The sequence below is a fragment of the Nostoc sp. NMS9 genome (assembly GCF_017114995.1).
GTDB lineage: Bacteria > Cyanobacteriota > Cyanobacteriia > Cyanobacteriales > Nostocaceae > Nostoc.
Genome location: NZ_JABXKL010000020.1, coordinates 1 through 57,671, shown reverse-complemented (window position 1 = coordinate 57,671; position 57,671 = coordinate 1). Strand labels below are relative to the sequence as shown.

Below are 57,671 nucleotides of genomic sequence, written 5' to 3'. Positions count from 1 at the left end.
GCGATCGCAGTTATCCGTGCCCCTAAAATCGAATTGGGGCAGCAAATGGCAATGGCTGTAGCATCTGGGGGAATGCAGCTAATTGAGATTACCTGGAATAGCGATCGGGCTGGGGAATTAATCAGTCAACTACGGTCGGAATTACCAGCCTGTATCGTTGGCACTGGTACGCTATTTAATGTGCAGCAGTTACAAGATGCGATCGCCTCTGGGGCGCAATTCCTCTTCACACCCCACGTTGATTCGGCAATGATTAAAGCAGCACAAGAAAACAATGTGCCTATCATACCAGGAGCGCTGACTCCTACAGAAATTGTTACCGCCTGGAGTCAAGGTGCTAGTTGTGTAAAAGTGTTTCCCGTGCAAGCAGTGGGAGGGACTAACTATATCAAAAGTTTGCAAGGACCGCTGGGTGAGATTCCCTTAATTCCTACTGGCGGCGTGACTCTAAAAAATGCCAAAGAATTTTTGCAAGCTGGAGCGATCGCTGTCGGTTTGAGCGGAGAATTATTTCCCCAAAAGCTTGTCACAGAGGGAAATTGGTCAGCGATCGCAACTCAGGCAAAAAACCTAATGCAACAGTTAGGTTAACTTAGAATCAAATCATCAAACATTCACGTCTATTAAAGTAATAGATAGGGAAATAAAGGTGAAACCTGATAAGTTTCTCAAGACCCGATGATTTGAGTGTGAGTGTATCTAAAATGAAAAGACAAAATTCTCCTGACTGGGTGCGTCGCTTACAAATACTCCTTACTGGTACAGCACTGTCCTTAAGTGTTTTTACTAATACTGGAACCAGTGAAGTTTGGGCGAATTCCAAAAATCAAGTAATTGCACAAAAAATCCAGACATTACAACAATCAAATCAGCGCTGGATTCAAATTGATCTTTCAAAGCAAAGATTAATAGCTTGGCAAGGTGACAAAGTGGTTTATGGAAGTGCTATTTCCTCTGGGAAAAAAGCCACTCCTACTCTTGTTGGTACTTTTAAGGTTCAATCCAAGTTCAAAACTACGCGGATGCAGGGAGAAAACTACAATGTTCCCAACGTTCCTTATGCGATGTTTTACCAAGGTAATTACGCTATTCACGGAGCTTATTGGCATAAGAGATTTGGTACTCCAGTGAGCCACGGCTGTGTGAATATCGCACCTAAACATGCAAAATGGCTATTCGAGTGGGCATCAGTAGGGACACCAATAGTCATTCATAAATAGTAGGTGAAGCAGCCAAAAAGCAATTTAGGTAAAATTATAAATAACAACAAATCAAGACAATTAAGTGATTCCCAGCAATATTTTATGCTGGGAATCTTCGGAGTCGGAATTACTGAACTTGGAATAAAATCTAGAAAAGGGCATTTAACGATTTGCCCAAAAAATAAGCGGAAATCCTGACAATTCCTGTATGAAATTACAAATGCAAATATAAATTTGGGGAAAGTTTGTATTTAAGCATTTAAATGACAGATTTTTGTAAAAATTGTCCTTTGTAATTAGTCATTGGTCATTAGTCACTAGTTAAGACTCATCATTTAATTATGGACAAATGACAAATGTGCAAATTGGATGCAGATTAACTTAGGACTTGTCTTGAGAAGCATTAACGGATGAATTGCGTAAATCCTCCATAGAAAGCAAGTAGTCGATCTGGAAATTTGTAATTTTCTGGAAAATTACTTCACTTGATGATTTTTGCGTAGTTTAGAAGATGAGGCATAATGCAAACTTGGATTCGCCGTGGTGGGATTCGTTCTTCAGGAACTTTTTGTACAGGTGTGGCGCTGATGGTGGTGACTTTATTCTCTTGGTCATCACCGCTAACAGGTATACCCAACTCGACTACAGCAACAGCCACGTCAGTCGATCAAAACAGCACTAATAATATTAGCCAACCTCGCTGGATTGAAATTGATTTGTCAGAGCAACGTTTACGTGCATGGGAAGGTCATAAACTTGTTCATTCATACCGCATTTCTGGAGGTAAGCGATCGACTCCTACACCTATAGGTAGATTTCGGATTAATTCTAAGTATCGCACTCACCGGATGCGAGGCAGAGGCTACAACATTCCTGATGTTCCTTACACAATGTATTTCTATAGAGGGTATGCCATTCACGGCGCTTATTGGCATAACCGTTTTGGGACTCCAGTCAGTCACGGTTGCGTAAATTTACCTGTTAAACAAGCTCGTAATCTTTACAACTGGGCTTCAACAGGAACTTTAGTAGTAGTGAGGAAATAATCGGTAATTCGTAATCAATATCTGCAATTTTTCCTTTGATGTATAGACGGGTGTGTTCACAAAGTTAAGCACCTGTCTATACATCTTGCTAGACTAAAAACAATCTTCAAGGGATTCAGGAGCTATGAGCGTCATAATTACTCAACCTCTCACATTGGAAGAGTTTCTGAAGCTCCCAGAAACAAAGCCTGCCAGTGAATATATTAACGGAGAGATTATTCAAAAGCCAATGCCAAAAGGGAGACACAGCCGCTTACAAGTTAAACTCTGTGCTGTTATCAATGAAGTCACAGAGAATCAGAAGATTGCCTATGGGTTTCCCGAATTACGGTGTAGCTTTGGGGAACGCTCAATTGTACCTGATGTAGCTGTATTTCTGTGGGAACGCATACCGTTCACAGTTGACGATGAAGTACCTGATAATTTTGAACTTTCACCAGACTGGACGATTGAGATTCTCTCGCCAGAACAAAAACCTAACAAAGTAATTGGGAACATTCTTCACTGTCTGAAGTATGGCAGTCGTCTAGGATGGTTTCTTGACCCTGATGACCTCAGTATTTTGGTATTTCTACCGGAGCAGCAGCCAGTGCTACTCCAGAGAGAAGATTTTTTGCCTGTATTACCAGAAATTGAACTTGCATTAACTGTCAATCAAGTTTTTGGATGGTTAAAAATGGTTCGTAAGGTGTAACGGTAACATCAATTGACCTTAGTAAGGCGCAACATCCGCAATTTCGACGATTGCGTTATCCCACTTTTGAATCCTTTTAGTTGACTAACTCAACTGTGCCACAAGTTGATTCTCCAAAAGTGTGTCATTTGTTAATAAGTCTTCAACGGTGATTCGTAAAAAGCGTTGTTCATCAACTTGAAAGAGAATTTTGATCCGATCGCTTCCAGGATATCCGGTTGGTGTCAGTTGGGCAATTGTCCTCGCGCCTTCTTGATCGTTGAGAGGTTTGACGCTGGTTTCACTATTGTCTAGACGGCGAGTAATTAAACGATCGCCATCAAAATAAACTTCAGTACTAGCTGTATCTGCTCCCAATTCTCCCATAATTAATTCAATGCTGGGCTGATTTTCTACAGAAGCGCCTAAGACTAATTCCACTGGCTGACTCATCGGATATGCTTGTCCAGCTTTAATTAAAGAATGCCATTTGTGACGCTGATTGCGGCGATCCCAGTAGCGGATACCATAACTATGGTAGAGAAAGTCTTTGATTTGTATCCCTTGTGCTAACTGTAATGCACCTTGAGCGATCGCTTCAAAGGGACGTTCGCAACGGATTTTTTCTGGCTCAAAATACTGTTTGATCCATGTCTGCACTGCTGGCAATTGCACTGTGCCACCAACTAACAAAACTGCATTAATATCTGGAAGTTCTATCCCTTGCCGTTTTGCTTGTTGCAACAATGTCGTCATCGACTCATCCAATAATTCAAAAAATGCGTGTTCTTTAAGGATATTATCAAAAGTGTCGCGGTTTAGTTCCAGTTCATAGCTTTCAAATGTCTCATCATCAAAATAAACTTCACTAGCTTGGTTTTGGGTCGATAGCTGAATTTTTACCCGTTCTGCCAATCTTGTTGTCAAAGGACTTACCGCCAATTCTTGAGTTTTGGCAAAGTAATCTACTAACCAGTTATCAATATCAGTACCGCCCAGATTTTGCCCAGCTTTCGCCAGTACACGGGCAGTTTTGACTTTTTGTTTTGAATCTTCAGCCAAGGACTTATTACCCCACTTGAGGATAAATCCGAGTGGTTTGGTGGTTGCTTGGACACCTCGATCCAACCGGACAAGGGACAAATCCAAAGTACCGCCACCAAAGTCAATCACCAAAAGAATTTCTTGATCTGCCAAGCCATAACCCAGGGCGGCGGCTGTGGGTTCATCTAGCATTCGCACTTGTTCGACGGGAAGGGCTTGACAAACTTTTCCCAACCAGTGACGATAGGCTTCAAAACTGTCTACAGGTACGGTTAACACAAGAGAATCTAACCCACCTTCCAAAGGTGCTAGTTCTTCAATTACTTGAGTAAGGAACCATTGCCCTACTTGTTCAAAGGTGACAATTTGCCCATCTAATTCGGGTAAGAAACCTTGAATATCTGCACCAATACCGCGTTTGAAGCTGCGGAAAAATCGCATTTCGCCTTTGAGATCAAAACCGCGATCGCGTACTTGTTGTCCTACTAAGACTTTATTTTGGGTTGCGTCTTCGACATAAACCAAGCTAGGAATAAGTGGCGGATTGAGACTTTGTTTAATTGATAAACCTGGTAGAGTCAGGGTTTCTGGCTGCTGGGTTACAGGGTTCCAACGAGCAATAACTGTGTTGCTAGTACCAAAATCGATTGCGATCGCCATATTTTATATTTATTCTCTCGCACGAAGATGCCAAAGCTGCTTTATCTGTATTCTCTCGCACGAAGATGCCAAAGCTGCTTTATCTGTATTCTCTCGCACAGAAGATGCCAAAGCTGCTTTATCTGTGATTATTCAGGGTAACTGAAATTTTATCAAGTTTGAAAACCCCTCATTTTCTTGCTCTCATTAAAGAAAGTGTTGGCTGTAGCAATTTCTACCAAAGCTTGATACATGATCCGAAAAAGTTGATTTTCCATTGTGGGAAGTGGGACGGTAAGATCACGCTACCCCTGATAAATGTGATAAATGCTGCATGTTTACCTTCCGCCTCTGGAGCGGGCACAAAATGAGTAGCAAAATTGCTGCTTGCGATGCCTGCGGCAGGCTACGCCTACGCTAAAAATCAGGGTAAAAATGGCTGAGTTGAGTAGCAAATGAATAGCAGGTATTCAAGAAATCCTTGAAAGTATTGATATAGCGTGTGTAACTCAGACTTCTAGCAATCAACGGATTCGGGTGTTAAACCCGGCTTTCCAAGACCAGATTACTTGGGCTAGCGACCAGATAGAAATCCACATCCTCAAGGATGGTGGACGTATTGTGATTGGCTATCAAGGTGGACTAGAACTAATGTAGGGGCACGGGCACAGGGCAAGAGGAGGGAGTTAAAACTTAAAAATTGAGCTTCTGAGTGTCAACGTCCACCTTCTGAAGGTCAACATTGAGCTTCTGAGGGTCAACTTTCACCTTCTGAGGGTCAACATTGAGCTTCTGAGTGTCAACTTTCACCTTCTGAGGGTCAACATTGAGCTTCTGAGGGTCAACTTTCACCTTCTGAAGGTCAACATTGAGCTTCTGAGGGTCAACGTCCACCTTCTGAGGATCAAATTTTTAGATTCCTCCTCTCTCATCGAGAAGCTATCTTTAAATGCAGCTTTGTTTGGTACGGATTATATTTAAAAAAAATACATATCTAAATTTGATTAGACCATTTCAGACATTTCAGAAAATTTTTACTGAACACCGCGTATTTTGGGCTGTTTTACTCTTTGGTACAGCACTGGTGGTAACACTAGCACTGTCCCTTTCTCAAGGAGCAGTACCTTTAAATATGTCGGAATTTTGGCAAGCCATTCTCCACAAAGGCGATCCGGTTAAACAGACAATTCTCTGGGATTTACGTCTCCCACGCATTACTGCTGCAATCATTGTCGGCGCAGCTTTGGGAATGTCAGGAGCGTTGCTGCAAGGAATGTTACGTAATAGTCTTGCCGATCCATTTATTTTGGGCATTTCAGCGGGTGCGGGACTACTTGTAATTCTGATGATTGTGTGCCAAATATTCCCGATCGCAATTCCTTTAGCAGCATGGATGGGAGCAATTTTAACTGCCGGGATCGTTATTTTACTGGGTCGTTCGGGGTCGGGAATTTCTGTTGAGCGGTTGATTTTAGGCGGAGTGGCGGTGAGTTCTTTATTTGGTGCTGTACAAAGTACATTGCTGCTTTTAGCTGAAGATGGGCAAATTCAAATTGCGCTCAGTTTCCTAGTTGGTAGTCTTAATGGACGGGGTTGGCAAGAAATTGCTACGACTGGCCCTTATATCATCGTTGCATTGATCGGGGGATGCTTGCTGGGGCGATCGCTAAACATACTGGCTTTGGGAGATGATATAGCTGTGAGTTTAGGGCTTTCGTTGACGCGATCGCGCCTGTTAATTGGTGGTGTCGCCACTCTATTAGCCGCAGGTGCAGTCAGCATCAGTGGCTTGGTTGGATTTGTTGGTCTTGTTGTTCCTCATGGTGTCCGCCTCATTGTTGGTACAGATCATCGCTTTGTTTTACCACTTTCCGCCCTTGCAGGTGCATGGTTACTCACTTTTGCAGATTTACTCTCTAGACTAGGAGCAGTAGAACTACCAGTAGGTTCCGTCACTGCCTTGCTGGGTTCACCCCTGTTTATCTGGTTACTTTATCGTCGTTCTGCTGGGTTTAATAAATTTTGAGCTATCAGACCGCTATTTATCCCCACCGTATAGACGAATCGGGTTTTCCGCAAATTCTGATAAACTGAGACTAAAGTCTTCTTCAACTATATTAAGCCAAAATTCTCCATAGGAAAACACACCTGTATAACCCTACTTTCTTATACCAATTTGAAAAAAAAATGCGACAGATACATACTCCCAAACCTTTGTTCTGTCAGGCTTTCTTAATTTTGAATTTTGAATTTTGAATTTTGAATTGGTATTATCCCCCCTGCCCCCTCAAGGAGGTTAATTGATGTTATGTGTTGAGGAATTAATCAACTTAGACCCATTTCAACAACTTCCCAAAGAGCGATTGCAGTGGGTTTGCGATCGCACTCAAACAGTTGAACTTTCTGCCGGAGAAGTGTTGTCTCATGAGGGAGACCCTGTATGTCGCTTATTTATCTTAGTCAAAGGTAAAATCAACATCACCCGCCGCAGTGAAGGAGTGGAAATTCCCATCGGGCAACACGAAGCCCCATCCTTTTTTGGTGAAATTCCAGTACTCACAGATGAACCTGCACCTGTGACAATGCGGGCATTCACAAATTGCCACCTTTATGAAATGAAGGGAGAAGACTTCCGTAAACTGCTGCATGAATGTCGTGATTTTGAGCGGATGGTCTTCCGAATTATGCAAGGTCGTGTCCGAGGGCTAGAGTCTTTCATTCGTGGGCGAGAAAAGATGGCAGCTTTAGGGACACTTGCCGCCGGTCTAGCTCATGAACTCAACAACCCAGCCGCAGCCCTGGTTCGGACTTTAAGAGAAATGCCAGCCGCCATCCTAGAGTTACAACGAATGAACTTAGTTTATGGGCAACGCAATGTTGACGAAGCCCATACTCAACACTGGTTGAGAGTACGCGATCTAGGCTATGATGCGATTTTGAATAATCGCCTAGATCCGGTGACACTAAGCGATCGCGAAGACATATTGCTGGAATGGTTAGAAAACTATGGTGTAAACCAAGCATGGAAATTAGCAGAACCTTTAGCGGAAGGTAGTGTTGAGGTTGAAACCCTAGAGCAACTCATGGAACGTTGGCGCAACGACGACACGGAATTGCGAGAAATGGGATTGCACTGGCTAGCGCTTTCCTTTGAAGTCATGTCGATGATTAAACATGGTTTGCGAGGATCTGAGAGGATTTCCGAACTTGTGCAAGCGATGAAGTCTTATTCTTACCTCGATCAAGGCACTCAGCAAGAAGTAAATATACATCAAGGCTTGGAAGATACCTTGCGATTGTTTGCTCATAAACTCAAGTGCGGTGTCCAAGTGCAACGCAATTACGATCGAAGTCTTCCAAAAATCCTTGCCTATGGCAGTGAACTCAATCAGGTGTGGACGAACTTAATTGACAACGCCATTGATGCAATGGATGGAAAAGGACTGCTGGAAATTACAACACATCATTGCGATCGCTTTGCCCATATTGACATCATCGATTCTGGTAATGGAATTCCACCTGAAATTAAAACCCGCATTTTTGAACCTTTTTTCACCACCAAATCAGTGGGGCATGGTTCAGGACTCGGTTTAGAAACAGTTCGCCGGATTGTAGAAAATCGCCATCACGGTACGCTTTCATTTGAATCGCAGTCAGGCAGAACTTGTTTCACTATTTGCCTACCCTTATCAAATGAATGAATCAATAAGCGATGGGATTAAAGATGAAAAAAAATGGGAACCAATGGTTCCCAAAATCTAGCAGCAAGTGAATATTTCCGTCAGATTTCTAGTTTCTTATTGGTTTCTACACTAGAATTCGTTTTTTAGTTATAAATCAATACAAGATAATTCCAAAATCCTCATGTAGAGACGCGATAAATCGCGTCTTAAAATACCAATTATCTACCAAGCGTATTGAGTTATAAATAAAATGTTGGGGTAAAAGGAATTATTTCTCTGATAATTCTGATTTTGTAGGTTGTTGTTCGGAGTTAATAAATTCAGTCTTAGGTGGTTTTCCTATTGTATTAGGAGGTTGTTTTTTTGTTTTGGGTTGTGGGTTATTATTCTCGCTCATCTTAATTTATCTCCTTAATAGCTTTAATTATTTGGCTGTTTTAAGATTTCTTGCTTGGAGTTGGTCAAGCAAAAAGTTCAGTGAACGCAGTCAGTTTGTGTCCTGATGATTATGACTTCAAGCGATGTCATCTCAATTCCGTAATTCTATTGAAAATTTTGCTCCATTCTACGTTGAATACTATTGTCAAAGAGGTAGATAGTGGAAAAAACTCCTTACTATCTACCTCTTTAACCTTAGTTTTCTATTCAAACTATTTTTGCAGCCAGACCGATATTGAACCACCAGGACATGGAAAATTTCCCCATCCGTCGTTATTGGTGTGAATGATATTGTTTATATGTCCCGTAGCATCGTAAAATTCCTGATTGGGTCGGAACACATTCATCCACTTGTTCCCTGGTGCGCTATTGGTCAGCACCACAGCCATTGCACCCGGATGTTCCCTAGTACCCAAGCGCGTCCAACCGATAGTATTGGGATGGTCAAAGTAATCATGCTGGTCGCCAAAACCGTATTCCCTACGCGCCTTCAAGAACTTGTCAATCAAAAAACGGTGAGAGTAAAGGGTATTATCACGTCCTTTATCTTGATATTGTGCCCCATAATAATCTGCATAGAAAACGCAAGGATAGCCTTCGTGACGCAGTAAGATTAGTGCATAGGCTAAGGGCTTAAACCAAGGTTCAACAGGCGACTCTAGGGATTGACAAGGTTGGGTATCATGGTTTTCAACAAAGGTAACAGCTAGGGCAGGTTGTTCTTTAACTAGGGTTCTATCAAAAATCGATCGCAAATCGAAACTACTGCCCTGGCGACTAGCTTGGTGAAATTTGAAATGTAGAGGCACATCAAATAACGACAAGCGCCCATCACTAGAGGCAATATAACCGTGTAAAGCATCGATATCTTGAGACCAGTACTCACCAACGCTAAACAGTTCCCGCCCACCAAAATGAACTCGCAGGTGATTTAACCAATCACGGAAAAAAGTGGAGCGAATATGTTTAACAGCGTCAATGCGAAAGCCATCTACACCTGTGGTGTCAACAAACCAACGCCCCCAGTACATCAACTCACCGCGCACGAGGTCATTACCTGTATCCAGGTCGTTCGCCATTAAATAATCGTAATTGCCGTGTTCGTGGCTAACTTCCGTCTCAAAATGTTTATCTTTAAGGCGGTAGAGCTTCTCTGCATTTTTGGTATCTACGTTGTATGATAATGAATCAAAGCACCACCAATACCATTTCATACTAGAGTACTTATCTCCACGACCAGCAAAATTGAACTTTGTATAAGCTCCAATTTCGTACCAATCGCTGACTGGACGGTTGCGGTCATTCCAATCCATTTCTTGGGCCGAGATGCGTTCTATTTCATCCCCACCATCTTTGTGGTTGAAAACCACATCGGCATATATTTGTATACCTGCACGCTGTGCCGTTTTAATCGCCCTTAAGTATTGCTCACGTGTTCCATATTTTGTCCGAACAGTATTTTTTTGATCGAACTCACCCAGATCAAACAAATCGTAGACTGCGTATCCAACATCCCATGTTCCACCACTACCCTTATAAGCTGGCGGCAGCCATAAGGCAGTGAAGCCTGTATCAGCTAGCTCATTGGCTGTTTTATCCAGCTTGTCCCATAATGTACCATCATTGGAGATGTACCAATGGTAATACTGCATTATTACGCCGTTGGTCATGCGATCGCCTTTGTAGAATCTTTGATTTTACAGATTTCTGTCAGAAATCTCTGATGCTAGGATATGTTACTTTTGTCACACCTCCTAACTTCATCCGAATTTATTTAGGTTTCAATGACGACTTCACAAAGAGCAATTACGAATTACTGGGACGGGATAATTGCTGATTTGCCTTGACAAGGTTAGTGAACTCCTGCAAAGTTTGACGATACTTTTCTTCAGCTATCGAGAATAAATCGTTATGATTTGCCTCTTCAACCCACAAATAAAGTTTTGGGGATGTTGCAGCATTAAACAACTTTTCTCCATGAGTAAAGGGAATTATGTTATCTGCTTTTCCATGAATTACCAATATCGGACATTTGACTTTTTTTATATTATCCAGATTGGGAAACTTATCAAAAGGTAAAATCCGAAAAGGTACTATTACTTGAAAAGCGGAAATAAACGAGCTTTCAATAATTAAACCAGCTACTGGTTTCTGCGTTGCTAAATTTACCGCAGAACCACCGCCAACCGAACGCCCCAAAACTATAATTCTTTCAGGTGGAATTTTTAAATTTTGGGTCAAATAATTGTAAGCGCTATTAATATCTTCGTATGCATGACTTTCTGTCGATTTTCCTTGACTCGTACCATAACCGCGATAATCAAAAGCAAAGACACTAAAACCCCATGCGTGTAATTTTTCTAGGATCTGTTTGATATCTCCTAAATCTTCAGAATTACCATGAGAATAAAGAATAGTATATTTAGCTTGATTGTTCAATAAGTATGTAGCTGAGATATTCGTATTTTCCCCACTCCTTAACTTCAGAATTGTTGGATCATCCTGATAGCTAGAAGGTTGAGACAGAAAAATCATGCTATCTGCCCGAAAATATACAAATACAGCAAAAAATAGATAGATAAAGATTAAAGATTTAACCAGCCGTTGCCAAGTCAAATCACCAATTAGCAGTTTTATAACTTGCTGTTTATCCATTAGTTTTTATTTATCGGGTAAAACTTTATTTCCAGGTTGCCCGATTTCTGATGTTTCCTAACTCTAATACAACTTCATCAAACTTCACGCCAACTTTGTCACAAATGAGTATCTGGAGTTAAGCGACTGAGTAATTTACTTAACCCAGATTTTTGAGCCGATACCAACAAACACTGTGATATTCCCTAATGCTAGATGGCAATGGTTAGTGTTGTATAAATTACAGTTACCAAAACTGAAACGGTTATCAAATCCCAAGCTGCTCAGGACTATTCTAGGTAAATAGTCAAATGTGACAGAAAAAATTTAGTGTGAGGATTTAGCCATGTCTTACCCGATTCCGTCCAAAATGTGGCAGCGAGTCAGTATTGTAATATTGTTTTTATTGATACCGTCAGTAGGAATTGCGATTTTACGCCAGTCTGCTACGGTTGCGGTTCCAGCCAATCAGACTCCTGCCAGTTCTACCCCAAAAACTTCTATTCTACCCAATCACCCTGACTACCAAGCACTCCAGGCATTGGTACAACAGTATAGTTGTGTCGTTCCCGTCCAAAATTTTGGCACTCTTCCTGTAACCCGGACTGAGTTTGCCACAGTCTTGAATGCCTGTGTGAATCGCAGCAATGAGCTAATAGCGACTGATCCCAAGATAGTTACCCCAGCAGATATGAAAATTCTGCAACGCTTGCAGTCAGAATTTGCACCGGAGTTAGCAACCTTAAAAAGTCCGATAGATGAATTGGAAGCTCGTAGTCCCATCACTCCGACTACCAGAGAACGGACTCAAACTGAGTCTACCCAAAAGACTCAACCTTTACCCACAGCCCTACCCCTTAATATTCCGTCTGGCTCATCTGTGCAGGATCAAGTTGTTAACCGCGCGAATATGCCTAAACTCCAAACTCGTGGCAGTATTGGAAGGGTTGCCCCGGAACCACAAACAGATAACAGATTCAATACAGAAAACTATAACCGGATTGAAGATAATCCCTTTCATCGTGTTAGTAATGATCCTCTTTCCACCTTTTCCATTGATGTAGATACAGCATCTTACAGCAACGTGCGACGGTTTATTACTCAAGGGGAATTACCACCCAAGGATGCAGTGCGAATTGAGGAATTGATCAATTATTTTACTTACAATTATCCCCAACCAAAAAGCGAACGCCCTTTTTCCGTCACCACTGAAGTTGCTGCTGCTCCCTGGAATCCTCAACACAAGCTGGTACAGGTGGGTTTGCAAGGTAAACGCCTAGAGAGCGAAACCTTACCACCCAGCAACCTAGTATTTCTGATTGATGTCTCCGGTTCTATGGATGACCCGAACAAATTACCCTTAGTGCAACAGTCACTCAAATTGCTGGTGAATAAACTGCGTCCTGAAGACCGGGTAAGTTTGGTAGTCTATGCTGGGAATGCTGGATTGGTTTTACCTGCTACTCCTGGTAGTCAAAAATCAACAATTCTGGCGGCGATTGACCGCTTAGAGGCTGGAGGCTCGACTGCTGGCGGCCAGGGTATTGAATTAGCTTACAAAATAGCCAAACAAAGCTTCCTCAAGTCTGGTAATAACAGAGTAATTTTAGCTACTGATGGAGATTTTAACGTCGGGGTTTCTAGTGATGGCGACCTGACGCGATTAATTGAACAAAAGCGAGATCAGGGAATTTTCCTGACGGTGTTGGGATTTGGCACCGGCAATTATAAGGACGGGAAAATGGAGCAACTAGCTGATAAGGGTAACGGCAACTACGCTTACATCGATACCCTATTGGAAGCCAAAAAGGTTTTAGTTAACGATCTCAGGGGAACTCTGTTTACTATTGCCAAGGATGTGAAAATTCAGGTGGAGTTTAATCCGGCGAAAGTTCAGGCATATCGCTTGATTGGTTACGAAAACCGCCTGCTGCAAAACCAGGATTTCAATGACGACAAGAAAGATGCAGGGGATATTGGGGCTGGTCATTCTGTGACAGCGCTTTATGAAATAATTCCTACTGGCACGAAAAGCGATGTGAAACTCCCAGAGATAGATCCTTTGCGGTATCAGCGTTCTGGTGAAACTGTCTCGGATGCTGCTGGTAATGAGTTGATGCAGGTGAAACTGCGCTATAAGTTGCCCCAGGACAGCACCAGTCAACTAATTACTCAAACCATCCAAGATAATGATTTGAGAACCGACCAGATACCCTCCACAAACCTGAGATTTGCTGCTGCGGTAGCTACCTTTGGGATGGTGCTGCGTGACTCTGAGTATAAGGGGGATGCTAGTTATGATTTGGTGATGAAATTGGCAACTCAAGGGAAGGGGGAAGACCAGGAGGGCTATCGGGGTGAGTTTATTCGCCTAGTGGAGCAATCTAGAGGGTTGATTACAAGAAAATGATTTTAGACTACAACTGAGATGGGGACTAGGGAGTAGTGTAGTTCAATTACTTAAAAACCGCTGTAATATCTTGGAGATATTCACAATCCACATCAAAGGCGATCGCTCTCCACTGTATTAAATATCTGCAATCAATATAGCAATTTAATTTCAGAAGAGAGCATTACATATTTGCGAGATGTTTTTTGCTCGCTGCTAGTAAGAAAACTTATTCCCTACTCTGCAAGACGAGAAGGAAGAAATGCTTAACTGAACTGTATTGTGCCATGTAAGGTTTTTATTTATTTCTATTTTCTCCCCTTTCTTCCCACTGGTATACACATCGGTGTACCGGAAACCGGGTCTGGGATAACCCGACATTCCAATCCAAACACCTCCCTTACCATCTTCTCAGTGATCGCCAAATTAGGTTCGCCAACAGCAAAAATTTGACCTTCTTTCACCGCTACCAAATAATCAGCATAACGACAGGCATGATTCAAATCATGTAACACCATGACAATCGTTCTTCCCTGGTTTTGGTTCAAATCATACAATAAATCTAAAACTTCTATTTGGTGCGCCAAATCTAAAAAAGTAGTTGGTTCATCTAACAATAAAATATCCGTATCTTGAGCTAATGCCATTGCAATCCAAGCACGTTGTCGCTGTCCACCAGAAAGAGTATCTAACTCGCGTTCTGCTAAGTATTTAATCCCAGTAGTTTCTAATGCTAGTTCTATTAATCTTTCATCTTCTTTTGTCCACTGCTGCAACCAGTTTTGATAAGGAAATCTTCCACAAGCTACCAAATCTCGAACTGTTAATCCTTCTGGTGCAACGGGGCCTTGGGTAAGAATTCCTAATTTTTTAGCAACCTCTTTTGTTGATAGCTTAAATATATCTGTTGTATCTAAATAAATTGTGCCAACACGAGGTTTTAATAATCTTGCTAAACCCCGTAATAAATCCAATTGTTGCCGCAGTTGCTACTGCTGCACCAGAAAATGCTGCACTAATTAAGCACACGTTTGGCAGAAATTATGAAAAATTTGTCTCATGATAGCGTCTGCTCTGATGCAGAGGAATATCTGCTGCGCCAAATGAGACGCTGAAAATTAGACAAATCAAAAGAATTAGCAATCCCACAATTAAACCCGCAACGGGAAATATTAGGAATGACAACAATCCTCTGGCTGGTGAGGGAACCGATCTACTCATTGTTCAAATTACTGGCTTCAAGCAGTCTAATTGTTGCTTGTGAAGATAAGCCAACACAAGCTGCTAGTTCTTCTAATGCCAAGCGATCGCGTGCGTTTGTATTCAGCATCTCCGTTGCAGCTGCAACATAGTCAGGATTCACCAGGTGACTTAAACCTTGAGAATTCACGGTAGCAATCCGCTCAGTTTTTGCTCCCAAAAGGGCAAGCTGTTGCATTCGATAAGTGGCTATTTTCGCAGCTTGACGGGCTTGGAAGTAAGCAAGGTAGTATTGGACATCGCTACTACAGCAAAAACAATGGCGACTAGAGCCAATTTCCAAAAAATTGTGGTTTAAAGAATAAAGTGGCCGCTTTTAAAGAATAAAATGTCCGCCAAAGGATTGCTGGAATGCTTATTATTCTATTGTGCAGGAGCTAGAGCGATCGCCGAGCAGTAGCAAAGCCAATCGTATTCAAATCTCTCAAACTCCCTTAAGTGTTAAGTTTTGCTCTGCAGCCACTTAAGGGTTAAAAAACGACTATATTGTCCTTTAATTTCCTTAGATAGTTGATTTTATAACGCCGACTTACTTAAACCAAGCGATAAATCTAGTTTTTCTGTTAATACATTAATTGAAGTTTTTGTCAAGGATAATTTAGATGCGATTTCCGTAAATCTAGTCTCATTATCGGGAAAAGCCTGAGCACACGGAGGAAGAGGATCGTCTTTTATAACAGGTACATTCATTAGACAGTAAAGGTCATTGGGATCGCATACTGTTCCTTCTATAAATGACGATCCTCCTACAATTTTTTCAGCCTCCACATCTGTAATGTCCTGCTCAACAATTGATTCAACATGGTCTAAATCCAGGATTTTTATTTTCAAGGAATGATGCATAGTAATTACCCAATTGATTGTTTTTCCTTAGAGGTAATAATCACCTCTGTTTAATAACCCAAGTTGCAGCATAAATTTTTCTGCCAATTGTGCTATTTCTTCACAAAACTTTATAATTTATGCTGTCCAAACAGCACAAAAATCCCTGATTATTTCTGTTGTTAAGGGAAATTCATCAAATGACTGAAAACTTACGCGGTTCGTGCTGGCTTTTAAGGCTAATGATTTCTTTAGCTATTAGTGGCGCATACGTCAATGCTTGGGATTGCGCCTTTGCTCAAATTACGCCTGATAGGACTTTACCCAATAATTCCACATTCAAGGAGAATACCGGAATTATTGAAGGAGGAACTCGAGCTGGAAGTAATCTATTCCACAGTTTTGAGCAGTTTTCTGTACCCGTTGGCAGTCAGGCTTACTTCAACAACGCTTTAGATGTTCAAAATATCATCAGCCGCGTCACAGGTAGTTCTGCTTCTCTTATTAACGGTTTGATTAAAGCCAATGGTTCTGCTAACTTATTTTTTCTCAATCCCAATGGAATTATTTTTGGGCCTAATGCCCAATTGGACATTAAGGGTTCTTTCATCGCAACTACAGCAAACCGCCTCAAATTTGCAGATGGCGCTCTTTTTAGCGCGTTTCCTCCCCAAAACACACCTCTGCTAACAGTAAATGTTCCCATTGGCTTGCAATTTGAGGGAACAGCAGGAGAGATTCGTGTAGAAGGATCTGACCTAAATGTGCAACCTGGTAAAACTTTAGCACTCGTGGGTGGTGATGTAACGTTGCAGGGAGGTGAACGAGCAGCTTTAAATCAAGCGAATTTGGCAGCTCCAGGAGGACGGATTGAGCTAGGTAGTGTGGCTGGTGTTGAAGAAGTGAGCTTGAACCAGAAAGATAACGATTGGGTACTGGGGTACGCCTCTGTCAATTATTTTGGCGATATTGGATTGAAAGACAAAGCGTATGTCGCTGTTACTGGTGCTAGCGGTGGTGATGTTCAGATTCAGAGCAATAATTTGGCTCTAACTCAAGGCTCACGGATTTTTGCCGATACAACAGGTACAGAGCCAGGCGGAGAGGTGCTTGTCCACACAACAAAGGCGGTGACTCTCACTGAGGGTTCGCGGATTAAAGCCGATATTTTATCAACAGCAACTGTAACCGGAGGAGATGTGACGATTGAAACTAGACAGTTGAATATCCAAGGGGATGACTCATTTATCAGAGTTAATAGCTTAGGTAAGACGGGACAGGGGGGAAAGCTTACCGTTCGCGCCTCGGAGTCTGTGGAACTAGCAGGAACAACAAGCGGCTTGTTCACTCAAACTCTAGGTGCTGGAAATGCTGGAAACTTGAGAATTACCACTCGAAGGTTAAGTTCTCAGAATGGAGCGCAAGTATCAACTTCTACTTCAGGCGAGGGACAGGGGGGAAATTTGACTGTAACCGCCACCGATTCTGTGGAACTAATTGGTGCTGATAGCGGCTTGTTCTCTCAAACTTACGGTGCAGGAGATGCTGGAGACTTGACAATTAATACCAGACGCTTGAGTGTCCAGAATGGGGCGCAAGTATTAACTGCTAGTCGTGGTCAAGGAAAGGGAGGAAATTTATTTGTGGCTGCTAGTGATTTGGTGGAATTACAAGGAACAGGAATATCATCCAAAAGGCAGCAAATCCCTAGTTTTTTATCTACTCAAACAGAAAAGTTTGGCAATGCCGGAGACTTAAAAATTATTACTAGGCAGTTAATTGTAGGAAATGGCGCACAAATATCTAGTGCTTCTTTTGGTCAAGGAAAAGGTGGAGAGATAGAAGTTAATGCTTCTGATGCTGTTAACATTTTTGGAGTTGACATTAATTATAGAACGGCAAGTGGATTATTTTCACGTACCACTCAAGGGGGTCAGGGAGGAAACATCATTATTAAGACCAATGCTTTCCGGGTAGCAGACAATGGGGTTGTAGATGCCCGCACTCTAGGTAAGGGAAATGCTGGCAATATCACGGTGAACGCGAATACTTTGGAAGCAGTTAATGGTGGACAAATCCTTGCCAATGCTTTTACAGGCAGCAGTGGTTTTGCAGGTGATATCACAGTTAATGCTACTGATAGGGTGACTATATCTGGCAGTGCTCCTTTCAAACGGCTTGTCCGAAGTGTTGGGGGTCTCGTTGAGGATGAGTCTCTTAACAGTGGCTTGTTTGTTCGCTCTCAAGGGTCAGGGAGTGCAGGCAAGCTTCAGGTACGATCTCCTTTCATTCGCTTAGACAATCGAGGGGAAATCACTGCTGAAACCGCATCTGGTAATGGCGGTGATATTACACTCTACGACCTAGATTTACTGTTACTAAGCGGCAACAGCCAGATATCTGCTACCGCAGGCACTAATCAACAGGGTGGAAATGGTGGTAATATCACTATTAATGCCCCTGACGGCTTTATCGCCGCTAAACCAAATGAAAACAGCGACATCACTGCCAATGCCTACAATGGTAATGGGGGAATAGTCAAAATCAACGCTACTAAGATTTTTGGAATTGCCTCACTAACTAGCGAAGACCTTAAAAGGTTGCGCCCTAATGATCCAGACCCAGACCCGCGTAAACTTCAGACAAATGATATTACAGCAATTTCCCAAACAAGACCTGATTTAAGCGGCATTGTAGAAATTAACACACTCAATGTTGACCCTTATCGAGGATTAATTAACTTACCAGCCGTACCAGTCAATACTCAAGTGTCGCAAGTCTGTCAGGTGCGTACAGCACAAAATCAAAGTAGTTTTACGATCGCCGGACGCGGTGGCTTACCACCGAATCCCAGAACCGAACCCCTCACTCCTGATGCAGTTCAACTAGATTGGGTAACTCTCAACCCAAAAGGCGAAAACCACTCTAGTACAAATGTTTCAAATCAGGCAAATAGTTCCAGTCCAGCGCCAATTGTGGAAGCGCAAGGGTGGGTGAGAAATACTAAAGGTGAAGTTGTACTCACGGCTGATGCGCCGACAGCTTTGCCTCATAGTTCCTGGCTTACTCCTGCTTCTTGTTTCTAAGAAACCAGGTTATACCGTTTCCAACTAAAAAATGAATATATCCTTGCAGAACGGGATATCTTAGACTTCCAACACCTTCGAGCATATCCAATGCATTTAGGCAAACAACTAAGTCTGATGAACTGAAGATTGAGCCGAAATGCATAAAAAGTGCAACATAGTCCGAAAGTACTTTAGAGATGCAAATAATCCAGCTATCTGCCCTTAATAGAGGTTTTGCAACACAACCCAAAAACCACCCAATTTTCACTAGAGTATACGTACTATTATTCTTATCTAGTCTACTTTGTAGTCTCTTTATCATTCCTTAAGATCGGCTTGTTATCGCTAAAAGTTAAGGAGTGTAAATTTTCGTATAGTTATATTTATTCAATTTTTTACATACTTTTCCCGTAATTGTTCTATTACGTTTTGTTGTAGTAATTGTTGCGTTATTTCCCGTATCTAAAAATATGCTGCAATTACTTAGCAATTTTATTAATTCTCTCAGTCAGCGATCTGGAAGCAGTGCTTCTAAAGAAAATAAACAGATTAATTGGTTTGATACGCCGAAAATTGGTTTTCATGAAGGTAATGTCTCCAGAGAAAATATCTTTGCAGATAATTTCTACAAACCGACAATAGAAACCTTGCAAGACCAAAATCCCATGCTATTAATGCAATGGGGTGCAAGTGTAGTACCAGCATCTGAAAATGCTAAGAAACTATCTGATAAAATTGAATCTCTGGAACAAGAAATCACACTTTTAGGAAAAGAGAAATATGCAGCAGAAAGTGCTATACAACCTTTGCGAAGAGAGGAATATGAACGCCTCTCTAAGCTTGTACCCTACAAAAGACCTTGGTGGCATTGGCTGTTAGTATTTGGGCTTTCTTACTCACTTTTTTTGGGGCTAAACAAGCATTCTGATGTAGAGCTAAAACGTTTAAAAGCTTTTCAATATCCAATTGCAGCATTGAATCTATCTGCTGCTGTGGGTATTACATTATCCATTAAAGCAACAATGTCATCTTTAGGAAAACGCAGTAAACAATTTACTGTTCAACCTATTTCTGAGGATGCAACCAGCTTTGAAACAGTTGCTTGGTGGCTACGATTTATAGAAGGTGATAGAACATTATGGATTGGACTAGGCTTCATTATCTTGGAAACTTGCTTTGCCTTTCCAGGATTAATAAGTATTCTTCAAACAAGTTTAGCCAAGCAAACTATCTATCAAATAGCAACATTTGGGGCATCTGCTCTTTCTGCAACAGCAAATATTGCTCTGGCATGGACTACAGGATTAGAAGAGGCTTCGCATTTACATGAACAAGAATTAAAGGTGCAAGAACTGAATGACCATCTAAAAGATATCCTTAACCCTCAAGAAGATTTTAAGATAGCTGTGAACAACGAACTGCATAAGAGAAAAATTGAAGCTACTGATAAGAGAGTGGAGGAACTTCAAGAGGAACTGATAAAACAGCAAGAGTTACTTTCCGAGGCAAAAGAAAATGCTCGGTTGGAGTATGAACGCTGGGCATATTTAATGAAAACATCCTTTAAATCTCTAGAATCTAGCTCTTCTCAGCAAATTCAAAATTATCCCTTATCCAGCAATGGACATAAAAAACCGCAAGAGCAGATAAATTAGCTGCGCTTTGAGCATTAGACTTGTCGCTTAATAACATTTTATTAACTTTAAAGATTCATAAGTTAAGGGTTTTAGAATGCATCTTATTAGGTGACAACTCTATTACAGAAGGTATCTTGAAGATACTTTTTATTCTAACAATAATTTCGGAAAATTTACCAAAAACTTTCAGTAATCGGTACATGACTAGAACTATTAAGAGGTTAAATATGAACAGAAAATCACGGAATAGAGAAAGCAACTTTAATAATTTTATTACTAAAAATGTGATGATTAAAGTAGGTATTTTCAGTAGTGTAATTTCTTTGTTTGGACTTACTAAATTAAGCTTTATTTCATCGCAATCCAAACCCCAGATACAGGTCTACATTGCTTATGAACTCAAGACCGAAAAAGCAGTAAACTTTGTAACGGACATAAACGACAAATTTTCTCGTACCAATTTAGAATATCCCATGAATGTAGATATTCTGAAAGATCGGCAGATATCTAATATCTATGGTGTATCCTCACAAGGATCTCTTCGAGATATTGAAAAAGATTTGCAAGTAATCCGCTCTGACGATCAAGCCTTGATTCAAGCAATCAATCGAGTCAAGGGATTGATTAATGAAAAGCAAGAGTTACATGCATTTATTGTCAGTGAAGGAACCAATGACAAGTCAACAATCAAACAAATTCAGAACATTGCTCAAGAAATAGCCAAGAAAAAACCAACAAATTTTCATCTCTACCTTATGGGGGTAAATCCAGATTTTAAAATAGAGTTTTCGGATGCTTTTCATTCAATAAGGGAAATTGTACACTCATGCCCTAATACTCAATATGAGCAGTGTTCCGCTTTTATTGACAAACTTGAGTAATAACTACATTTTTGACTAAGGGACTTGAGGTAAGACAAAAATGAATAGTTGGTGGAATTCAGTGAATAACTTTTAGTAGAAGATGAGCAAATCCCTCATAACTACCGCACAGTAGTTTGAGGGATTTATGATCTGTTCTTTTCCAAAAGGTAAAAAAAGGGCTGTTCTTTCTAGCTAATTGCTTTCTTTTTCTTCAGCCATATTCCCAATAAACCAGCAGTAACTGCTATTCCTCCAATAGTTGATGGCTCAGGCACAGGTTTTACACTCACATTATCCAAGTATAAGAATTCATATTTATCCCAATTCCCAAACTTTAACTCTGTGGATGATGCATCTGCCGTGAAATTGAACTTATATTGCGTGTATAGTTGAAAAGAAATGTCTTTTTGATCAAAAAGCTTATTTCCACCTACAAATGTCTGAAATTGATTATCAAGGTTAGGGGCCTCATCTATAGATGCTAAATAGTAACTAAGTTCGTATTTCTGACCAGGTTGTGTAGAAAGTGTCTGTGATACGTAGCTAAGACCTATAAATCCACTAAGTGATAAGCCCTGATTACCACTATTATGCTGAGGAAAATTGCTTATTCTTATCCCTGATATATCCATCGGATCGCCAGACTTAGTCCAGTCTGTAATATTCGGATTTGTAGCGTTGGGATTGTTAGGATCTACGAGGGGATCGAGTTCAAAGCTTCCGTTTTTAACAAGTTCTGCCGCTTGTGCTGCTGTATTATAAATATTAGTAATCACAGCAGTACTAATTAAGGTAGTAGTAAAACTAAAAACAATAATTGAGAGTTTTTTAGTTAAATTCATGAAACTTGACTCCAAATAATTCTAAATTTTGACAATGAAAATAAGTTGATAGTTACATCCATGCTGGCTGGCTTTCAGTAGTGTCAATAAAAATGAACACTTTCTTCTGGTTTATAAGAGTTAGCTATAGATGTGGATAATGATTCATACACCCAAGGCAATTTTTCTCAACAAACGCATTATGGAGTTTTTAAATCAGATGAATTTTAGTGGCATTATTGACACTATTGAGCCAGACATTGCTTAGGCTTCTACCTTTGGTTTATTCATCCCCATCATCTATCACGGGGTCATCCCTATAGTTTTTCCCTTGATTTCAGGTGTAGCTTTGACACTCACGTCATCCAAATATAAAAACGCATACTTGGCTTGGTAGCCAAACTTTATTTCGGTGGATCTTCCTTTTGCTCTAAAATTTAACGTGTATTTTGTGTAGGCTTGGTAAGGTGTATTGTTTTGAACAGAAACTTTTTTTCCACCTATAAAAACCTTAAATTTGTTATTCAGATCGGGTGCCTCTTCTGTCGATGCAAGATAGTAAGTAAGTTTGTAGAGTTGACCAGGAAATGTAGGGATAGTCTGCGATATGTAGCTAATGGCTGAAAATCCACCAAGCGATAATCCTTGCTTACCAGTATTAGGAAAATTGTCAATTTTAGTACCTAATGTGTCTGTCGAATTACCAGATTTAACCCATCCTGTAACATTAGGATTTGTAGTTTCGGGATTAGTTGGATCTATAAGAGAGTCGTATTCAAATCCCCCGTTGATAATCAGTTCTTGTCTTTCAGCTTGTGCTGCTGACTTATAAGTATTAGTAATCACAGCAGTATGAAGGAAAGCAGTAGTCAAACCACAAACAATAATTGAGAGTTTTTTAGTGAACTTCACAAGACATAACTCCAAATAGTTCAAAATTCACGACAACGAGTACTTGATTGATTTACTTTCTGGTGATTAAGGCAGGATAAACCCGTAAGTATTTTTGAAGATATTCTGAGCTGTACTACCACTTAAGTAGTTAGAAAAACTCTGTGCCGTCGTTAAAACTTTAGTTCTGGTGAGTATACCCAGTGGATAAACAATCGAATCGCTCTCTGTTGTGAGGGCAGTTTGTACTACTCTTACCTTGTTAGAAATGGCCGCATCAGTTTTGTAAACAACACCTGCATTGATAGTTTTATTTACACCTCCAACTAGAAGAGTTTTATTTTCAACAGCAGTTAAAACGTTACGCACATTACTAGCACGGTATAATTTAGAACTGAGAGTAGTGAAAATACCTCGGCTAGTGAGAACTTGTTTGGCATAATTTCCTGCTGGCACAACTGGAGGAGTACCTGTATAGTCACCTATGGCAATACCAGTAATGTTGGCATTGGTCAAACCATTGAAACTAGTGAGAGTAGCACTACCAGCACTAACGGGAGGTGTGGTAGGCGCAATCAAAACTAGACGGTTTTTGACAACGTTTTTACGACTAGCTGCAACCAATTTACTTGGGGTTGAATTCTGCAATACATCTATTTGGCTGGTAGCAGCAGAAATGAAAATATCTGCTGGTGCTCCTGCTTGTATTTGACTCAGTAAAGTACCAGAAGCACCAAACGTATAAACAACGTTGACTCCTGGGTTAGCATTTTGGTACTGAGTCTTAATGGCATTCAGCGCGTTTGTTAAACTGACAGCTGCATACACGTTAAGTGTCGTTACAGAGCTTGCTGGTGATAAATTAAGGAACTGCAAGCCTATTACCAGCATCATGCTGCTAGCTGCTGTAGCAATCCAAGCAATAAGTCTTCTTCTGTTCATGAAAGTTATAGTTTGGGGAAAATATTACCTAAAAGTCTCATTGTTGACATACCTGACTTACGTACAGTCAACAGAAATACTAACCACACAGAAGGTAGAGGATATAGATAAATGGGAGTTAGAGAAGGTTTTGGCGTAAATCTTACGCATCATAAATTCTGGAAATAAACGGCCCGGCCAATCACAATTGCTAAAAGCATTGGTGTGATCGCCCGTTTGTTATTTCCAAGTGGAATTACACAAACAGCGAGTGAAATGTATTTAGTGATGAAATAATATCAGTTAAATACGCTTATTACCAACTTTTTTGGTCAATAAATCCTGACAAAAAGCTAATGCAAGTATATTTAAATTCTCTAAATAGCTCTGATTTGTTTATCTAGTATGGATTGTGCTATAAAATTTTTAGATTGCTCCTAAATATCTAAAGCTTTATTTATACCAACTAAATATTTTTAATCATCCATTTAGCTAACTTTATTGGTATTGTAAGTGCTGCCCTGACAATCTTTGGATGCGATCGCCTCTAGCACTGCGTAAAAAAAATCGTGAGCGCATCCAGCAGTGCTAATAACTCATCCGCCTAGACGATGTACATATAATTCTTTATTTGTATAAAAAAATATATAAACTTTTATGTTACCAATAAAAAAATTGATTTGACATACGCCTAATGATAGATGGATTTTATTAAACAAATAGTTTAGATTTGTAACAAGTTACACAGAAATAGGTAAAACACATGGCTAACATAATTGACACTGCTACTAACAATGGTTCTTTCAAGACACTAGTTGCAGCAATCCAAGCGGCTGGTCTGGTAGATACACTGAAAGGTGCTGGACCATTCACCGTCTTCGCACCCACTGACGAAGCGTTTAACAAGCTTCCAGCAGGTACTGTAGACGCATTACTGAAAGATCCTGCAAAGCTCAAGAAAATCTTGACCTATCATGTTGTTTCAGGCAAGGTACTGGCTGCTGATGTAGTTAAGCTGAAGACAGCTAAAACAGTTGAAGGTTCAGATGTAAAAATTGACGCTTCTAATGGCGTTAAGATTAATGATGCAACAGTTGCAACAGCAGATGTTGCTGCTGATAACGGTGTCATCCACGTCATTGACACAGTTTTGATTCCTGCATAACCAAACCTCAGAATAGCGAACGCTATTTCTGAGGTGGCGACTACCTATAGTCGTTTCTTCATTACAGTCTGGTTGAATGTTTTTTAGTAAACATCAACTATCAACAAATCCATCTAGACAGCATCTAGATGGATTTGTTGTTTTATACGTGTAAAAACGTTGCAATTGCTAGTAGTCTGTCAAGTTTAAATTGATGGGTAATCAAGTTCGTAGTAAGGACTTTAGTCCTTAATTTTCTAAGCACTAAAGTGCTTACTACAAACTTTTCATTACTAACTTAGACATTGTACTAGTTTCTCTTAATTAGATGTAATCAAATTTTTAGTTTTGCCAAACCCAAATAACGGATACCTTCGGGGGAAATGTCAAAACGGCAAGGTAAGACTTCTAAACCGAGAGCGATCGCATCCCGTAATAATTTACCATATACAGGATCTGTGCGATCGCCAGGGGAGAACTCGATACAATCACCGCGATTGATAAAGTAAAGCATCACCGCACGAGTTAAAGGTAACAGCGCCATCAGTTCTCGCAAGTGCTTTTGCCCTCTTGTAGTCTCCGTGTCAGGAAATAGGGCTAATCTCCCCTCAGACAAAGTTGTATTTTTCACTTCTAAATAAATCGGGCGTTCCTCATCACTCCCCGTCAAAAAAAAATCTACTCGACTTTTTTTATCTAGCCCATAAACTACCTCGCCCTTGATTTGGCTGTAGTTGCCCAATTCCGGGAAAAGGTATTTCGCCAAAGCTAGCTTTACCACCCGATTGGGCAAAAAAGTATTTATGCCTACCCAAGTTGGCTCATTGTCATGTACCTGAATTAGTTCTAAAGTGTAAGCCAATTTACGGTTAAGATTATCGCTTTTGGAAAGCTGTACCGCACTTTGAGGAGTCGATACTCCAGTCATTGGCCCTGTATTGGGACAGTGTGCTGTCACTATTTCGCCAGAAGTAAGTTGAACGTCAGCAAAAAACCGCTTGTAACGCTTGAGCAAAATACCGGGATACAAAACAGGGTAAGAGTAAAGCCAATCTATCATTATTGAACCTTGTTGCTGCTTGTAAATATACGTTAATTTTTTACCCACCGAACCCATATCTGCAAATTTTTTCAGCAGCGACTCCGCCCTGTGACAGAATTTGAGGAACTTTATATATCATGGATTGTCAACTTTTGTAGTTAAATTGACAACATAGTAATAAAAAGTAGCATATACTAAATATTACAAGCCTCCCATAAAAAAACTGGGAGAATTTCAATGTGCAAGGAGGTAAATCCTATGCAAGAAGTGTGGACAGCAACGGAATTAGAATATGCTTTTCTGTTTACTCTAAGAAAAGTAACTTCAATCAATCCAGAAGGTTTTAAGCCATTTTTTAGTAATATGCCTATTGACCCTTATATCAAAGGCAATTATCGTTCCAGAAGATTATCTCGGTTCACAGTTTCTGGAAATCATTTAATCAAATTACCTCATGGCTACCTCTTTCAAAGTAAAGATTACAATCCATTAGTGGGTGACATAAAAAGAGAGTTTCCAGAATTAGAAGATGCACTTATAGAACTTGATATTTTTAAGAATCTTGTCTTAGCATTTAGTGATTCTTGTAAACTTCATCCTGAAGCTGAAATCGGAGTTCATCAAATTAGAACTATTTGTTCGGCAGATAATTTGGGTAATCCAGCACCTGAAGGTATCCATCAAGATGGTACTGATTTTATTAGTATATTTTCAGTAGATAGAGATAATATTCAAGGTGGAGAAACACATCTATATACTGGCAAAAAAGAAAAGCCTGTGTTTAGCAAAGTTCTAAATCCGGGAGAACTCTTATTAGTCAACGATCATGATTTTTTCCACTTTACCACTCCTATCAAACCACAGATTCATGCTCAGGGCAGTAGAGATGTTTTTGTGCTAACTTCTCCCAGCTTGCTTTCAGAATAATTTTAGTCAACCGTAAATATTTTACAATCTACGAGATATGGGGAATTGAATGTAGTCATTTCCCCAGCTTTTTTATTTGGAATTGGAAATAATCGTGCTGATAGTGGTTTATCTAACTTGATGGCTAAAGTTGCCATATCAATTAATAAAGCTGTAATTTTTTCTATTGTGATATCACCTGGAATCGTAACTGTATAAAATCCATAGCCACAAACTGCTGAATGTAATAATAAATTTGATTAGTGATATTTTCACTAAACTGAACTCCCAAATCTGGATGTGTACAATATTCCATTTATCAAAAGTTAGGGTAGTGTGTTGGTTTTATTTCACAAAAACTATGAAATATACTTAAAATATGAAGATGAATGCATAGATTAGGCTACGAAACAAGCCTGCTGGAATTCAATTAACTGAATCAACCAAACAAATGTCATGAATGATGAATTCTACAATAGAGGATTGGAAAAGGCTAGGCGAAAAGATTACGCGGGAGCAATTGAGGAATTTAACCATGCTTTACAACTGACACCTTACTTTAGCGAAGCTTATTTGCAACGGGGTTTAGCACATTATGACTCAGGCGCAATTCTGAAAGCTGTTTCAGATTATACCGAAGCCCTGAAGCTGAATCCTGAGAGTATAGAAGCATATTATTGTCGGGGATTGGCTAGGGTAGCGCTGAAAAATTTACCGGGGGCGCTAGAAGATGCTGAACGTGCGATTCGTCTCAATCTCAATTATGCTGCTGCTTATAATCTGCGGGGAATGGTGCGGCGCAAACAGGGTTATATTCAAGATGCGATCGCTAACTTTAAAAAAGCTGCTGGGTTATATCTAGAGCAACAAGATAAAGAGAATTGTCGTCTGTCATTGGAACGAATTAAACAGCTACAACCACAAAAATTACCTGCCCTTGAGCAATCGCCTTCCACTAATGCACCAATTTTATCCACCAATGATTATTTTACACAATTATTAGAAAAGGCTGAAAAGGGAGATACCCAAGAAGCACTCGCCGATTTAAACTGGGTATTAAAAGCCGATCCGCAAGATGCCCAAGCTTACTGCTGTCGTGGGGTTGTGCGTTGTAAAATCGGGAATTATCGAGAAGCGATCGCAGATTTTAATCAAGCATTACGACTAAATTTTCAAGATGCGATTGTTTATCGCAACCGAGGTAAAGCACGTTCTGTCTTGGGAGATCATCAAGGTGCGATCGCTGATCTGAACCAAGCACTCCAGATGCAACCCGAAGATGTCTTAGTCTATATTGCCAGAGGTAATGTCTATCGGGCAATGGGCAATTATCTTGGTGCAATTCAAGATTACACCCAAGCGCTACAAATCAATTCTGATGATGCTCAAGCTTATTACAATCGCGGCATTGCCTATACTTGCTTAGAAGAAATACAAAACGCCGTGGAAGATTATCAACGGGCGGCGAGTATCTTTTGCCAACAAGAAGACTGGGAAAATTATCAACAAGTCTTAAGTAGCCTAGAAAAAATCCAGAAATTTAGTCCAGAGTCAAAAAAGCAAAAATATCATCTGCTACGTCAGCGACTTTTACGAATGGTTGGGGGATATTGGGAAATTGCCGAACGATTGATTCAGCAAAACCAGGATTACCATCCTGGGATGTCAGACGAGTGGTATTTGCAAAAAGTGATTGATGATTTAGAACGTGATCGCAATAGATAAAATATAAAATATAAATGCCACTACAAATGTAAAATCACCCGTATAAATGTACGGGTGAAAATGCGATTGATCGCTTGTTATTTTCCAATTAAACTAAATACACCTTATATTAAGCACCGTTTCAAAGTTTAGTGAGAAGTGCGACTTTGACGGCGGCGGCGCAATCCAAACATACTAACTGCTCCCACCGCAAACATTGATAGAGTAACAGATGGTTCAGGAACGGTAGCGCCAATTAACGCTTTAACATTTGCCTCGCCGACATCAAGAACGACGACAACATCATTAAAGTCGCGATCGGAACCTTCGTTCCACTTACCAGTTACAGAATCTACTCCTGAAGCGTGTAAACCACCGTATAAATCCTCAAATGCCAGGAGGATGTAGTTGTTGTAAGCATAAGCAACTGCGTGCTGTAGTCCGTCAGCGTTAGAAGCTGTGTCAGTACCAAAGATATTGGCAGAGTTGCCACGGTTCAAACCATCAGCTCTTAACCAGAAGTCGAGTTGAGTACCTGCGGTAACATTACCAACTTTGACCCCATCACCTAGTTTTAGTGCGTTACCGCCCCAGCCGCCAACACATCCAGTCCCTTCACAAGAAATATCATTAAAAAGCAGCCCAGACTTGTTAGTAGTTCCTGTAGCTTCAAAGGCTAACTGGTTTCTATAACCTGCGCCCTCATTGATAAAGTAAACAGAAACATCGTGGTCGTATTTTAGGTTTAATTTACTGGGGTCTAATTTAAATTGTCCGCTATTTGGAAGGGCAACACTTTCTGCTTGGACAAATTGTTGAAAAGGAGCGTCGTTAAAACCAGTTTTAGACTTACTATATATTGTTGGTTGAGTCCATGAACTATTCCAATTAAAATCAGCAGCAGATGCAGTTTCTACTTTGGAAACTAATCCGGTCAAGGTAGCTGTAGCAGCAATCAAGGCTGTGAATAAATTAAGTTTCATTTTATGAGCCATTAAGTAGGAAATACAATTTAGATAATGCTTTTGTAGCAGCTATCTATCTTCGCTTGTCTCTTACTTCTAACAGCTATACTTCTGCGAAGTCAATCTATTTGTTTACTTTTACTAGTAGATTCAAATAGCTCTTTATTTAAAGTATTTTTACTGAAAAAATACTATTTTTAATCGGATGTTACACTGTTGTTAGTACCTAGTAATTAAACTTATATATGATGAAAAATTGATGAAATATTTCTATTTTTTATGAAAAGAAGATGTGCAATTCCTATAGTGAAATGCTAAAAGCTTAATCTATAATAATTTTTATTTAAATAAGGTAGATAAGTAGTAGTGCGCTGTTAGGTGTATCAACTTAGGCTTGACGAAGGTTATTTGCTGCTATACAAACAGAGTTTATCTCGGTACTTACGTTGGGAAACGTAGTAATCTATCAAATCAATGAAACCTGGGTAAATAAGTTTAGTCTTTGTTTTAAGCACTCAAGTGCTTACTACGTACTATGCTTTCGTTGACTTGATTAACTAGCAGTAGTCTGCCAAAATCGACTTCGGTATCGTCAGAATCTAGAAGTTATGCCAAGGATGGGAGACAATTTAAGGGGGTTGTACCTTAAAATGACAGTCTTTGCCTAGACTTGATGAATATCTTTTAAGGTTAAAATAATCAAGCTTTTCCAGAGCTACATTCCCCCTTTCACAGATAAAATCTATATATGAACGCTACACAAGAAAAACTAAAAGCTCACGTAGAGCAGGCCTTAATCGCGGCTTTTGGCGCTGACTTGGCTGGAGTAGATCCAATTTTGGTTCCTGCTAGCAATCCTAAATTTGGCGATTATCAGGTAAATGTGGCTTTATCCCTGAGTAAAAAGTTAGGAAAGCAACCAAGAGCGATCGCAGGTGCGATCGTTGAGAAACTAGATGTATCCGAAATCTGCGAACCGCCAGAAATTGCTGGGCCGGGATTTATCAATCTGAAACTGAAAACAGCATACTTAGAAGCACAACTCAACGCGATTCAAGCTGATCCCAGACTAGGAGTTCCAGCCGCGAAAACGCCGAAGCGGGAAATTGTGGATTTTTCCAGTCCGAATATTGCCAAAGAAATGCACGTTGGACACTTGCGTTCGACGATTATTGGTGATTCCATCGCCCGGATTTTAGAATTTCAAGGACATGATGTACTGCGGTTAAATCATGTCGGCGATTGGGGTACGCAGTTTGGCATGTTAATCGCCTATCTGCGGGAAGTTTACCCAGACGCGCTTACCACCGCTAATGCTTTAGATATTGGTGATTTAGTCTCTTTTTATCGCAAAGCCAAATTGTGGTTTGATACAGATGAAGCTTTTCAAGAGACAGCACGCCAAGAAGTCGTCAGATTACAAGCAGGTGCAGAAGATACACTCCATGCTTGGAAACTGTTGTGCGAACAGTCGCGGCAGGAGTTTCAAATAATTTATGACTTGCTGGATATCAAGTTAATTGAACGCGGCGAATCTTTTTACAATCCCTTACTACCAGGAGTTGTGGAAGATTTAGAAAAATCTGGGTTACTGGTAGAAAATCAAGGGGCAAAATGCGTTTTTCTGGAAGGGTTTACAAATAGAGAAGGTGAACCCTTACCTTTAATTGTGCAGAAATCAGATGGTGGTTATAACTACGCCACAACAGATTTAGCATCTCTCCGTTACCGGATTCAGCAGGATGAAGCAAAGCGGATAATTTATGTAACAGATGCTGGACAAGGAAACCACTTTGCCCAATTTTTCCAAGTGGCACGCAAAGCCGGATGGATTCCTGATGATGTGGAATTAGTGCATGTTCCTTTTGGGTTGGTGTTAGGAGAAGATGGTAAAAGAATCAAAACTCGTTTTGGGGACAGTGTGCGGTTACGGGATTTATTAGATGAAGCTGTTTCTCGTGCCCATGCTGACCTCAAAACTAGATTACAAAAAGAAGAACGCCAAGAAACTGAAGAATTTATTAATGAAGTTGCTAGGGTAGTTGGAATCAGTGCAGTGAAGTATGCAGACTTAAGCCAAAATCGCACCAGTAACTACATCTTCAGCTACGACAAAATGCTGGATCTTAAAGGTAATACTGCGCCCTATATGCTGTATGTTTATGCGCGGATTTATGGGATTAGCCGCAAGGGTAATATTAACTTTAAAGAGTTGGGAAATAATGCCGTTTTGTTGCAGCATGAAACAGAATTAGCGCTAGCAAAATATTTACTTCAACTGGATGAAGTTATTAGTAGTGTAGAGCAAGACTTGCTGCCCAATCGTTTATGCGAGTATTTGTTTGAACTGAGTCAGAAGTTTAACCAATTCTACGATCGCTGTCCCATACTACAAGCGGAGGAACCGCAGCGAACATCTCGTTTAGTTTTATGTGATTTGACTGCTAGAACTCTGAAGTTGGGATTATCTTTGTTGGGAATTCAGGTATTGGAGAGGATGTAATATTTTTTTAACGCATAGGCGCTTCGCCTTCCCGTAGGGTAGTGACGCTGAGGTAGCGCATAGGCGCTTCGCCTTCCCGCAGGGTAGGTACGCAGAGTAAGAGTTAAGTTAAAGCTTCTTTATGTACTTTGCGGTTTTTTAATAAGAATTGCAGGATTTGGAGGCGATCGCAAATGGTACGGATACGATCAAAAAACATAACTTTAGCAGAGTTTCTAATGCTACCAGAAACGAAGCCCGCTAGTGAATACATTAATGGTGAAATTATTCAAAAACCAATGGCACAGGGAGAACATAGCACTATTCAAGGCGAACTGATTATTTTTATTAATGCTATCTTGAAACCCCAAAAAGTTGCACGAGCATATCCAGAACTGCGATGTACTTTTGGTGGCAGATCAATTATTCCGGATGTAGCAGTATTTACCTGGGAGAGAATACCTCGCAAAGAAAATGGCAGGGTAGCAAATTTATTTTCAGCAGCCCCCGATTGGACTATTGAGATTCTATCACCTGACCAAAGACAAACGAAAGTTACAAAAAATATTTTACATTGTCTGAATTATGAAACACAAATGGGTTGGCTGATTGATCCAGAAGAACAAACAGTATTTGTGTACATCCGCAATCAACAGCCAGTCATGTTGGATGAATTAGAAGCTTTACTCCTTGTGCCAGATTTTGCAAGTGAGTTGAGGCTGACGGTGGGAGATTTATTTGGTTGGCTGTTGGAGTAAACCCAATCATGTCAAACCCTGACAGCCTGAGTAAGGAAATACAGCAAATACAACAGGTTTTATGGGTAGGAATCGGTTGTAAACGGGGAACATCATGGCAGTTGATTGATCGGGCAATTGAGCAAGTATTTCGAGAAAATCAACTTTTTCCAAGTGCGATCGCAGGTATTGCTACCATTGACACTAAAGCCTCGGAAGTTGGCTTAGTCAAACTTTGTCGCCTCCGCAATTTGCCCTTAAAAACCTTTTCTGCGGAAATACTTCGCTCTGTCTGTGTCCCCAACCCTGCCACAATTACCGACGATCGAGTAGGTACACCTAGCGTAGCAGAGGCAGCTGCTATTCTTGCAGCATCTCAACTCACATCTTTGACTGTTTTCCCCTTTACAAAGATAAAGGAATTGCGAGTGAAATTTTTAGTTCCTAAACAAATTTTCCAAATACAAGGGCAACCAGGAGCGGTAACTCTTGCTGTTGCCCAAGCTTTAAATATTATTAGTATTACAAAAGTTCTTTAATTTTCTAGTCAACAACTCTCAAAAAATAGTTAATGATGCTAGAAACAATTGCTAGTACAATTGAACCTAGCAAAGCAGGTAAAAAGCCCTGAATCTCAAAACCAGAACCAGGAGTTAGGATACTTGCCAGCCAAAGGGCTAAGGCGTTAATCACCAATGTAAATAAACCAAAGGTGAGCAAGGTAATCGGAAACGTCAAAATCTGCAAAATTGGTCTAATAAATGCATTAACTAGACCAATTACAAAGGCTGCGATTAAGGCAGTCACAAAATTCTTGATAAAGAATCCCGGAACGATATTAGCTGTAATGAATAACGCCACCGCAGTACCGAGCCAAGTTAATAAAAAGTGTTGCATAAGTTTTTTTAGAGGAATTAGCAGTAAGTTTAATTAATTTCACTATTGCCAGTTGTGATTTGTAACACGATCGAGTGTTGTGCTTGACTCCTAAAGTTGCGATCATCTTTTATCAGCCTAAAATCAATGTAATTTTTCAGTGCTGGCAAGAGAGATACTTGTAATGGGTATATCTTTATCGTATTGCAGGATGTACCGCATTAAATTCATAAAAAATAGTGTTGAGCGCAAAACCTGATTTTTCCCGTTATCTTTTGGTGGAGGTTTTGAGACAGGAGGCAGTCCCGATGAAACAAGTTTCACAGCCAAGCATGAAAGTGGGACTAGGGACTGGGATTTTTACTCAGTACTCAGCACTTTCAAGTCAGAGGGCAGGAGGCAGGACGCAGGAGTTATAAAATCTTTGTACCGCGAGACTCTTAACTTCTTATTTTCTTTTCCTTCTACCTCTTGCCTCCTGCTTCTCTCTGTGCAGGGGTTTTCGGACTTAACGGGAAAAGTTAGGTTTTTATGTCTATGTGCAAACCCAACTTTGGAGCGTAAGTTGGTAAAATTAGCTCACATACCCCAAGTTTTTCAGGGGGTTGAGTTATGACACCACAAACCGTCCAACCACCGAAAGTTGGTAAAACCGAAAAACAAGAACGTCAGTCGCCTAACTCTCCTAAGTACTTCAAACTCAGGACTAGGGAACATTTATTACTAGAAGAAGTCTCTGCGATGTGGTCAGATATCAAAAAATCCAAGGGTCGCCACGCTCACCGAGACTCAACTCTAATTTTGCTTTGCTACCGTCACGGATTGTGCGTGGCAGAGGCGGCATCTTTGCAATGGAAGCAAATAGATTGGGATGATCGCACAATTTACGTGAAGCGAGTTAAAAAAAGCACTCTATCTATTCATCCTCTTTACTCTGAAGAAATTTGTTCTCTCCGCAAGCTTCAAAGCGATTATCCTCTTAGTCCCTATATTTTCCAGTCTTCTCGATATGGGCCATTCTGACTTTCCACATCCCGTGAAAAGTCAGATGTTTAAAGCCCCTGCTTAATTCTTGCCTATCTCCCCCGAAAAAAATCGCTCTCTTTTATATTCCTTATGTAATCATTGACGGGTGAATCATGTCGGACAAAATATCTAAATTTAACTTAAATGAAATCTTCAAGTATATGAGTGAAATTCCGTTTCAGCACAAAACACAAAATGAGGCGTTGAAGCGAATTACTGAACTTGGCAAACAATTTATCGATTGTCATACTTTTGCTATAGCTCTTATTAATGCTGAAACAAGAGTAGTTACTCAATTGATTTGTACAAGCAACAATCTAGAATTAGAAGGATTGATTAATAATAAAAAACTTTTCTGGGATGAAATAGTCTTTTCTAAACAAGAAAAGCTTCATCCTAACATTAGAGATAAGTATCATTTAAAATCAGTATATAGTTATCCCTTGTGGTCAACAGAAAGTAAGGTGGTTGGTTATATTTATCACTTCTCTTATATACTTGGAACTTTGACTAAACAAGAACAAGGATTGTTGAAATCATTTGCTAATAGAGCAATAGTCACTATTGAAAATCTCGATTATAATTATAATCCTTATAAACCGTTGGAAACTTTATGTAAGTTATCAGAACAGTTAATGACGGTTGATCCTGATGAATTTATTCAGTTATTGCCTCAAAAAGCCTGTGAGCTTTTTGAGGCATCAGCTTGTATTCTCTGGAAAAAAGATATAAAGCATCAAAAGTTTAAAATCTTAGCTACTGCTGGCAAAGTAGATGATGAATATAAAAATCTGGAACTGGATAAAAATTTTAATGTGGTGCAAGATTTTTATCGCCGAAAAGGTATTTTTTATTTATCCGACATTACTAGAGCTTCTACAAAATTTCTGCATTATGGAGAAGTTAAAAAAAGAGGCTGGACTTCTATGCTGAGTGCGCCATTAATGATTAATGATGGAGAAATAATTGGAATTTTGGATATTTTTACTACAGAAAATCGCTCTTTTAAAGAACTAGAAAAAGAAGGGTTTAAATGCTTCTCAAACTATGCAGCTTTATCTTTTGATAAAGCCGTAACAAATAAAAAAACCAAGGAAAACTTAAAAGATAGAGAGAAGTTGAAAAAGCTAACTGAAATTATGCTAGAAATGATAAATTGTGATACAGCTAAAGAAGTTTTTAAATGTCTTATAGACGGTGCTATAAATTTACTTGATTCAGGACATGGAGCTATTAGTCGCTTAAATTACTTTACTGGCGAGTTAGAAGTTATTGAAAGCAAAAGGCCTCTTAAAAAAGATCTCACTAAATGGAAAATAGGTGAAGGTATTACTGGTAAAGCCCTTGAGAGCAAAAAAACTATCAATGTTGGTAATGTTTTAAAAGATTCTATATGGAAGGATACTTATGTAGAATATTGGCGGGATACTCGTTCGGAAATTGCCATTCCTCTATTCATAGAAAATATCCCAGTTAGAAAAGGAACTGAGGTTGAATTAGGTTCAAAAAGACTAGGGGTTTTAAATATTGAAAGTCCAGAACTTAATGCTTTTTCAAAAGCTGATGAAGAGTATCTCGAATTATTAGCGCGTTATGCTGCGATATTGATTGATAGACGAGAATCTGACAAAAAGTTAAGCGATCTACGTCAAAAAGAACAGCAGATTGCCGAACATCAAAATCACAATCAAATTATGGAAAATGTCATCAAGAGCATTACTGACATATTACAATTTGAAGTTGTTAATATTTCCTTGGTTAACCGCGAGACCAATAGTATAAAAACAGAATTTATTACTGGCATTTTAGATAATCAATTAGAAGAGTTTAAAAAAGAAGCTAACCATTCATTAGATAGTAATGATATTCAAGCTAGTATTGTGAAAAGCAGAAAAATTCAAGTACCAGATATTGAAGATCCACGCTTTGATAAGCAAATATATCATAAATATGGTCATCAAGACTTAATTAGAGTTTTTATTCCTATGATTGAACCTTTCAAAAGTCAAGTGATTGGAACTCTCGAAGCAGGCTATAAAAGGGATTATAGAGAGTATATTTATGAGCGAGATGTGCAAGTATTAGAAAGTTTTGTTGACTCTGTTGTTAATGCACTTGAACGTAGAAAATCGCAAATAATTAATAAAATTACTCATGAATTTAGATCTCCTATTGTTGGAATTAGAAGTAATGCAAGTTTTGTTCAAAGACGTAAAGAAGAAATAAATTCAGAGCATTTTGACAGAAAACTAGAAGATATTCTGACAGATTGTGAAATACTTTTATACCAAGTTGCAGAGTTAGAATATATTATGGGTGGTCGTATTTCTGGAAAATCTAAAAAAGAAAAATTTTTTATTTTTAGAGATGTTATTATTAAAACGACTAATCAACTTCGTCCGATTGTAATTGACCACGGGTTCTCCATAGAAAATATTGACTATAGTAAAGTCAATCCTCGATTCTTAAGATTAGAAATTAATACAGATAAAGTAAAAATAAACCAAGTTATATATAATTTATTGATGAATTCGATAAAGTATGCGAAAGATGACAAAAATCAATTTAAAATTGATATAGATATTGATGATAAAAATAAAGAAAATATAATTATTAAATTAAAAGATTGGGGAATCGGTATTGAGAATGAATTTGTAAAAGACATATTTAAAGAAGGTTTTCGCTGTCCTGGAGCAATCAAAAAAAATGTAGCAGGATCGGGGTTAGGCCTCGCTATTTCTAAAAGTATAATGAGAGAATTAGGAGGAGATTTAATTTTGTCTAATAATACTGAGCCAACGGAATTTCACTTAGTTATTCCTAGACACTAAATGTAAGTAAAGGAGGCTGTTGATGATTCTTTTTATTGATGATGAAGAGAGAGGAATAGCTAGCTTTGTTGAAGAATTAAAACTTTCTAAATTTGAGACCACTTTGAAAAAAGATGTTAATTCTGCTTTCAAATATCTCGAAGATAATCATGACAAAATTCAACTAGTAATTTTAGATGTGATGATGCCACCAGAAGACATATTTAAAGATTGTGATACTAATGATGGATTAAGAACGGGGGTTCATCTCCATAGAAAAATTAGAAAAAGTTTTCCTAATTTACCGATTATTATTTTTACAAATTTTACTGATGATGAGCTTGAACAAGAAAGCAATAAAGATAATAAAAGCCGATTCATTCATAAATATGATTATCTTCCTTTTGAGTTTGTTGAAGAGGTTCAACAAACTCTAAGTAAGCAATAATATTTGATTGTTTCCTTCTCATCAAAATAAACTTTTTTCGTACTATTTGCTTGGAGATCAATATGTCAGCAGTTATCGAGCAAGTTGAATCGCGTATTGAAAATGCAGATAGAGAACTGAGTAGCATTGTGCGAGACAAAGAGATGAATATTATTTTAAAAAAAGACAAATTGCAATCTTTAAATTCAGAGATAGAATCAATCCAGTTATTAATTAATGAAGCTAGTACAGGAGAAAAAGGACAAGAATTAAAAGCAAGCAAAGCTGCTGAAATTCAAAAAGTTCGTGAATTACGGAACTATCTGGAAAGAATCTGGAAAAAAACACAGTTATTAAATCCTAGTGATCCTAAAGATTTTTGGCAGGCACTATGGTGGTTTTTTACTCAAGGAGGCAGAAAGGAGTTATCTTTAATACAAACAATCAGAAATAATTTACCATATGATGAGCCTGAATTTCAAGACTTTGTTGAAAAAGTTCAAAAAAACATTGAAGCAAAACTCTTTACTTCAGGAGTTTATCAAGTCTTCTTTTCTGAAGATCGGATTAAGCAACTTTTGCCAGAAATAGTAATAATTGAAGCTTATAGCGCTTTTGTAATTATTTCTGTAGATTCTAACAATGAAGAAATAATTACACAGTTAAAAAATGTCTATCCAGTGGAAAAACTTTCAAAAGACCTTGCGGAAGACTCAAGAGGATCTAAAATGCCTTACAAAAAAGAGCAAGTCGTTAAATTTAGATTTCCTGTTCGCGGTGAATGGAAGCAACGAATAGGAAATACAGGCGCAAGAATTTTAGAACCGATAGGAGATTCAGAACTTATTGTTTCTGTACCAAGTGAAGAGATTTTGACTAAGATTAAAAATTTTAGAGAAGTTGCTAGCGTAACCCCTTATGAGCCAACTATTAGAGTGCAGGAGGAATATTTAAAAGATTTAGGAGTAGAAGTTACCGAAGAAATGTTGGCAGACGCAAGACTGAAAATAGTCGAAAATTCCCAAACTCTTAAAATTAATAACAATTTTATTCCAGGTATTTTAATTGCTCGTTTCTTTACTGAAGAAGACCGTGATGAAGCTCTAAAAACTTTAGAGTCTGAGAAAATTGATGTCGTTGAAGAAGCTGATATTAATGAATTAGTCGTAGATTTAATCAGTCATAGTAACCCTATTAATGCTTATGAAATTCTTAAAAGTTTACCAGGTTTAATTTCGTTAGAAGAAGAAACCATCGAAACAATTGATAATCATGTTGCTGTTCCCCTACTTGCGAATGGTGTTTCTATCATCAACTATATTCCTGAATTGACTGGTAGTGGAGAAATTATTGCTATTGCAGATACAGGGTTAGATACAGGAGAAAAAGCAATACTACACCCTGATTTTCAAGGAAGGGTCAAGATAATTAAAAGTTATCCTATCAGACCTTCAGATTCTAACAGAGTTAATAATCCTAATGATGATGATGGAGCATCGGATAAATATTCAGGACATGGAACTCATGTAGCAGGAAGTGCATTAGGAAGCGGAAGAATGGCACAAAACTACGGACTTCCTCCTATCCAGGGAATGGCACCTGAAGCAGAATTGATCTTTCAAGCAGTTGAGCAAACGCCCAAATGGAAGATACAAGAAATGCACTCATTCTTGAAACGTAAACTGATACCTCCCGCTTCTGATTTGCTAGGAATTCCTAGTAACATCAAAACATTATTTGAATTTGCTTTCACAAACGGCGCACGTATTCATTCTAATTCTTGGGGAGGAGGTGAATTTGGGTGTTATAATCGCCGATGTCTTCAGCTAGATGAATTTGTTTGGCAACACAAAGACTTTTTGATTGTGTTCGCTGCTGGGAATAAAGGTAATCAACAGGGAACAATTACGCCACCAGGAACGGCAAAAAACTGTTTAACAATAGGGGTATTTGCTGACTTTAGCAGTCGAGGTCCTTGTCAAGATGGTCGTTATAAGCCTGATGTCATCGCGCCAGGCACTTTCATTTTATCCACTCGCTCCTGTCAGATTACGCATTACTCAGAAGCTGCTTATCCACCAGCTAAAGGAGATTATATGTATATGAGTGGGACTTCTATGGCAACTCCTTTAATTGCTGGCAGCGCGGCATTAGTTCGTCAATATCTTCGCACAAAGAAGAACATTAGTAATCCGAGTGCAGCTTTACTCAAAGCAGCATTAATTCATTCAGCAGAGTATTTTCAATACTCTTATACTCATAAATCTTCTAAAAAATGGGCAGATAATGAGCAAGGATGGGGCAGAATAAACCTTAGTCGGATTATTAATCCACCTTATCACGTCGAATTTTTTGATCAAACCCAAGGTTTCTTTGAGTCTGGTCAGAAGGAGCATCAATACGAATTTGAGATAATCGACAACTCAATTCCTTTGCGAGTAACCTTAGTTTACACCGACTATCCAGGTAAACAACCACTAGGTCAACTTGTCAATAATCTTAACCTAGTAGTCTATAATCCTCAAGGCGGATATTATCTTGGCAATGATTTCGATGAGCGAGGCATGATAGATAGTGTTAATAATGTCGAAGGTTGCATTGTTGATGCGCCCATAACAGGAAGATGGAAAATCAAAATTGTTGGAAAAAAGATTGTGCAACCCACACAAGATTATGCTTTGGTGATTTCTGGTGTAATCGCACATTGGAAGCAAGTGCCACGATAAAAGCGACTGTCTTAAAAGTCAAGCTCCTAACGGAAGCAAATGAAATACCTCTATTTATCACTCTTGACTCGAATTAGTCTTGGAAGAGAGGGTAAATGAGCAATCTATGCTATTGGCGAAGTCAAAAAATGCTCGTTCCCTCAACTCCCGCTCTTGCGTCATAGAGCTTTTTCCAATCAGCGGAAAGCTGTTATTGTCGCACGGTTTGCAATGCTTGGTATTCTGCCTTTGGGCGCAGTGTCAGTTCTCTTAGCTCAGTTTTTGAGCGGGTGCCTAGCGCGAAATTCACACAAAACAATGATTTATGGCTCATTGATTCGTCTAATGGTAAAGCGAATGGCGGCTTAAGCTTTTGTTTACGAATCAGCTCTAAGTCGAGAAACCTCAGTGATTAGGGATTTCCAAGAAATAAATTATCTAGTTTTATACGGTGGGCAGCATTCGACTGACTTGTACTGAGCCTTGTCGTTGGCGCAGCCTCTTGTAGAGAAGTCGCATCTTGGCACTGAGCTTGTCGTTCGCGTAGCGTCCCGTAGGGAAGTTTCACGCCGAATTTTTGCCCGTAACTCTGGTTACGGACGGGTGAGACGCTACATGTACCAAGTTTTAAGAGTAGGGATACGGTTAACGCCGCAAAAGAACCTCCCAGGTAGAGCCACCAACTACGCCGTCAGCTTCTAAACCATAGCGCTTTTGTGCAGCTTTCACTGCTGCTTCGGTTGTCTCGCCAAAGTCTCCATCGGCATCACCTTTCAAGAAACCAAGCTTTTTCAATTGTTGTTGCAACTTAACAACTTCAGAACCACGTAATCCTATACGCAAAATTGGCAATCCTTCTGAGGTGTATTGAATACCAGGAGTTCGTTTTGTAGTTGTGTTTGACTGAGTTCGAGTAGTTGATGTAGTACGCTTCGGCGGTTTCTTTGTGCTAGAAGTTGTAGTTTTTCTGGGAGTAGCAGGTCTTGGTTCAGGGTTGTTCGTAACTTGGGTTACAGCTTTTTTTGGGGTGGTAGGTTTTGGTTCTGGTCTAGTCGGAACTTGTGTTACAGCTTGTCTGGGAGAGTTGGGGTTGGGATTTACAACGTTGGTGAGGTTACTAGCTTGGGTTGGAACAGGAAAATTTGTAGCTGAGTTAAATCTTGGCTGGGATGAAGGGGCGGTTGATGCTGCTACTGGTTGATTAGGAAAAAGTCGTTGCCAAGTGCTGGCATCAACAACGCCATCTGGATTCAAGCCAGCTGCTTGTTTAAATCGGGAAACAGCATTAGCTGTATTTTCACTAAAAATGCCATCTACTGCACCAGAATAAAAACCCAAAAGTTTCAGAGCTGCCTGAAGTTCAGTCACACGTTCGCCTTGGCTACCAACTTTGAGGCTAGGGCGGTTGATGCTATTTCCAGGATTTACTTGGGCAATTTTTTGTGGGGCTGCTATTGATACTAGAGTCGTTGAGGTAATAAACAGAGGCGTAGCCAAGAACAAGAGTATTTTAATAGCTGATAAAGATTTAGACCTCTTTGGCCACCAATCCTTTTGCTGTTTTTCCATTTTACAGCGATTTACAGTTGGGTCTAGTAATTTTAAGTAACTCAAAATACTTGCTGTCAGGCTGCTTTGCATGGAATTCACTCCCAGAATATTCTCATGCTAATGGTACAGCCGCTTGGTCTAAAAAACAGCTGCTGAATTTTACAATATCTCTGATGGGCGTAGCTGCGGCACATTCTCAGTTACGCGATCGCGCGATTAATTGCTTCTTCTTGACCAACTAAAGACAAGTAAGGCTCTTTTAAATATTTACAAGCTGAAGAGATCGCATCCTTAGCACTCACCGCCGCAATCAATTCTTGGAACTTTGTGTCAAAATCAATTCCTAAGCCCAAAATTTCATACCAACCATATATCTGAGCAATTTGCCCGTTCGTTTGTTTACCCAAGGCGTATTGCCCCAGGATCTTGTTTTTAGCAGCTTGGAGTGCGCTTTCAGATACTTCGGTAGTACATAACAAATCTACTTCTGTACGCAGTCCTTCTAGAGCAATGCTGGTATTTTCTGGTGCTGTACCCATATAAACCACAAACGACGCTGGAAATAGCCTTGTGGAGTAAAAGGCGGATACTTCGTAAGCTAAACCACGTTTTTCCCGCAATTCAACAAACAAGCGACTAGAAAGCCCATTTCCTAAGTAGGTACATAGCAACTTCAGGGCGGCGTAGTCAACAGAACTCACCGATGTTCCCAAATACCCAAGCATGACGATTGATTGTTGTGTCTGTATTGGCTTTAGTCTTACCTGCGGTTCTACCTTAATCTCAGGTAAATTCAGTATTGGTAGTGCCTGAGATGGGGATTGCCAATCAGCAAAAACTTCTTCCACCAACGCTGCTGCATCTGTGGGTGTGACTCTACCAGCAATACTAATTACTACATTATCTGGACGGAAATAAGTCTGGTGATACTCCACTAAATCTGCACGAGTTAAGCGGCTCATGGTGGTTTCATCTCCCAGCACTGACATGGAGTAGGGATGATTTTGGTACATTACCTGCCGCATTTGTTCAAAGGCGACATTGAACGGTTGCTCTTTTTGGGAACGAATATCTTGGAGTGCTAAACGCCGTTCTAGTTCGACTTGAGTTTCGGGAAAAGTCGGCGATCGCAAAATCCGCCCTGCCAATGTTAAAATTTCCCCAAAATCAGATGTTACCGTCTTGAAAGATAGCAAGAAATAATCAGTGCCAGCATCCGCACTCAAACTCGCCCCTACAGACTCAACTTTTTCTGCAATTTCCAAGCTAGAAAGTCCATCACATCCCTTTGTCATCACTGCTGATAACAAATGTGCTAACCCTGCTTGTTCCCGATTTTCGTTACAACTACCGGCACGCACAAAGATTCGTGCTGCAATAATGTCCGCAGCCGGATTTTCTGCCACCAGCACGACAAGGCCATTGTTCAATACAGTGCGATGGATGGGCGATTTTTGTAGCAAGGTTGTCATTTGTCCTTTGTCCTTTGTCATTTGTCATTTGTCATTTGTCAAAAACTAATGCCCCATGCCCCATGCCCCATGCCCAATGCCCAATGCTCAATAACTAACACGGTTTAAGTACAGTAACCGCGTAATTCTGTGGCGAGAGATACTGTTTAGCTAATTTTTGCAATTCTTGGGCATCAAAAGACTGAATCTGCTGGGGATATGTCACAGCTAATTCAGCTTGGGCAATGGTATTGTAATATCCATAAAGCCCTGTAAGTTGATTTGGCGTTTCGGTAGAAAAGGCATACTCGTTACATAGAAGTCTGCGTGTACGAGCAAGTTCTTGTTCACTAATTCCTTTAGTCTGCAAATCATCCAAATGAGTGCAAATTAAAGACTCAACTTCCTCCAGATTTTCTGGTTCTAACCAAGCAGTAATTGTAAATAAACTCGATTCCCGTTGTAGAGAAAAACTACTGCAAATTCCCTGTACCAATTGCAAATCTTCTCGCAAATCGCGCACTAAACGCGAAGTTCGCCCTTCTGCCAATAACACTGACAAAAAATCTAAACCATAGCCAGTACGAATATCTTCTACTCCGGGTACCAGCCACGCCATCAACAATCGCGCTTGCTCTATGCGTGGTAAACACAACTCTTGACGATGAATTCCTGCGATCGCGGGCTTTGTCACTTTCTCAAACTGCGGACAATTCGAGCGTTCGGCAAAATCAGCAAATGAATGATTTACCATTTCCCAAGCTGGTTGCTGGGCTATACCTCCGGCAATTACCACCGTCATATTTTCCGGCTGATAGTGGGCGTGGTGAAAACAGCGCATTGCTTCTGGTGATTGCTGCATCAGTTCTTGCTCAGTACCCAGCACCGAACGTCCGTAAGGATGATGTGGATAGATGCTTTGAATCAGCGCTTGAAATCCTATCCAATCGGAATCATCTTGACAAGAGCGAATTTCCTCTAGCACTACATCCCGTTCCCGGCTAAATTCATCTTCTGGAATTGCCGCATTGAGTAGTAGTTCTCCCAAGTAGGGAAGAGTATCTTTTAAATAAGTAGCAGCTGTGGTGAGTGAATAATGAGCATAATCATAGCTTGTTGCTGCATTACTCACGCCACCCCGATTTTCCACTTTGGAATCGAACATTCCAGGGGGTAGCGTCGCCGTACCTTTAAAAATCATGTGTTCTAAAAAGTGCGCCATGCCAAACCACGGTTTTGGCTCTAAGCTGGCTCCAGCACGCACCCAAACATCCGCCACAACTACAGGAGTAGTGGGAATTTCTTGATGAATAAAAGTTAAACCACTCTCTAGTCGGAAGACCGAGGCTGGAAATACGGTATTAGTTAGTTGTTTTAACAATTTTTTGTAGTTTTAACCACAATTCAACGCAATTGTGTAATTTTAACTCTGAACGCTACCTCATTTAGAATCAAGTTATACAGATTTAGTAGAATTATGCTATTGCTGTTCTCCACATTACCGAAAAATTAGAAGCGTTATGCATTGAGAGGAAAATCGCAAATTACTTAAAATACTGGAATCTCAATGACAAATTCTGTTCCTTCACCAAGCACAGAATTGCAACTCAACCGTCCATTATGGGTTTCTTCGACAATTTGACGAGCGATCGCTAATCCTAATCCTGTTCCTTTCCCAACCTCTTTTGTTGTAAATAGGTGGTCGAAGATCCTTGCTCTAACCTCCTCTGGTATCCCCTGACCGTTATCTTTGATGCGAATTATCACCATATTTTGGCCACTGGATACTTCGGTGTGAATCAGTATTTGGTGATGATTGGCTTGTGCTTGGGCAAAAGAAAGCCCCTCGCAGGAAGTATCTAAGGCATCAATTGCGTTAGCAAGGATGTTCATAAATACTTGATTTAGCTGTCCTAAAAAGCACTTAACAGGCGGTAATTTTCCGTATTCAGTGATGACTTCAATTGCTGGACGTTTTTCGTTAGCTTTGAGGCGATACTTCAAAATCAACAGCGTACTCTCAATCCCTTCATGGAGGTTACAAGCAACTTTTTCGGTTGTATCGGCTCTGGAGAAGGTGCGGAGACTAATGCTAATATCTTTGATCCTTTCTGAAGCCACCTTCATCGAGCCTACTAGCTTTGGTAAGTCTTCAGTCAGGAATTCTAGGTCAATTTCTTCACCATGCTCAATGACTGCGATCGCAGAATTGGGATGATGTTGTTGGTAGCATTGGATGTGAGCGAGTAAGTCTTGAATATACTCTTCGGCATTGTTAAGGCTGCCTTTGAGAAATCCAATGGGATTATTAATTTCATGTGCCACCCCAGCAACCAAATTACCCAAGGTTGCCATTTTTTCATTTTGCACCATTTGTAATTGGGTATGCTCAAGTTCTTGTAGCGATCGCTCTAACTGTTGGGCATAATTTTGAGATTCTTGATAAAGACGGGCATTTTCTAGAGAGATGGCAGCTTGAGCGCATAGCAGTTGGATAACTTCGGTGCGATCGCTTGTAAATGCACCAATTGTCAGCGGATTTTCTAGATATAGCAGCCCGATGAGTTTACCTTGATTTAACATCGGCGTACACAACACACTCTTAGGTTGTTGCTGCATGAAATATGAGTCGGCGATAAAATCAGTTTGTGCTGTTGCATCATCCAGCACAACAGTTTTTAAGCTGCGTTTGACATAGTTCACCAATGTGACGGGAATGCCTTCGCTGGTTGACAATGGTACAGATACCAGAGTGATTCCTTCGTTGATGGTAGCTACAGCTTCAACCACTAAGTCGCCCTGTTGGAGTACAAGCAGAGCAGCTTTTTGTGCCCCGGCATTTTCCATCACCACTTGCAAAAGGGTAGTGAGTAATTGCTCTAATTGAATTTCACTGGAGAGAGCTTGTGAGGCTTTAAAGATGGCGGTAAAATCGAGGGTTTCCGAAATAATGCTGCTAGAAAGGTTTGTGTGGATGGTTTGATGTAGAAATGATGATGCATCGATAGTTGAACTCAATTGAAAGCGATGATGCTGCCCTTGTAAGATGGGAGCCAGGAGTTGAGGATAGCGTTTTTCTAGGTTGTCAGTTTTGGCTTTAGCACCCCAACGAGCATAGCAGTAATAAGCTTCTTGCATATAAACTTGGGCGATTTTTTCTTTGCCCCATTCGAGGTAGAACTTGGCAGCTAGTTCATTGCTCAAGGCTTCTTCTTGGATATATTCGTTTTCTTTCGCTAGAGTTATGGCGCGATCGTACAATTCTATTGCTGGCATCTTTTCCCCCAAAACCCGATGGCGTTCTGCTTCCACCAAATCAAATTTGTGCTGGAAATTCATCGGTGCTAATTTGGCTCGAAACTGCAATTTTTCCTGGTTTTCGCCAACCTTCAAGAGTAATTTCTCCTGTTGAGACTGTTCAACCGTTGGATAGACAGCAAGCCGGGACAAAGAATCGTAGTAATAGAAGACTGGCACAGATAGCATTCCTGGGACACCGTTGAGGTATTGCTCTCCCTGATTAGCATTCTCAACTGCCGCCGGAAAATTCTCAAACAGATAACTGAGTGTTAACTTATTTAAGAAAAATATATGGGGTGTTAATTCGTCTTCTTTGATGATAGAAGATAAAAGTTGTTCTTCTTGACAATCTTCTCCAATGAGGGACTCTGGATTATTACTATATTCGGTTAGATTTTTAATGCTTTGACAGACTATATTCGACCAATTTAATAAGCGCTGATTTTTTGCAAAATTAGACTCATAGGCTCTGATATCTGCTAGCAATATTTCTAAAAATTCTTTGCCACTTAAATAGACATAGAATAACTTGAAAATCATCGATGTAATCACATGAAAAAAATCGCCTGTCTCTAATCCAATATTATGCGATTGCTGTAATAAACTTATTGAGTTGCGAATATGTTGTTTATTATATTGATTTAATGCAGCTACCTTAAATATAGTCATGCTTTGAACAGATCTTGCTTGAAATCTATCTACAAGCATTAAAGCTAGCTTACCAAATTCGTAGCCTGACTCTAGTTGGTTACAAGCATTAAGTACAATTCCAAAATCTGCATACCCTGGTGCAGAAAGTGGTGCATTGCCGTATTTAAGAGATAAATTCACTTCTTCGCAGGCCAAAATTGGAAACAGATACGAGCAATTCTGGTGGATGGCGGGAGCAATGCTAGCCATAATCCGTAAAGCAACCAAAGCTTTGGTATTTTCCATCAATGGTAAATCAACTAAGCCCTGAATACTTCTGCCTGCCAATGTAGAGAGCGTGTTTAATACATATTGTTGAATGTCTGAAGGTGTTACTGATTCAGGTAATGTTACCCCAAGTTGATTGAGAAGTTCACGCCCAGTGGCGATCGCTTGCAATGATTGATCCCGCACCTGATAAGCTTGAAGTTGAACTTCATAAACTTTCACTCTATTTAGTAAAGTTGTTGTTTGTTCGATGACAACCTGAATAAGAGATTCCATTTGCTCAAATTCATTGTTGAGAAAGGCAGCTTCGGCGGCTTCTTCATATAAATTTCGAGTCAGTTCGTAGGCGATTTGCCAACTATTAATCGGCAATAACTGCATTCCATAATTGAGGTAATGAATTGCTGCACCATAAGCGGTAGCTTCTTTCGCTTTTCGACCGGCATTCAGATTTAACTGAGCTAACTGTTGACGTTCAGTCGGCTGGATGATTAGTGCTATTCCACAATTTAACTGACTGACAATCTCAAAAATTCGCTCCTCTTGTTGAACAATAGACGTATTTTGCAAGAGTAATTGACCAATTTTAAGATGTGTAAATTGTTTCTCTTCATCTGGAATCAACGAATAGGCGGCTTGCTGCACGCGATCGTGTAAAAATTTATAGGTGGGGATTTGGAAATTAAAATTTAAGGGGTTTGAGTCAGAATTATGTTCATTATCTTGAAAAAATTTATAAACTTCACTAGTAGGTAAAACTAACCCTTCTTGTAAAGCTTTCCATAAAGATGCTGCTGTTTCGGTTTCCGATTGTTCAGAAACAATTGCTAAGGTTAGCAAATCAAACTGGTTGCCAATACATGCAGCTAATTTCAACATATTTTGCGTTGCATCTGGCAACTTTTGCAACTGTAGCGCTACGAATTCTACAACATCATCCGTAAGGGCAAGTGCTTTCACAGCAGCAATATCACATTGCCAGTAACCTTGAGCAAAATTAAAAGTAATCAGCCCATCTTCATATAATACTTTGAGAAAGTGGGTTACAAAAAATGGATTTCCTTGAGTTTTTTGATAGACGAGTTGCGTTAGTGGTTGAGCAGTTTTACTTGAACAACTCAAGGTATCAACCACCAATTGATTTAAACTAGCTTTACTTAACGGAGCTAAAGTAATGCTGTGAATTATCGCATTGGCTTTGCGAATCTCCGCTAAAGTCAATATCAACTGATGCGCGGTAGATACTTCATTGTCTCGATAAGCCCCAATTAAAAGTAAAGAGCCACTTCCTGACTCGCTCATCAACAACTGCATCAATTTGAGTGATGCAGAATCAGCCCACTGCAAATCATCGAGGAAAATTACTAATGGATGTTCTTTTGTGGTGAATACCTGAATGAACTTTTGAAAGAGTAAATTGAAGCGATTCTGGGCTGCACTCTGTGAAAGTTCCGTTGCAGGTGGTTGTTGACCAATAATTTGTTCTAGTTCAGGAATTACCTCAAGAATGACTTGCCCTTGATCGCCAAGTACTTGTAAAATTTTATTTTTCCAAGTTGACAATTGGACATCACTTTCACTCAGTAATTGTCCCATTAAGTCTCGAAATGCCTGCACAAAAGCGGAAAAGGGAATATTACGATTAAATTGGTCAAATTTGCCTTTGATGAAGTAACCCTGTTGCCGGACAATAGGTTTGTGAACCTCGTTAACTAAAGCAGTTTTACCAATACCAGAAAAACCAGCCACCAGCATTAGTTCTGTTTGGTTGTTGCTAACGCGGTCAAATGCTTTGAGCAGAGTTTCAACTTCATGCTCACGCCCATAGAGTTTTTCTGGGATAATAAAGCGATCGCACACATCCCGTTGAGCAATTGGGAAACTTACAATCTTACCCGTCTCCTTGAGTTGAGCCAAACAATTTTCTAAATCATATTTCAGTCCGAATGCACTCTGATAGCGGTCTTCGGCATTTTTCGCCATCAATTTGCTGACAATAGATGAGAGTACAGGCGCAATTTGTGGATTAATCTCATGTACTAAAGGCGGAAGTTTGGCAATATGACAATGCAACAATTCCATCGGATCGTGCGATTGAAATGGTAATTGCCCTGTTAGTAATTCGTAAAAAGTTACACCCAGAGAATAAAAATCAGTACGGTAATCAATCCCCCGATTCATCCGTCCAGTTTGCTCTGGAGACAAATAGCCAAGTGTCCCTTCTAATACACTAGGACTCATGAGGCTTTGAGTTTCTCGTGGCAATAAAGATGCAATACTAAAGTCAATTAACTTAACTTCTTTAGTTTCTGGATGAATTAAAATATTGGCAGGTTTAATATCTTTGTGAACGATCCGATAACGAATTAGAATATCTAATGTATTGCACAGTGCGATCGCTACTTGTAAAAACTCAATGAGAGCTTGCGGTGTTTCCCCTATTCTCCTATTCTCTCCTCTGTCTTGCCACTGCTTTAGAGAAATTCCCCCAAAGTCTTCCATCACTAACACATAGCCGTTCTGATAGGATTCCAGACTGTAGGTTTGGATGATTCCAGGGAGATTCAAATTTTTGGCAATGGTGAACTGGTTGCGAAACTGTACCAATTCGCTGAAGCTGGGATAAGCAGTTTTCATCAGCTTAATCACCACAGATTTTTGGTCAGTTTCTCGATTAGCACGATAAACCAAGGTTCGAGAACCGTTGTAGAGTTCTTTGCTAACGTGATATCCGGGAATGCTGACCATAGGGCTTAATTCTTGAGACCTCAGTATCTAGGTTTCCCAAAAACATAGCAATCTTTGCTGTCAGTTCGCTTATTTTAAACTGATTGAAATAATTAAAGCTCCCAAATTCTAACTGACTTTGGGAGCTAATAATTTTAAGTTCACCGCGACGCCGTTTTACCTAAGTTTATGACCTGGGTTTATCCAGGTGGGAACCTAAATTCCTCGTTTAAAGTTTCCGGGTACATGCCCGGTATACTGCCACGAGAACAGTTGACTCCCTTGTCATTAAAGGCATAGATCAAAAAACTTGATGGCAGTCACCAACGTCGTAGTGCAACTCACTCATTATAGCTTTTCAAAAGATGTTGTGTGTTCAATATCGAAACTTTCCGATCTATTTACCTGGGATACCAGATAGATTCTATGGTGCGGGCGATGTTATTGGCGTATGCACCTGCCGATTCTCGATTCTGATTATCCAGCAAAACAGTAACATGCCCTAACTTTCGCCCAGGACGTGATTCTGTCTTCCCATACCAGTGAACGTGCGCTTGGGGAATTTCTGCTATTTTTTGACGCTGATTTTGGTAGTCGCTGTGAGAATTTTCATACCCCAGTAGGTTGACCATCACAGCGCCAGCGCCCTGCAAAGCCGGATTTCCCAAAGGTAAACCACAAACGGCTCGAAGATGCTGCTCAAACTGAGAAGTTTCGCAAGCGTCAAGAGAAAAATGCCCAGAATTATGGGTACGGGGCGCAATTTCATTTACCAAAACTTGGCCATCAGCCCCGAGAAATAGCTCAATTCCAAAAATTCCCACTACTTCTAGGCTATTTAATAGAGTATGTGCGATCGCTTGGATTTCTGCTACTTGATTGGGCGTAATCTCGGCTGGCGCAATCACCCGCCGACACACTTGTTGTTCTTGTTGGGTTTCCACTACTGGATAAGTGACAATTTCTCCCTCCACAGAACGAGCTGCAATTATTGCTAGTTCTCTTTCAAATGGGACAAATTCTTCTAACAAGAAAAGTGATTGATTTAAAGTATTTGTTGTGGTTTCATCACTTAACTTTTGTTCTAAAGTAGCAAAATCTTGAATTATGAAAGTACCTTGACCATCATAACCATGACGACGGGATTTCAAAACTACTGGAAAACCTAGATATTCTATTTTTGATTGAAGATTTTCCACCTCCTCAAGAGCGAAAAATTCAGGAACTGGTAAGCCCAAATTGCGTAAATAGCAACGTTGATGATATTTATCTAAAAGAGGAGCTAAAGCTTCTAATCTGGGACGGAAACAAACGCCTTGCTCTGCTAAAAGAGATAAACCTTGCAGGTTCACAAATTCGTTTTCAAAGGTGATGATATCGCATTTTTGAGCTAATATTTCCGTAGCAGTTGCATCATCAACTGGCGCAAAAACAGTTTCTTTGGCGATTGACACGGCCGGGTCGTGTTCGCTAGGAGTTTGTACTACTAGTTCTACTCCTAGCTTCTGTGCTGCATCCGCCATCATCCAGGCAAGTTGTCCGCCACCAATTACACCAACACGCTTCATTGACATCCTAGAGAATCACGAGTTTGCACGCCTGTTTTGGAATTCACACCACTGGCTTTTTCGCACAGTTCTTTGATTTGCGCTCTATTTAAAATTGCATCTGTAAAATCTGCACCGTCTATATTTACATCATTAAATATGGCGCGGAGCAAAAGAGCTTCTTTGAAAACTGCATCGCTCAAATCTGCCTTAGTCAAGTTTACCTGATCGACCATTGCATTCGTTAAATCCGCTCCGTGGAGATTTGCTTTTGTCATCACCGAAGCGCTCATGACTGCTCCCCGTAAGTCAGCGTTTGTAAAGTTAGCCAATTCCATATTGGCGTTAGAAAACTCCGCAGCTTGCAAACTCTGTCCAGAAAAATCACGTCTTGATAACTCTGCATTGCTAAATGACAGTGGATGAGTCCAGTCTACTGCCACTGCTGGATCGGCCACACACCAGATAATAATTCCCAGGAGGAACGCCAACCCTTGCCGCCAAAAGATATTGAGAGCCAATTTAGTGTACAATCGCCGCATTTAATTACCGCACTTGAATATTAGCAAGACTGGATCGTACTAATTGAGACTCGCAGCCTTGCTACTGGACTTGGAAAACGTGTATTTCCGTTGCTTAATATTTTGTAACGCAAAAACAGCATAAGCTTCTTACTTTAGCAAAATTATCCCTGCTACTTGAGGTAAAGAGTGCCAATCTGCGATCGCACTCAAGTTATATATCAGAACAATAATTATCAAACACAATAGCGATCGCAATGACTGAGTATAAATTATTTCTCACATCAAGCAAGCTTTAGCAAAATAGAGACGGGGAGCATAATCTATCGCTCTTGATGAAGATAAAAGTTGAAATTCCTAACTCTAAAGGAATAATTTAGCTGAATCAAGCAATGTTTTAGTATGGGCTATGCCTACGCTCGTTGACTTATTTACAATTCTTCATTTGGAGATTTAAATTTCAAGATATAAAGAGTTTTATTGAGCAGTAATACTTACCGACTGATTTACAATTCTTGACTTTCCATTTTTCAAGTAAAGTTTGTTGTCTTTTGAATTCAAGAAACCCGATCAACTGTTAGTCTTTTAATTAATGAAAGCAAGGTTTGAGCGTAATTATATGCGTCTCAATTGCTTAACAAAGCTTAAAGATCGATCATTAGCTTTAATTTTATAGCGATTAGTTAGTTCTTCAGGAATCTCCAAGAGTTTACATTCACCAAGCACACAACTTCCACAAACCGAACTCCCAAACCCGATGATGAATCATTACTCACTTCAATGGATTGAGGCATGGTGCCAAGAAAATGGCTGGACAGATTTATTTGTTGAGCGACGTAACAACTTCTGGGCTTTCCCTCCGGGTGGGGTAATGCCGGAACCAATTCCAGTTCATGTTCTCAGATTGATTAAAGCCGAAAAAGGACTGACTTTTGAAGAACGATTGTGGTCAATGTCCGCAGTAACTGGCACAATACTAGCTGTTCTTTTGACCTTTTGGTTTCAGTCGCCAATGCCATTAGTGTTAGCTTTCGCTTTTAATGCTGTTACGGTGGCTCAATTTGAACTTGAAGATGCCTAAATTATGATTTGGGCTTTGCTATTCAAAACTGCTCTTGTTTACTTTCAGCAAGAGCAGTTTTTAATTTCACAAGAAAGAATTCAGGAGTCAGGAGCCAGAATGGGCTAAACCTTAGCTATCCGCTAACAGAATTGAATTCTGTGCGACTCACTACCGCTGCAAAGAAACAAACTACGCGCAGCGTCTTGTAGAGAGCGTCTTGATTCTGACTTGTGAATTCTTCTTCAATGATTTGTATAGCAGCCGTCTAGTCTATTAGGACATAACAATTAGAAATAACTAACATCTAAGAGCAGCTAGCAGGTAAAGCTACCTTCGCGTGTTTGTTAACGTAGTCCACAAATAATTGCTTCAATCGGGGACTAACACCAGCGTGTTCAAAGAATCCAAAGCCGAGATTTTTTGCTTTAGCTAAGGTTTCCTCTGGTGTTAATCCTTCCTGGATAGCGATACTCAACAGCGCAATTCCAGTCGATCGCATCCCGGCGGCACAATGCACAACTGCTGGTTTCGGGATTTGTTCGAGTGTCATGAGGATTTTAGTAATCACCTCTTCATTCAAATTTTTGAGATCCACCTTGAGTGGAACATTTTGATAATACAGCCCCAATGCTTCCGCTACTTTTTGCTCATCTTTGGAAAATCCTAGTTCATCAGGCGATCGCAAATTGAGAACGGACTTAAAACCTTCTTGAATAGCTTGCTCAAGCTGTTTCGGTATGACTTGTCCTGTTGTTGTCAAGTTTTCGTTAATTTGTATAGCGTTGATCACATTCACTCCTTTTAACTTTCTAATATCTTCCAGCTTGCTAAATACTCTAAGGGCGCAAGCTTTGAGAAGATATTCAAAATAAACACAACAAAATTAGCCAAATATCACAAGATATTGCTTAACTACTTCAAAATTAGTCTTTTGAAGCCGATTCTTTTATTGCTTTATCCATAATATACGGTTTATCGATAGATTTAGTGTTGATTAGAGCTTATTATACTTTTCCTCGATAAAATTACCGTAGATTATATTTCAGGAGTTATGCTATTGGGCAAGTTGGGAGAGCAATTGGATCAAGATTTTCGTGAACAAGGGTATAAATAGAACAATTCTTCTTTTTAAATTAGGCAGATGGCCCAGAAGTAAAGTTTTCATTCATACTTCTTTCCTCCTGCCCCCTGCCTTCTGCCTCCTGCCCCCTGCCTCCTGCCTTCTCTTGTAATCTGAATGCCAGCCCTGAACCTATGAGCGCTAACGAAATATCTCTTCGACCTGCCCAAGAAACAGATGCGTGGGTGCTGAGTGCAATTCATATTGCTGCTATCAAAGCTCTACCTGCAACTTTCTACACCCAAAAAGAACTTTTAGCTTGGCGCAATTACCGCGATAAACCTGATGGTTCAAATATCTTGAAGAGTATGAAAGCAGAATCTTTCTGGGTTGCGATCGAGGGAGATGTTGTTATAGGTTTTGCTAGTTTCATTGTTGATGAACTCATCGGGTTGTATGTCCATCCTAAATATCAAGGTAAAGGGATTGGCCGTGCTTTAGTTCAACATTTTTGCGATGAAGCAACTGAGCAAGGTATAGATAAGGTAATTACAACTGCTAGCCTTTATGCTGAAGGGTTTTATTTACGACTAGGATTTACTGCCATCCAAAAAGCACCTCATTATTTAAGAAGTGGGATAGTTGTTCCAGTTACTAAAATGAGTAAAACATTAGCTACCACACCAAAATCAATTTGAGAAGGTAAATATTTTCAATAATTTTAAAAATGTTGGCATCAACAATATTTTCCCCAAATTACGACCACTTTTTCCACATAATCTATGATGAAAGTAAGTACTTGCCAGCATAAATGCATAAAACTATCCGTTCATCAACTCTCACCCGTACACGTTTGATAGAAGCCGCGTTGCAGGTATTTGCCAGTTTAGGTGTTCAAGGAGCAACTACCCGTGAAATAGCTCGTGTTGCTGGTGTGAATGAGGTGACTTTATTTCGCCACTTTGCTAGCAAAGAACAACTTCTGGGGGCAGTAATGAAAAATGCCTTAGCACTCCAGACAGAAGCTCTTGCACACCCCGAAGCGTGGACACAGGATCTCAAAATTGATTTAAAACAGTATGCCCATCTTTACAATACTATGCTAGAGACACAGGAGGACTTAATTCGTACCTTCATTGGAGAAGCCAAACGTCATCCAGAGGCAGCCAAACAAGTGATTCAAGAAGCTGCCAAGCCCTTAGCCGAAAAACTGGTAGCTTACCTGCAATCGAGTCAGAAACGAGGCACTGTCAGAGCAGACCTCGATCCATTTCCGGCTGTCGATATGTTTACAGGAATGCTATTAGCTGGAATGTTATGCCGCAGTGCAAAATTCAATCAAGGCAGCTATAGCTGTGAGGACTATATCGAAACCTGTGTAGATATTTTTGTATGCGGTATCAGTGCCACTCCCCTCTAATACCATTTCATTTTAAGGTTGAGACAAATAGGCAGCAGGGGAGCAGGGGGAAAGAGTTAGAGACAAATCATTATAATATGTTCAATAGATATAAATACTAGTACAGCATGGCATAAATAAACATACCATTTCAAATGGCGCAAGAAGCTCGGAATATAATTATTTTGACTTTTGACTTTTGACTTCCGCCTTGCGGTACTAGCCTATTTATACAAATAAAGATAGATGAAAATCTTGAAAGGTAAAGTTGTGAGTGGTTTAGGAAACTTTTCTTACTGGATTGAGAAACTCCAAGAATATTACTTGAGAAAAACGGGAATGAAATTCTTTCCTGGAACTTTAAATATTCAGTTAGATCAACCTTACCATCTCCCGAAAAATGTCATGCGTCTGGAAAAGGAAGAATATGGAGGGACTGTTTCTGTGAGCATTGTTCCTTGTCAGATATTTGGCAGAGATGCTTTTATCTTAAGAACAGACAAAAATAATACCGAAAGTGGAGATCATCCGAAAACAATTATTGAGATAGCTTGCAATGTGAAACTTCGGGAGCTATATAACCTTAAAGATAATGATTTGATTGAAGTTGAGATTCACGATGCCAGATTTATCTGAATTAAACAATCTGCTTGGAGATGAAGCGTTAATCCATTACGCGAGTGGTCGAGAGCAAAACCGGTTATCAAAAGGTGCAGGTTTGCTGGAATTAGCCCGAAGCCAAGAACTTATTAGCCGCTACCTACCGCCTCCTCCCGCAGTGATTTTCGATGTTGGCGGTGGCGCTGGCGTTTATTCTTTTTGGCTTGCTCAACAGGGCTATGAAGTCCATCTCATTGATGCGGTTCCTTTGCACATAGAGCAAGCCCGACATTTGTCTCAAGCTCAACCGGAATATCCTTTAGCTAGTTTGGCAGTTGGAGATGCTCGGCAACTCAATCGGGCGGATAATAGCGTTGATGCTGTTCTGTTACTTGGGCCTTTGTATCATCTGACTGAGCGCGCAGATCGGATTATTGCTTTGCGTGAAGCTCATCGGATCTTAAGAACTGGAGGTTTTGCTTTTGCTGCGGGAGTTTCTCGTTTTGCTTCAACCTTAGATGGATTATTTCGGGGACATTTAGATGATCCAGAGTTTGTAGAGATTGTTAAACAGGATTTGATTGATGGTCAACACCGCAACCCAAACAACCATCCTCGCTACTTTAGACATCTCCGAAAACAGTCAAAACTGCTTTGTGACTAGCTTACAAGGCGCATT

Annotated in this window: 46 protein-coding genes, 1 other RNA gene and 2 pseudogenes (1 of these 49 running past the window's edge); 27 read left to right on the top strand and 22 right to left on the bottom strand. The window is 40.0% G+C overall.

Features of this window, described 5'->3' with window-relative positions:
* The 4 genes from HWQ40_RS08275 to HWQ40_RS08260 all read left to right on the top strand — a co-directional run.
* Nucleotides 1-591: the 3' portion of a bifunctional 4-hydroxy-2-oxoglutarate aldolase/2-dehydro-3-deoxy-phosphogluconate aldolase gene (locus HWQ40_RS08275; RefSeq protein ID WP_292776502.1), read on the top strand. 42 nt of this gene lie to the left of the window's left edge; the window shows 591 of its 633 coding nt (coding positions 43-633); the start codon falls outside the window, past its left edge; it ends in the stop codon at nucleotides 589-591.
* Nucleotides 592-704: 113 nt separating this feature from the next.
* Entirely contained in the window at nucleotides 705-1,220 is a 516-nt protein-coding gene (locus HWQ40_RS08270) for a L,D-transpeptidase (RefSeq protein ID WP_292776499.1), read from the top strand.
* Nucleotides 1,221-1,723: 503 nt separating this feature from the next.
* Nucleotides 1,724-2,248: a L,D-transpeptidase gene (locus HWQ40_RS08265; RefSeq protein WP_292776496.1), complete on the top strand. Its 525-nt coding sequence runs from the start codon at nucleotides 1,724-1,726 to the stop codon at nucleotides 2,246-2,248.
* A 124-nt stretch (nucleotides 2,249-2,372) separates the two neighbouring features.
* Complete coding sequence (locus HWQ40_RS08260) at nucleotides 2,373-2,942, top strand: Uma2 family endonuclease (protein WP_292776493.1); 570 nt, start codon at nucleotides 2,373-2,375, stop codon at nucleotides 2,940-2,942.
* Nucleotides 2,943-3,026: 84 nt separating this feature from the next.
* On the opposite strand, the gene HWQ40_RS08255 is transcribed toward HWQ40_RS08260, so the two are convergent.
* A complete protein-coding gene (locus HWQ40_RS08255; RefSeq protein WP_292776490.1) occupies nucleotides 3,027-4,625 on the bottom strand; it encodes an Hsp70 family protein in 1,599 nt (532 codons plus the stop codon).
* Between HWQ40_RS08255 and HWQ40_RS08250 the strand changes: the two genes are divergently transcribed.
* From HWQ40_RS08250 to HWQ40_RS08235, 4 genes and pseudogenes are all read left to right on the top strand, one after another.
* Nucleotides 4,594-4,770, top strand: a complete 177-nt coding sequence (locus tag HWQ40_RS08250; RefSeq protein WP_292776487.1) for a hypothetical protein — start codon at nucleotides 4,594-4,596, stop codon at nucleotides 4,768-4,770. The genes HWQ40_RS08255 and HWQ40_RS08250 overlap by 32 nt on opposite strands.
* Nucleotides 4,771-5,117: 347 nt before the next feature.
* A pseudogene (locus HWQ40_RS08245) lies at nucleotides 5,118-5,261 on the top strand (radical SAM protein); the annotation flags it as partial.
* Between the two features lie 292 nt (nucleotides 5,262-5,553).
* Nucleotides 5,554-6,630 carry an iron ABC transporter permease gene (locus tag HWQ40_RS08240; protein WP_292776484.1) on the top strand — a complete coding sequence of 359 codons (1,077 nt, stop codon included), beginning with the start codon at nucleotides 5,554-5,556 and terminating at the stop codon, nucleotides 6,628-6,630.
* A 277-nt stretch (nucleotides 6,631-6,907) separates the two neighbouring features.
* Nucleotides 6,908-8,305 carry an ATP-binding protein gene (locus tag HWQ40_RS08235; protein WP_292776482.1) on the top strand — a complete coding sequence of 466 codons (1,398 nt, stop codon included), beginning with the start codon at nucleotides 6,908-6,910 and terminating at the stop codon, nucleotides 8,303-8,305.
* Between the two features lie 632 nt (nucleotides 8,306-8,937).
* Here HWQ40_RS08235 and HWQ40_RS08230 read toward each other — a convergent pair.
* The gene (locus HWQ40_RS08230) at nucleotides 8,938-10,395 is read right to left on the bottom strand and encodes an alpha-amylase (protein WP_292776480.1); all 1,458 of its coding nucleotides are present in this window, start codon (nucleotides 10,393-10,395) and stop codon (nucleotides 8,938-8,940) included.
* A gap of 136 nt (nucleotides 10,396-10,531) precedes the next feature.
* Nucleotides 10,532-11,380, bottom strand: a complete 849-nt coding sequence (locus HWQ40_RS08225) for an alpha/beta hydrolase (RefSeq protein WP_292776478.1) — start codon at nucleotides 11,378-11,380, stop codon at nucleotides 10,532-10,534.
* Between the two features lie 325 nt (nucleotides 11,381-11,705).
* On the opposite strand from HWQ40_RS08225, the gene HWQ40_RS08220 reads away from it, so the two are divergent.
* Nucleotides 11,706-13,769: a VWA domain-containing protein gene (locus tag HWQ40_RS08220; protein ID WP_292776476.1), complete on the top strand. Its 2,064-nt coding sequence runs from the start codon at nucleotides 11,706-11,708 to the stop codon at nucleotides 13,767-13,769.
* Nucleotides 13,770-14,056: 287 nt separating this feature from the next.
* Here the strand turns inward: HWQ40_RS08220 and HWQ40_RS08215 are convergent, their stop codons facing one another.
* The 3 genes from HWQ40_RS08215 to HWQ40_RS08205 form a co-directional block, all read right to left on the bottom strand.
* Nucleotides 14,057-14,722 carry an ABC transporter ATP-binding protein gene (locus tag HWQ40_RS08215; RefSeq protein ID WP_292776474.1) on the bottom strand — a complete coding sequence of 222 codons (666 nt, stop codon included), beginning with the start codon at nucleotides 14,720-14,722 and terminating at the stop codon, nucleotides 14,057-14,059.
* 239 nt (nucleotides 14,723-14,961) lie between these two features.
* Complete coding sequence (locus tag HWQ40_RS08210; RefSeq protein WP_292776472.1) at nucleotides 14,962-15,291, bottom strand: hypothetical protein; 330 nt, start codon at nucleotides 15,289-15,291, stop codon at nucleotides 14,962-14,964.
* A 233-nt stretch (nucleotides 15,292-15,524) separates the two neighbouring features.
* Complete coding sequence (locus HWQ40_RS08205) at nucleotides 15,525-15,851, bottom strand: hypothetical protein (protein ID WP_292776469.1); 327 nt, start codon at nucleotides 15,849-15,851, stop codon at nucleotides 15,525-15,527.
* A gap of 179 nt (nucleotides 15,852-16,030) precedes the next feature.
* On the opposite strand from HWQ40_RS08205, the gene HWQ40_RS08200 reads away from it, so the two are divergent.
* The 3 genes from HWQ40_RS08200 to HWQ40_RS08190 all read left to right on the top strand — a co-directional run bounded on the left by HWQ40_RS08200 (nucleotide 16,031) and on the right by HWQ40_RS08190 (nucleotide 21,416).
* Nucleotides 16,031-18,916, top strand: coding sequence for an S-layer family protein (locus HWQ40_RS08200; protein ID WP_292776467.1), 2,886 nt, complete (start codon nucleotides 16,031-16,033; stop codon nucleotides 18,914-18,916).
* A 452-nt stretch (nucleotides 18,917-19,368) separates the two neighbouring features.
* The gene (locus tag HWQ40_RS08195) at nucleotides 19,369-20,553 is read left to right on the top strand and encodes a hypothetical protein (protein ID WP_292776465.1); all 1,185 of its coding nucleotides are present in this window, start codon (nucleotides 19,369-19,371) and stop codon (nucleotides 20,551-20,553) included.
* A 209-nt stretch (nucleotides 20,554-20,762) separates the two neighbouring features.
* Nucleotides 20,763-21,416, top strand: a complete 654-nt coding sequence (locus HWQ40_RS08190; RefSeq protein ID WP_292776463.1) for a hypothetical protein — start codon at nucleotides 20,763-20,765, stop codon at nucleotides 21,414-21,416.
* A 170-nt stretch (nucleotides 21,417-21,586) separates the two neighbouring features.
* On the opposite strand, the gene HWQ40_RS08185 is transcribed toward HWQ40_RS08190, so the two are convergent.
* The 3 genes from HWQ40_RS08185 to modA form a co-directional block, all read right to left on the bottom strand.
* Nucleotides 21,587-22,240, bottom strand: coding sequence for a DUF642 domain-containing protein (locus HWQ40_RS08185; RefSeq protein WP_292776460.1), 654 nt, complete (start codon nucleotides 22,238-22,240; stop codon nucleotides 21,587-21,589).
* Nucleotides 22,241-22,522: 282 nt separating this feature from the next.
* Nucleotides 22,523-23,131, bottom strand: coding sequence for a DUF642 domain-containing protein (locus HWQ40_RS08180; RefSeq protein WP_292776458.1), 609 nt, complete (start codon nucleotides 23,129-23,131; stop codon nucleotides 22,523-22,525).
* Nucleotides 23,132-23,197: 66 nt separating this feature from the next.
* Nucleotides 23,198-24,052 carry a molybdate ABC transporter substrate-binding protein gene (gene modA, locus HWQ40_RS08175; RefSeq protein ID WP_292776456.1) on the bottom strand — a complete coding sequence of 285 codons (855 nt, stop codon included), beginning with the start codon at nucleotides 24,050-24,052 and terminating at the stop codon, nucleotides 23,198-23,200.
* A 742-nt stretch (nucleotides 24,053-24,794) separates the two neighbouring features.
* Here modA and HWQ40_RS08170 point away from each other — a divergent pair.
* Entirely contained in the window at nucleotides 24,795-25,196 is a 402-nt protein-coding gene (locus HWQ40_RS08170; RefSeq protein WP_292776453.1) for a fasciclin domain-containing protein, read from the top strand.
* A 313-nt stretch (nucleotides 25,197-25,509) separates the two neighbouring features.
* Here HWQ40_RS08170 and sfsA read toward each other — a convergent pair whose 3' ends face one another.
* The gene (gene sfsA / locus HWQ40_RS08165) at nucleotides 25,510-26,235 is read right to left on the bottom strand and encodes a DNA/RNA nuclease SfsA (protein WP_292776451.1); all 726 of its coding nucleotides are present in this window, start codon (nucleotides 26,233-26,235) and stop codon (nucleotides 25,510-25,512) included.
* Nucleotides 26,236-26,475: 240 nt separating this feature from the next.
* On the opposite strand from sfsA, the gene HWQ40_RS08160 reads away from it, so the two are divergent.
* Nucleotides 26,476-27,144, top strand: coding sequence for a 2OG-Fe dioxygenase family protein (locus HWQ40_RS08160; protein ID WP_292776450.1), 669 nt, complete (start codon nucleotides 26,476-26,478; stop codon nucleotides 27,142-27,144).
* Nucleotides 27,145-27,146: 2 nt separating this feature from the next.
* Here HWQ40_RS08160 and HWQ40_RS08155 read toward each other — a convergent pair.
* Nucleotides 27,147-27,383, bottom strand: a pseudogene (locus tag HWQ40_RS08155) (DUF711 family protein); the annotation flags it as partial.
* Nucleotides 27,384-27,579: 196 nt separating this feature from the next.
* On the opposite strand from HWQ40_RS08155, the gene HWQ40_RS08150 reads away from it, so the two are divergent.
* Nucleotides 27,580-28,848, top strand: a complete 1,269-nt coding sequence (locus tag HWQ40_RS08150) for a tetratricopeptide repeat protein (RefSeq protein ID WP_292776447.1) — start codon at nucleotides 27,580-27,582, stop codon at nucleotides 28,846-28,848.
* Between the two features lie 128 nt (nucleotides 28,849-28,976).
* Here the strand turns inward: HWQ40_RS08150 and HWQ40_RS08145 are convergent, their stop codons facing one another.
* Nucleotides 28,977-29,810 (bottom strand): DUF4114 domain-containing protein, encoded by an 834-nt coding sequence (locus HWQ40_RS08145; RefSeq protein ID WP_292776445.1) that lies wholly within the window; start codon nucleotides 29,808-29,810, stop codon nucleotides 28,977-28,979.
* A 730-nt stretch (nucleotides 29,811-30,540) separates the two neighbouring features.
* Between HWQ40_RS08145 and argS the strand changes: the two genes are divergently transcribed.
* The 3 genes from argS to HWQ40_RS08130 all read left to right on the top strand — a co-directional run bounded on the left by argS (nucleotide 30,541) and on the right by HWQ40_RS08130 (nucleotide 33,550).
* Entirely contained in the window at nucleotides 30,541-32,295 is a 1,755-nt protein-coding gene (gene argS, locus HWQ40_RS08140) for an arginine--tRNA ligase (RefSeq protein ID WP_292776443.1), read from the top strand.
* Nucleotides 32,296-32,468: 173 nt separating this feature from the next.
* Nucleotides 32,469-33,032 carry a Uma2 family endonuclease gene (locus HWQ40_RS08135; RefSeq protein ID WP_292776441.1) on the top strand — a complete coding sequence of 188 codons (564 nt, stop codon included), beginning with the start codon at nucleotides 32,469-32,471 and terminating at the stop codon, nucleotides 33,030-33,032.
* 8 nt (nucleotides 33,033-33,040) lie between these two features.
* On the top strand, nucleotides 33,041-33,550 hold the full coding sequence (locus tag HWQ40_RS08130) for a cobalamin biosynthesis protein (protein WP_292776438.1): 510 nt from the start codon (nucleotides 33,041-33,043) through the stop codon (nucleotides 33,548-33,550).
* 4 nt (nucleotides 33,551-33,554) lie between these two features.
* Here the strand turns inward: HWQ40_RS08130 and HWQ40_RS08125 are convergent, their stop codons facing one another.
* Nucleotides 33,555-33,908 carry a phage holin family protein gene (locus tag HWQ40_RS08125; protein WP_289797505.1) on the bottom strand — a complete coding sequence of 118 codons (354 nt, stop codon included), beginning with the start codon at nucleotides 33,906-33,908 and terminating at the stop codon, nucleotides 33,555-33,557.
* A 591-nt stretch (nucleotides 33,909-34,499) separates the two neighbouring features.
* Here HWQ40_RS08125 and HWQ40_RS08120 point away from each other — a divergent pair.
* The 4 genes from HWQ40_RS08120 (at nucleotide 34,500) to HWQ40_RS08105 (ending at nucleotide 40,876) form a co-directional block, all read left to right on the top strand.
* Complete coding sequence (locus HWQ40_RS08120; protein WP_292776436.1) at nucleotides 34,500-34,910, top strand: tyrosine-type recombinase/integrase; 411 nt, start codon at nucleotides 34,500-34,502, stop codon at nucleotides 34,908-34,910.
* Between the two features lie 164 nt (nucleotides 34,911-35,074).
* Nucleotides 35,075-37,744, top strand: coding sequence for a GAF domain-containing protein (locus tag HWQ40_RS08115; protein ID WP_292776434.1), 2,670 nt, complete (start codon nucleotides 35,075-35,077; stop codon nucleotides 37,742-37,744).
* A 22-nt stretch (nucleotides 37,745-37,766) separates the two neighbouring features.
* A complete protein-coding gene (locus HWQ40_RS08110) occupies nucleotides 37,767-38,171 on the top strand; it encodes a response regulator (protein ID WP_292776431.1) in 405 nt (134 codons plus the stop codon).
* A 62-nt stretch (nucleotides 38,172-38,233) separates the two neighbouring features.
* Nucleotides 38,234-40,876: a S8 family serine peptidase gene (locus HWQ40_RS08105; RefSeq protein WP_292776428.1), complete on the top strand. Its 2,643-nt coding sequence runs from the start codon at nucleotides 38,234-38,236 to the stop codon at nucleotides 40,874-40,876.
* Between the two features lie 391 nt (nucleotides 40,877-41,267).
* Here HWQ40_RS08105 and HWQ40_RS08100 read toward each other — a convergent pair whose 3' ends face one another.
* The 8 genes from HWQ40_RS08100 to HWQ40_RS08065 form a co-directional block, all read right to left on the bottom strand.
* The gene (locus HWQ40_RS08100) at nucleotides 41,268-41,423 is read right to left on the bottom strand and encodes a hypothetical protein (protein WP_292776426.1); all 156 of its coding nucleotides are present in this window, start codon (nucleotides 41,421-41,423) and stop codon (nucleotides 41,268-41,270) included.
* A gap of 77 nt (nucleotides 41,424-41,500) precedes the next feature.
* Entirely contained in the window at nucleotides 41,501-42,496 is a 996-nt protein-coding gene (locus HWQ40_RS08095; RefSeq protein WP_292776423.1) for a peptidoglycan-binding protein, read from the bottom strand.
* A gap of 110 nt (nucleotides 42,497-42,606) precedes the next feature.
* A complete protein-coding gene (locus HWQ40_RS08090; protein ID WP_292776547.1) occupies nucleotides 42,607-43,878 on the bottom strand; it encodes a pitrilysin family protein in 1,272 nt (423 codons plus the stop codon).
* 94 nt (nucleotides 43,879-43,972) lie between these two features.
* Nucleotides 43,973-45,238: a pitrilysin family protein gene (locus tag HWQ40_RS08085; protein WP_292776421.1), complete on the bottom strand. Its 1,266-nt coding sequence runs from the start codon at nucleotides 45,236-45,238 to the stop codon at nucleotides 43,973-43,975.
* Between the two features lie 167 nt (nucleotides 45,239-45,405).
* Nucleotides 45,406-50,823, bottom strand: coding sequence for an ATP-binding sensor histidine kinase (locus tag HWQ40_RS08080; RefSeq protein WP_292776418.1), 5,418 nt, complete (start codon nucleotides 50,821-50,823; stop codon nucleotides 45,406-45,408).
* Between the two features lie 136 nt (nucleotides 50,824-50,959).
* A non-coding RNA gene (gene ssrS / locus HWQ40_RS08075) (6S RNA) lies at nucleotides 50,960-51,143 on the bottom strand.
* Between the two features lie 60 nt (nucleotides 51,144-51,203).
* Entirely contained in the window at nucleotides 51,204-52,370 is a 1,167-nt protein-coding gene (locus HWQ40_RS08070; RefSeq protein ID WP_292776416.1) for a 5-(carboxyamino)imidazole ribonucleotide synthase, read from the bottom strand.
* Nucleotides 52,367-52,891 carry a pentapeptide repeat-containing protein gene (locus HWQ40_RS08065; protein WP_292776414.1) on the bottom strand — a complete coding sequence of 175 codons (525 nt, stop codon included), beginning with the start codon at nucleotides 52,889-52,891 and terminating at the stop codon, nucleotides 52,367-52,369. The genes HWQ40_RS08070 and HWQ40_RS08065 overlap by 4 nt, the downstream gene beginning before the upstream one ends.
* 736 nt (nucleotides 52,892-53,627) lie before the next feature.
* Between HWQ40_RS08065 and HWQ40_RS08060 the strand changes: the two genes are divergently transcribed.
* Nucleotides 53,628-53,951: a hypothetical protein gene (locus tag HWQ40_RS08060; protein ID WP_292776412.1), complete on the top strand. Its 324-nt coding sequence runs from the start codon at nucleotides 53,628-53,630 to the stop codon at nucleotides 53,949-53,951.
* A 286-nt stretch (nucleotides 53,952-54,237) separates the two neighbouring features.
* Here HWQ40_RS08060 and HWQ40_RS08055 read toward each other — a convergent pair whose 3' ends face one another.
* Nucleotides 54,238-54,723: a sulfur transferase domain-containing protein gene (locus HWQ40_RS08055; RefSeq protein WP_292776409.1), complete on the bottom strand. Its 486-nt coding sequence runs from the start codon at nucleotides 54,721-54,723 to the stop codon at nucleotides 54,238-54,240.
* Nucleotides 54,724-55,187: 464 nt separating this feature from the next.
* Here HWQ40_RS08055 and HWQ40_RS08050 point away from each other — a divergent pair, with 464 nt between their 5' ends.
* The 4 genes from HWQ40_RS08050 (at nucleotide 55,188) to HWQ40_RS08035 (ending at nucleotide 57,656) form a co-directional block, all read left to right on the top strand.
* A complete protein-coding gene (locus HWQ40_RS08050; RefSeq protein WP_292776407.1) occupies nucleotides 55,188-55,691 on the top strand; it encodes a GNAT family N-acetyltransferase in 504 nt (167 codons plus the stop codon).
* Nucleotides 55,692-55,804: 113 nt separating this feature from the next.
* Nucleotides 55,805-56,413, top strand: a complete 609-nt coding sequence (locus HWQ40_RS08045) for a TetR/AcrR family transcriptional regulator (protein WP_292776405.1) — start codon at nucleotides 55,805-55,807, stop codon at nucleotides 56,411-56,413.
* Between the two features lie 225 nt (nucleotides 56,414-56,638).
* Nucleotides 56,639-57,028 (top strand): DUF120 domain-containing protein, encoded by a 390-nt coding sequence (locus HWQ40_RS08040; RefSeq protein ID WP_292776403.1) that lies wholly within the window; start codon nucleotides 56,639-56,641, stop codon nucleotides 57,026-57,028.
* On the top strand, nucleotides 57,012-57,656 hold the full coding sequence (locus tag HWQ40_RS08035; RefSeq protein WP_292776402.1) for a class I SAM-dependent methyltransferase: 645 nt from the start codon (nucleotides 57,012-57,014) through the stop codon (nucleotides 57,654-57,656). The genes HWQ40_RS08040 and HWQ40_RS08035 overlap by 17 nt, the downstream gene beginning before the upstream one ends.
* The last annotated feature ends 15 nt before the right edge of the window (nucleotides 57,657-57,671 follow it).

Coding starts and splice junctions, on each gene's coding strand:
- HWQ40_RS08270 (WP_292776499.1), top strand. CDS start 705: ATGAAAAGACAAAATTCTCCTGACTGGGTGCGTCGCTTACAAATACTC.
- HWQ40_RS08265 (WP_292776496.1), top strand. CDS start 1,724: ATGCAAACTTGGATTCGCCGTGGTGGGATTCGTTCTTCAGGAACTTTT.
- HWQ40_RS08260 (WP_292776493.1), top strand. CDS start 2,373: ATGAGCGTCATAATTACTCAACCTCTCACATTGGAAGAGTTTCTGAAG.
- HWQ40_RS08255 (WP_292776490.1), bottom strand. CDS start 4,625: ATGGCGATCGCAATCGATTTTGGTACTAGCAACACAGTTATTGCTCGT.
- HWQ40_RS08240 (WP_292776484.1), top strand. CDS start 5,554: ATGCAGCTTTGTTTGGTACGGATTATATTTAAAAAAAATACATATCTA.
- HWQ40_RS08235 (WP_292776482.1), top strand. CDS start 6,908: ATGTTATGTGTTGAGGAATTAATCAACTTAGACCCATTTCAACAACTT.
- HWQ40_RS08230 (WP_292776480.1), bottom strand. CDS start 10,395: ATGACCAACGGCGTAATAATGCAGTATTACCATTGGTACATCTCCAAT.
- HWQ40_RS08225 (WP_292776478.1), bottom strand. CDS start 11,380: ATGGATAAACAGCAAGTTATAAAACTGCTAATTGGTGATTTGACTTGG.
- HWQ40_RS08220 (WP_292776476.1), top strand. CDS start 11,706: ATGTCTTACCCGATTCCGTCCAAAATGTGGCAGCGAGTCAGTATTGTA.
- HWQ40_RS08205 (WP_292776469.1), bottom strand. CDS start 15,851: ATGCATCATTCCTTGAAAATAAAAATCCTGGATTTAGACCATGTTGAA.
- HWQ40_RS08200 (WP_292776467.1), top strand. CDS start 16,031: ATGACTGAAAACTTACGCGGTTCGTGCTGGCTTTTAAGGCTAATGATT.
- HWQ40_RS08195 (WP_292776465.1), top strand. CDS start 19,369: ATGCTGCAATTACTTAGCAATTTTATTAATTCTCTCAGTCAGCGATCT.
- HWQ40_RS08190 (WP_292776463.1), top strand. CDS start 20,763: ATGAACAGAAAATCACGGAATAGAGAAAGCAACTTTAATAATTTTATT.
- HWQ40_RS08185 (WP_292776460.1), bottom strand. CDS start 22,240: ATGAATTTAACTAAAAAACTCTCAATTATTGTTTTTAGTTTTACTACT.
- modA (WP_292776456.1), bottom strand. CDS start 24,052: ATGAACAGAAGAAGACTTATTGCTTGGATTGCTACAGCAGCTAGCAGC.
- HWQ40_RS08170 (WP_292776453.1), top strand. CDS start 24,795: ATGGCTAACATAATTGACACTGCTACTAACAATGGTTCTTTCAAGACA.
- sfsA (WP_292776451.1), bottom strand. CDS start 26,235: ATGATAGATTGGCTTTACTCTTACCCTGTTTTGTATCCCGGTATTTTG.
- HWQ40_RS08160 (WP_292776450.1), top strand. CDS start 26,476: ATGCAAGAAGTGTGGACAGCAACGGAATTAGAATATGCTTTTCTGTTT.
- HWQ40_RS08150 (WP_292776447.1), top strand. CDS start 27,580: ATGAATGATGAATTCTACAATAGAGGATTGGAAAAGGCTAGGCGAAAA.
- HWQ40_RS08145 (WP_292776445.1), bottom strand. CDS start 29,810: ATGAAACTTAATTTATTCACAGCCTTGATTGCTGCTACAGCTACCTTG.
- argS (WP_292776443.1), top strand. CDS start 30,541: ATGAACGCTACACAAGAAAAACTAAAAGCTCACGTAGAGCAGGCCTTA.
- HWQ40_RS08135 (WP_292776441.1), top strand. CDS start 32,469: ATGGTACGGATACGATCAAAAAACATAACTTTAGCAGAGTTTCTAATG.
- HWQ40_RS08130 (WP_292776438.1), top strand. CDS start 33,041: ATGTCAAACCCTGACAGCCTGAGTAAGGAAATACAGCAAATACAACAG.
- HWQ40_RS08125 (WP_289797505.1), bottom strand. CDS start 33,908: ATGCAACACTTTTTATTAACTTGGCTCGGTACTGCGGTGGCGTTATTC.
- HWQ40_RS08120 (WP_292776436.1), top strand. CDS start 34,500: ATGACACCACAAACCGTCCAACCACCGAAAGTTGGTAAAACCGAAAAA.
- HWQ40_RS08115 (WP_292776434.1), top strand. CDS start 35,075: ATGAGTGAAATTCCGTTTCAGCACAAAACACAAAATGAGGCGTTGAAG.
- HWQ40_RS08110 (WP_292776431.1), top strand. CDS start 37,767: ATGATTCTTTTTATTGATGATGAAGAGAGAGGAATAGCTAGCTTTGTT.
- HWQ40_RS08105 (WP_292776428.1), top strand. CDS start 38,234: ATGTCAGCAGTTATCGAGCAAGTTGAATCGCGTATTGAAAATGCAGAT.
- HWQ40_RS08095 (WP_292776423.1), bottom strand. CDS start 42,496: ATGCAAAGCAGCCTGACAGCAAGTATTTTGAGTTACTTAAAATTACTA.
- HWQ40_RS08090 (WP_292776547.1), bottom strand. CDS start 43,878: ATGACAACCTTGCTACAAAAATCGCCCATCCATCGCACTGTATTGAAC.
- HWQ40_RS08080 (WP_292776418.1), bottom strand. CDS start 50,823: ATGGTCAGCATTCCCGGATATCACGTTAGCAAAGAACTCTACAACGGT.
- HWQ40_RS08070 (WP_292776416.1), bottom strand. CDS start 52,370: ATGAAGCGTGTTGGTGTAATTGGTGGCGGACAACTTGCCTGGATGATG.
- HWQ40_RS08065 (WP_292776414.1), bottom strand. CDS start 52,891: ATGCGGCGATTGTACACTAAATTGGCTCTCAATATCTTTTGGCGGCAA.
- HWQ40_RS08060 (WP_292776412.1), top strand. CDS start 53,628: ATGATGAATCATTACTCACTTCAATGGATTGAGGCATGGTGCCAAGAA.
- HWQ40_RS08050 (WP_292776407.1), top strand. CDS start 55,188: ATGAGCGCTAACGAAATATCTCTTCGACCTGCCCAAGAAACAGATGCG.
- HWQ40_RS08045 (WP_292776405.1), top strand. CDS start 55,805: ATGCATAAAACTATCCGTTCATCAACTCTCACCCGTACACGTTTGATA.
- HWQ40_RS08040 (WP_292776403.1), top strand. CDS start 56,639: ATGAAAATCTTGAAAGGTAAAGTTGTGAGTGGTTTAGGAAACTTTTCT.
- HWQ40_RS08035 (WP_292776402.1), top strand. CDS start 57,012: ATGCCAGATTTATCTGAATTAAACAATCTGCTTGGAGATGAAGCGTTA.